This window comes from Streptomyces sp. NPDC051921 (assembly GCF_040680975.1).
Taxonomy (GTDB): Bacteria; Actinomycetota; Actinomycetes; order Streptomycetales; family Streptomycetaceae; genus Streptomyces.
Map to the genome: position 1 here is coordinate 112,571 of NZ_JBFAXU010000017.1, position 56,407 is coordinate 168,977.

The window sequence follows — 56,407 nt, forward strand, 5'->3', positions numbered from 1 at the left end:
AGTACACGTGGCTGAAGCCCGACGAGGCGTCGGCCGCGGCGGCGGCCGGTGTCGCGGGCGGCGCGAAGCGGGTCTGCCTGGTGGCGAGCGGTCGCGGTCCGACGGACCGTGACGTCGAGCGGGTCGGCAAGACCATCGAGGCGATCAAGGAGCAGAACGAGGGCATCGAGGTGTGCGCCTGCCTCGGTCTGCTCTCCGACGGCCAGGCCGAGCGCCTCAAGGACGCCGGCGCCGACGCGTACAACCACAACCTCAACACGTCCGAGGGGACGTACGGGGACATCACGACCACCCACACCTACGCGGACCGCGTGGACACCGTGCAGAAGGCGCACGGCGCCGGTCTGTCGGCCTGCTCGGGCCTGATCGCGGGCATGGGCGAGAGCGACGAGGACCTGGTCGACGTCGTGTTCGCGCTGCGCGAGCTGGACTCCGACTCGGTGCCGGTCAACTTCCTCATCCCCTTCGAGGGCACGCCGCTCGCCAAGGAGTGGCACCTCACCCCGCAGCGCTGCCTGCGGATCCTCGCGATGGTGCGGTTCGTCTGCCCGGACGTGGAGGTCCGCATCGCGGGCGGCCGTGAGGTGCACCTGCGGACGATGCAGCCGCTGGCGCTGCACATCGCCAACTCGATCTTCCTCGGCGACTACCTCACCAGCGAGGGCCAGGCCGGCCAGGCGGACCTCGACATGATCGCGGACGCGGGCTTCGAGGTGGAGGGCGCGGGCACGACGACGCTCCCGGCGCACCGGGCGGACGCGCTCGCCGCTGCGGCGGGCGGCGGCTGCGGCTCGCACGCCGAGGCCGGTGGCGGCGGGTGCGGTTCCGCCGCCGAGGCGGGCGCGGGCTGTGGCTCGCACGCCGCGGCGGGCGGCGGGTGCGGTCCGTGCGGCGGGCACGCCGACGTGCCGGCGGCGGCCACGGCGCCGGCCTCGGAGGCCCGGACGGACCTGGTGGCCGTGCGTCGCCGCGGCGCCGGCACGGACCTCGCGCCGAATGCGTAACGACGAACTCCTCGCCCTGGACCGGGCGCACGTCTGGCACCCGTACGGCCCCATGCCCGGCCGTACGGATCCGCTGGTCGTCGCGTCCGCGTCGGGGGTGCGGTTGCGACTGGCCGAACCCAGCGAGAACCGGACCGAGTTGGTCGACGGCATGTCCTCGTGGTGGTCGGCCATCCACGGCTACAACCACCCCGTGCTCAACGAGGCGGTGCGCGGCCAGCTCGACCGGATGAGCCACGTCATGTTCGGCGGGCTCACCCACGAGCCGGCCGTCCGGCTCGCGACCCGTCTCGTCGAGATCACCCCGGAACCGCTGCGGCACGTCTTCCTCAGCGACTCCGGTTCGGTCGCGGTCGAGGTCGCGGCCAAGATGTGCCTGCAGCACTGGCGCTCCGTCGGGCGTCCCCGCAAGCAGCGGCTCCTCACCTGGCGCGGCGGCTACCACGGCGACACCTGGCAGCCGATGTCCGTGTGCGACCCCGACGGCGGCATGCACGAGCTGTGGTCCGGGGTGCTCCAGCGGCAGCTCTTCGTGGACGCGCCGCCGGTCGACTACGAGGAGTCGTACGCGGAACTGCTCCGCGAGACGATCGGACGGCACGCCGACGAGCTCGCCGCGGTCATCGTCGAACCGGTCGTGCAGGGCGCCGGCGGCATGCGCTTCCACAGCCCGGAGTACCTGCGGGTGCTGCGCGAGGCGTGCGACGCTCACGACGTGCTGCTGATCTTCGACGAGATCGCGACCGGATTCGGGCGCACCGGCGCGCTGTTCGCCGCCGACCACGCCGGGGTCTCCCCCGACGTGATGTGCGTCGGCAAGGCACTGACCGGCGGGTATCTGTCGATGGCAGCGACGCTCTGCACGAGCCGGGTGGCCGAGGGCATCTCCCGGGGCGAGGTCCCCGTCCTCGCCCACGGGCCGACCTTCATGGGGAACCCGCTCGCCTCGGCGGTCGCCCTCGCCTCCCTGGACCTGCTGCTCGGGCAGGACTGGCAGGTCGAGGTCAAGCGCATCGAGACCGGCCTCCGCGAGGGACTCGCGGACGCCGCAGACGTCCCGGGCGTGCGCGACGTCCGCGTCCTCGGCGCGATCGGCGTCGTCCAGCTCGACCACGACGTCGACATGGCCTCCGCCACCCGCGCCGCCGTGCGCGCCGGGGTGTGGGTCCGCCCGTTCCGCGACCTCATCTACACGATGCCGCCGTTCGTGACGGGCGACGAGGACGTGGCGCGCATCTGCGCGGCGGTGAGAGCGGCGGCTGCCGCGGGCTGAGCGGGGAGAGGTGGCCGCGCGCCCGGCTGCGGGCGCCGCGCCGCCCCCCATCCACCCCGTCGCGGGTGGTCGTTGCTCCCCGGACTCCGTCCTGGGGCGCGGCCACCCGTCGGGCGTGACCCGGCCCCGCGTCACGTGGGGTCCGGATTGCTTCGAATTGAGAGGACTTTCGCTCCATGACCGTCATCGTCGTCAGCGGCACCGGCACCGAGATCGGCAAGACCGTCGTCACCGCCGCGCTCGCCGCGGTCGCCACCGCCTCCGGGCGGTCCGTCGCCGTTCTGAAGCCCGCGCAGACGGGGGTCGGGCCCGGGGAGCCGGGGGACGTGGACGAGGTGGTGCGGCTGTCGGGGGCGGTGACCGGGGCGGAACTGGCGCGGTTCCCGGAGCCGTTGGCGCCCGGGACCGCGGCGCGCCGGGCCGGGCTCGCGCCGGTCGGACCGGACGCGGTCGCGGCGGCGGCACGCGAACTGGCGGCCACGCACGACCTGGTGCTCGTGGAGGGCGCGGGCGGGCTGCTCGTACGGTTCGACGAGGAGGGCGGGACCCTCGCGGACGCGGCCCGACTGCTCGGCGCGCCGGTGCTCGTCGTGGTCCAGGCCGGGCTGGGCACGCTCAACTCGACCACCCTCACGGGCGAGGCGCTGCGGGCGCGCGGCATCGAGCAGCTGGGCGTGGTGGTCGGCAGCTGGCCGGACGCCCCCGACCTGGCCGCGCGCTGCAACCTGGCGGACCTCCCGGAGTCGGCGGGCGCGCCGCTGCTCGGGGCGGTGCCGGCGGGCGCGGGCACGCTGGCGGCGGAGGAGTTCCGGGCGGGGGCGGCCTCGTGGCTGGCGCCCGCGCTGGGCGGCACCTGGGACGCGGCGGCGTTCGCCGCGGCGGCCGGGGCCGGCGGCTGAGCCCCGGGCCCCGACCACGGATCCGTGAACGGCATCGCGGCGCCGTACGCTGACCGCATGCGTGCTCGTGTGCAGGAGATCATGTTCGACTGTGCCGGACCGGCCGCCCTGGTGCGGTTCTGGGCGGCGGTCCTCGGCGGGGCTCCGGTCGACCGGAGCCCCGACTGGGCGTACGTGGACCCGCCGGGGTTCGTGCGGATCGCCTTCCAGCGGGTGCCGGAGGGCAAGGCGGTGAAGAACCGGGTGCACCTGGACGTGGAGGTGGCCGATCCCGGGGCGGCGGCCGACGAGGTGCTCCCTCTGGGGGCCCGCCGGTCGGGTGGTCTCGTGACCGACGAGCAGGGGTCCTTCCAGGTGATGCTCGACCCCGAGGGGAACGAGTTCTGCTTCGTGACGGGTTGACGGACCGGAAGGCCAGGGGGGCCGGGAGGCCCGGGGGCTGAGAGGCTGGGAGGCCGAGGGTCCGTCAGCCTGGAGGTTCGCCGTGGTTCAGCCGTTCCGGTTCTCCGTCACCATGCTCACTCCCGGCACCGGCGGCGAGTGGCGCGCCCGCTGCCGCCGCGCCGAGGAGCTCGGGTACGACCTGATCCAGGTCGCCGACCACCTCGGCATGCCCGCCCCCTTCCCGTCGCTCGTCGCCGCGGCGGAGGCCACGACCCGACCGCGGGTGGGCACCTTCGTGCTCAACGCGGCTTTCTGGAACCCGGTGTTGCTGGCGCGCGAGGTGACGACGACGGCCGCGCTGACCGAGGGGCGACTGGAGCTGGGACTGGGTACGGGATACGTGCCGGCCGAGCACGAGCAGGCCGGCATCCCGTTCCTGCCGCCGCGCGGGCGGGTCGATCATCTGGCGCGTGCGGTCGAGGAGTTGGGCGGGGCGCTGAAGGGCGGCGAGGGCTCACCGCGGGTGCGGCTGCTCATCGGCGGCAACGGGAACCGGGTGCTGCGGCTGGCCGCCCGCCACGCGGACGTGATGGCGTTCTCGGGTGGCCGGTTCGACGGCGGCGCGCCCACCCTGCTGACCGCCGAGGAGGTGGCCGCGCGGGTGGCGGCGTACGAGGGGTACGAGCGGGAGGCCGGGCGCCGGGCGCCCGCGGAGCGCAATCTGCTGCTCCAGCGGGTGATCGTGACCGACGATCCCGCGCAGGCGGTGGCGGAGTTCCTTCCGCTGGTGCCGTACCTCTCCGAGGAGCAGGTGCTCGAGCTGCCGGTCCTCGCGATCGGGACCGTGCGGGACATCGCCGACCGGCTCGTCGCGCTGCGGGAGCGGCTCGGGATCTCGTACGTCACGGTGCTCGACCACTCCATGGAGGCGTTCGGTCCGGTGATCGCGGAGCTGCGCGCGTCTGAGGGGTGAAACGCGCTCGACGGGCGGGAGCCGCCGGTGGTGGGATGCCGGGATGGACGATCTTCGGATACGGGCCGCGGTGGCGGCCGACATCGATGCCGTGCTCGCCTTCTGGAAGGCGGCGGCCGAGGGGACCAGCATCAGCGACGACCGCGCCGGGGTGGCGCGGCTCGTCGAGCGCGACCCGGAGGCGCTGCTGCTCGCGGAGCGGGAGGGGGAGCTGGTGGGGACGGTGATCGCCGGCTTCGACGGCTGGCGCTGTCATCTGTACCGGCTCGCCGTCCACCCCGGTCACCGGCGCCGCGGTATCGGCGGGGCGCTGCTCGGCGCGGCCGAGGAGCGTTTCGTACGGCTCGGTGGCCGGCGCGTGGACGCCATGGTGCTCGACCGGAACGCGCTGGGTCAGGCCGCGTGGCGGGCGGCGGCGTACGGGCCCCAGGAGGAGTGGACGCGCTGGGTGAAGCCGCTGGCCGACTGAGCCGGGGCGCTTTGCCGATCCTTTACCATGGTGTGCAGAATCGATCATCTACCGAAAGGTGTGAGCGTCCGCCCATGGGCGAGCCTCCTAGTACCCGCACGCGCGGCCGACATCGCGCGCTCCTCCCGTCCCTGGCTGATCATGGGACTCGTCGAGGGACGGAGGTGAACCGATGACCGAGGTGTTGCTGCTCCTGGTGGCTCTGCTCCTCGCCCTCGCCTGTGGCGCCTTCGTGGCGGCCGAGTTCTCGCTCACCACCGTGGAGCGCTCCGAGCTCGAAGCCGCCGCGGAGCGGGGCGAGCGGGGCGCGGCCGGCGCCCTGAAGGCCGTCAGGTCGCTCACCTTCCAGCTGTCCGGCGCCCAGCTCGGCATCACCGTGACCAATCTGGTCGTCGGCATGCTCTCCGAGCCGTCGATCGCCGCGCTGATCCGCGGCCCGGTCGAGGCCCTCGGCCTGTCCCCCTCGGTCGCCTCCTCGGTGGCCCTGGTGATCGGCACCGCCCTGTCGACCGTCGTCCTGATGGTCGTCGGCGAGCTGGTGCCGAAGAACTGGGCGATCTCCTCCCCGCTGGCGGTCGCCAAGGTGGTGGGGACCCCGCAGCGGGTCTTCAGCGCCGCGTTCAAGCCGCTGATCAGCCACCTCAACAACACGGCCAACCGCTCCGTGCGCCGCCTCGGCCTGGAGCCGGCCGAGGAGCTGGCCTCCGCCCGCTCCCCGCAGGAGCTGGTGGCCCTGGCCCGGCACTCCGCCAAGGAGGGCGCCCTGGAGGCGGACACCGCCGAGCTGTTCGTCCGCACCCTCAACCTGGCCGAGCTCACCGCGGAGAACGTGATGACCCCGCGCGTCCAGGTCACCGCCCTGGAGGCGCAGGCCACCGCCGAGGACGTCGCCAACGCGACCCGGGCGACCGGCCTGAGCCGCTTCCCCGTCTACCGCGGCAACCTGGACTCGGTCGTCGGCATCGCGCACATCAAGGACGTGCTCGCGATACCGGCCGAGGAGCGGCACCGCCGGAGCGTCGGCGAGCTGCTGCGCGAACCGCTGCTCGTCCCCGAGAGCCTGACCGTGGACAAGCTGCTCGACCGCCTGTCCGGGAAGCAGACCATGGCCGTCGTCATCGACGAGTACGGCGGCACGGCCGGCGTCGCGACCCTGGAGGACATCGTCGAGGAGGTCGTCGGCGAGGTGCGCGACGAGCACGACCCGCACGAGACGCCGGACCTGGCGCGGGTGGGCGAGGACGCCGACGGCCGTGCGCTGTGGTCCGCGGACGGCGCGGCCCGCACCGACCAGCTGGAGGCCATCGGCCTGCGCGTGCCGGAGGGTCCGTACGAGACCCTGGCCGGCGTGCTCGCCACCGCGCTCGGCCGGATCCCGGTCCTCGGCGACAGCGTGGAGCTGGCCGACTGGCGGCTCGACGTGGTCGACGCCACCGGGCGGCGTGCCGCCCGGGTGCTGCTGCACGCCCCGCTCCCCCACGCGGGTGAGGAGGCCGGCCGATGACCGTCGTCCAGCTGCTGATCGGTCTGGCGACCCTGGTCGTCAACGCCTTCTTCGTCGGCGCGGAGTTCGCCCTGATCTCCGTGCGCCGCAGCCAGATCGAGCCGCTCGCGGAGGTCGGTGACCGCCGGGCCCGCAGTGTCATCTGGGGCCTGGAGCACGTCTCGGCGCTCCTCGCGGCCGCCCAGCTCGGCATCACGCTCTCCACCCTGGTCCTCGGCATCGTGGCCGAGCCGGCCATGGCCCATCTGCTGGAGCCGCTGTTCGACGCCGTCGGCGTGCCGCACGGCCTGGTGCACCCGATCTCGTTCGTGATCGCGCTCACCTTGGCGACGTATCTGCACATGCTGCTCGGCGAGATGGTCCCGAAGAACATCGCCCTGGCCGAGCCGTCCCGCACGGCACTGCTCCTCGGCCCCCCGCTGGTGGCCGTGACCCGGGCGCTGCGCCCGGTGATCTTCACCGTCAACGCCTTCGCCAACGGCATCCTCAAGCTGCTGCGGGTGGACGTGAAGGACGAGGTCGCGGCGACCTTCTCGGACGACGAGCTGGCCCGGATGGTCACCGACGCCGGTGACGCGGGCCTGCTCGACGACCGGGCGGCCGAGCGGCTGCACGACGCCCTGGAGCTGGGGCGGCGCCCGGTGCGGGACGTCGTGATGCCGGTGGAGAAGGTCGTGTACGCGCGGGTGGACACGACTCCGGAGCAGCTGGAGGCGCTGGCGGCCCGGTCCGGGTTCTCCCGTTTCCCGGTCCTCGACGCGGAGCACCGCATCCTGGGCTATCTGCACGTCAAGGACGCCCTGGACGTCACCCCGCGCGACCTGCCGTTCCCGGTGGCCTCGCTGCGGCCGATCGCCCGGGTGCGGGCGGCGACGCCGCTGGACGACGTGCTGACGGCGATGCGACGCAGCCGCACCCATCTGGCGGCCGTCCTCGACGACGACGGCAGGCTGGCGGGCCTGGTGACGATGGAGGACGTCCTGCGCGAGCTGGTGGGCCGCCCCGCCGCGTAACCCTCGCCGCGCCGAAGGGCCCCGGGACCTCGTTCCAGGGCCCTTCGGCGTCGCCGGAGCCGGGGGCGCTCGGGGGCCCTTCGTCGTCGCCGGAGCCGGGGGCGGCCGGGGGCCCTTCGGCGTCGCAGGAGCCGGGGGCGGACGGGGGCCCTTCGGCGTCGCCGGAGCCGGGGGCGGTCGGGGGCCCTTCGGCGTCGCAGGAGCCGGGGGTGGACGGGGCGGGGAAGCGCCGGGCGCCGGGGGCCGGGTCAGAGCGCGGTCGCCGACCGCCAGGCGTCCAGGACCGTCCGGTCGCCCGCGAGCATGAAGCGCGGGTCGTCGGTCCCGTACCGCCCGTAGACGAGGAGCAGCAGGTCCGCGGTGGTGCCCTCGACGGCCGCGGTCGCCTCGCCCTCGGCCCTGCGCTGCCAGGTGAAGCCGCCCCCGCCGAGGGTGAGCGTCCACGCTGCGCCGGTGTCGGTGGCGGTCAGGCGCAGGCTCGCCCCGTCCCGGTCGAGCTGGGCGACGGGCTCGGCGACCCAGGAGAAGTACGGCAGGTTCTCCAGGAACTCCTCGATGCCGTCGGCCGCCGTGCCCGGGTCGATCCGGCCGGGCTCCCGGCCGAGGGCCAGCTCGGCGTCGACGAGGTGGACGACCGCCTCGAAGAGCAGCCGGCGCGGGAAGAACCGTACGTGCGGGTCCGCGCCGTGCGACCACATCGGCGCGTCGGGCTCGGCGGCGCGCAGGGTCCGCAGGCTCGCCTCGGCACTCGCGGCCAGCCAGTCCGCGTACGCGGCGGGGTCCTCGGGCAGGTCCAGGGGCACGTCCTTCGACCACACCCGCTCGGTGGCCCGGGTGCGGACCAGGTGCTCCGTCCAGCGGTGGGTGGTGCCGTGGTGCTTCACCAGGTCGGCGAGGGTCCAGCCGGGGCAGGTCGGGACGGGCGTGGCCGGGTCGGCGCCGCGGACGAGGGTGACGAAGGTCTCGACGTGGGTCTCGACACGGTCGCAGTCGACGACGTGGGGGTCCTCGGTCAGCCCGAAGCCCTCGGAGACCTTCAGGAGCTGGTCGCGCCAGGGGCCGGCGGGCTCCCGCAGGGCGGCGTCCCGGAACAGCCCGTCGAGGGTCCGGCGGTCGGCTGCGGGGAGTCTGCCCAGCACGAAGGCGGTGCTCTCCAGCCACTTGACCGCGGTGTCGGGGTCGAGCACCTCGTCGTCCGCGGTCTCGACCGCCGTGACCAGATCGGCCAGGGCCTCGGTCAGCGCGCTCAGCAGCGCCTCGCTCATGGGTTTCCCCTCCCCATACTCCGCGGAACGGCGGCCATACCGAGCGGTATGATCGCTGGGCCATGGAGATCAATGCCACGTACACCAGTCTCGTCGCCGTGGGCGACAGCTTCACCGAGGGTATGTCGGATCTGCAGCCGGACGGTTCCTACCGCGGCTGGGCCGACGTCCTCGCGGGCCGGCTCGCCGCCCGCACGCCCGGCTTCCGGTACGCGAACCTGGCCGTGCGCGGCAAGCTGATCGGCCAGATCGTCGACGAGCAGGTGGACACGGCGGCGGCCATGAAGGCCGACGTCGTCACCCTCGTCGGCGGCCTCAACGACACCCTGCGCCCCGCGTGCGACATGGGCCGGGTGCGCGGCCTGCTCGGCGAGGCCGTCGAGCGGCTCGCCCCGTCGTGCCGGCAGCTGGTCCTGATGCGCAGCCCCGGCCGCCAGGGCCCGGTCATGGAGCGCTTCCGGCCGCGCATGGAGGAGCTCTTCGCCTACGTGGACGAGCTGGCCGCCCGGCACGGGGCGCTGGTCGTCGACCTGTACGGCGCTCCGGCGCTCGGCGACCCCCGCATGTGGGACGTCGACCGGCTGCACCTCACCGCGGAGGGGCACCGGCGGGTGGCCGAGGCGGTCTGGCAGGCCCTGGGCCTGCCGGCCGAGGACGACTGGCGCACCCCGCTCGCGCCGACCCCGCCGCCGGGCTGGGCCACCCGGCGGCTCGCGGACGCCCGCTTCGCCAGGGAGCACCTGGGGCCGTGGATCGGGCGTCGGCTCACGGGCCGTTCCTCGGGTGACGGCCGGGCCCCGAAGCGCCCTGAGCTGGTGCCGTACGAGGTGCCGGAGACCGACTGACGGGGACCGGGGCGTGACGCGCGTCTCGTAGCAAGCTCCAGCCCGACCCATGGCGCTGGCCTGCAGAAACCGCCAGTAGAATCTGGACACGTGACAGCTGTGACTGCGAAGCCCCGCATCCCCAACGTCCTGGCCGGCCGCTACGCCTCCGCGGAGCTCGCCGTCCTCTGGTCCCCCGAGCAGAAGGTGAAGCTGGAGCGCCAGCTGTGGCTCGCGGTGCTGCGTGCCCAGAAGGACCTCGGGATCGAGGTTCCGGACGCGGCGCTCGCCGACTACGAGCGTGTCCTCGACCAGGTCGACCTCGGCTCGATCGCCGAGCGCGAGAAGGTCACCCGGCACGACGTGAAGGCCCGGATCGAGGAGTTCAACGCCCTCGCCGGCCACGAGCACGTGCACAAGGGGATGACCTCCCGCGACCTGACCGAGAACGTCGAGCAGCTGCAGATCCGGCTCTCCCTGGAGCTGATGCGGGACCGCACGGTCGCCGTCCTGGTCCGGCTGGGCAAGCTGTCCGGCGAGTACGCGGAGCTGGTCATGGCCGGCCGCTCGCACAACGTCGCCGCCCAGGCCACCACCCTCGGCAAGCGCTTCGCGACCGCCGCCGACGAGCTGCTCGTGGCGTACGCGCGCCTGGAGGACCTGCTCGGCCGCTACCCGCTGCGCGGTATCAAGGGCCCGGTCGGCACCGCCCAGGACATGCTCGACCTGCTCGGCGGCGACGCCTCGAAGCTGGCGGACCTGGAGCAGCGGATCGCCGGTCACCTCGGCTTCGCGCACGCCTTCACCTCGGTCGGCCAGGTCTACCCGCGCTCGCTCGACTACGACGTGGTCACCACGCTCGTCCAGCTCGCCGCCGCCCCCTCGTCGATCGCCAAGACGATCCGCCTGATGGCCGGCCACGAGCTGGTCACCGAGGGCTTCAAGCCTGGCCAGGTCGGCTCCTCGGCGATGCCGCACAAGATGAACACCCGCTCCTGCGAGCGCGTCAACGGCCTCATGGTCATCCTGCGCGGCTACGCGTCGATGACCGGCGAGCTCGCCGGCGACCAGTGGAACGAGGGCGACGTGTCCTGCTCCGTGGTCCGCCGTGTGGCCCTGCCGGACGCCTTCTTCGCCCTCGACGGTCTCCTGGAGACCTTCCTCACCGTGCTCGACGAGTTCGGCGCCTTCCCGGCCGTCGTCGCCCGCGAGCTGGACCGCTACCTGCCCTTCCTGGCGACCACCAAGGTCCTCATGGGCGCGGTCCGCGCCGGGGTCGGCCGCGAGCTGGCCCACGAGGCCATCAAGGAGAACGCCGTCGCCTCCGCCCTCGCCATGCGCGAGCAGGGCGCCGAGCGCAACGAGCTGCTCGACAAGCTGGCCGCCGACGAGCGGATCCCGCTCGACCGGGCGCAGCTCGACGAGCTGATGGCCGACAAGCTGTCCTTCACCGGCGCCGCCGCCGACCAGGTCGCCGCCGTGGTCTCCCGGATCGAGGAGATCCTGAAGCAGCACCCGGAGGCCGCCGCCTACACCCCCGGCGCGATCCTCTGACCGGAACCCCCCGGTTCTCCGCGCAGGAGCTCCAGGCCGCCCGTGACCGCCTCGTTCCCGATGTGGTCGCGGGCGGCCTTTCGGTCCTCTTCTGCGGGATCAACCCGGGCCTGATGACGGCGGCGACCGGCCACCACTTCGCCCGGCCGGGGAACCGATTCTGGCCGGTACTGCACCTGTCGGGCTTCACCCCGCGCCGCTTCGCACCGGCCGAGCAGGAGGAGCTCCTCTTGTACGGCCTGGGCATCACCAACGTGGTGGCGCGGGCCACCGCGCGGGCGGACGAGCTGAGCGCCGAGGAGTACCGCGAGGGCGGGCGGATCCTCACGGAGAAGGTGGAACGGCTGGCCCCGCGCTGGCTCGCGGTGGTCGGCGTGACCGCGTACCGCACGGCCTTCGGTGAGAGGAAGGCCGCGATCGGACCGCAGGAGCGCACGATCGACGGGCCGTCGGGCACGACCCGGATCTGGGCGCTGCCCAATCCGAGCGGGCTGAACGCCCACTGGACGGCGCGGACGATGGCGGAGGAGTACGCCCGGCTGCGGGAGGCCGCGGGCGTCCCGGACCGGCGCGGTTAGCGTCCGTTCCGGCTCGCCGGCTCGGCTCAGGGCGGGTCGACGACGGTGACGCAGACGAGGATCCGGTGCTCCTCCTGCGTCGCCCGGACGACTCCGAGGACGATCCACCTGCCGTCCGTCCGCCACAGTTCGACGTCGGGGGCGGCGCTCAACAGGTCCCACGGAGCGGGTATGTGCTCGCCGCGGGCGGCGCGCAGCCGCACGGTGCCGAGACCCAGGTGCTGCGGCGGTCCCCAGCGGGCGGCGAGGAGGTCGGCGAGCGCCGTCCGCTCCGCCTCCGCCTGCGACTCGGAGGCGTCCGCGGCGGCTAACTCGGTGAGATGGTGCCCGCCGTCGCGGAAGGGGCGTCCGCGCAGCAGGTCGACGGTCTCGACGTGGCGTGCCAGGCTCATGGGTCCAGTAAAGCGCCGGGCACTGACAGTTGGTGACCCGTCAGGCGTCCGGTCCGGGAGGGCGACCGAAGATGCGGCCCGCCCGGTCGGGAGGGCGGCCGCCGGGCCGCCCCGGGCGACACTCGCCGCTCCTCCGTCCATTGAGTAACATCCGGCCAAAGACGCGCACGAGCTGGGAGGACACACCGTGGGGCGCTTGACCGGCGGAGACCCGTCGCTGCTGCGGCGGATCAACTCCGCGGTGGTACTCCATGCGCTGCGGAGCTCCGGCGCGCTCACGCTCACGGACCTGACCCGGATCACGGGCCTGTCCCGGCCGACGGTCGAGGGCGTGACCGAGGGGCTGATCGAGGGCGGCCTCGTCGTCGAGGCCGCGCCCGAGGAGGGCGAGACCCGGCGGCAGGGGCGGCCCGCCCGGAGGTTCCGGTTCCGCGCGGAGGCAGGGCACCTGCTCGGCGTCGAGATCGGTCCGCACCGGGTCGCCGCGCTGATCTCCGGCCTGGACGGACGGATCATCGGCGCCGGTTCGCGCGAGGTGTCGGAGACCGCCCCGGAGGACGAGCGGCTCGACCGGGTCCGGACCGTGGTGGCCGACGTGCTGCGCAGGACCGGCGTGCCCCGGTCGAACCTGCGGGCGGTCGGCGTCGGCACGCCGGGGATCGTGGAGGCCGACGGAACGGTCCGCCTGGGCACGGCGCTGCCGGGCTGGACGGGTCTGGCGCTCGGGGAGCGGCTTCGGCGTTCGTTCCGCTGCCCGGTGATCGTGGAGAACGACGCCAACGCGGCGGCGGTCGCCGAGCACTGGAAGGGCGCCGCGACCGACTCCGACGACATCGTGTTCGTCCTCGCCGGTCTCAGCCCGGGCGCCGGTTCGCTGATCGGCGGGCGGCTGCACCGGGGTTACGGCGGGGCGGCCGGCGAGATCGGCGCGCTGCACCTGCTCGGCCGGGGCGTCACGCCGGAACACCTGCTGTCGACGACCGACGAACCGCTGCACCCGCTCGACGAGCAGGCGGTCGCCGAGGTGTTCGCGCTGGCCCGGCAGGGCGACGCACGGGCCCAGGCCGCGGTGGAACGCTTCATCCAGCGGCTGGTGCACGACGTGGCGGCGCTGGTCCTGGCCATCGATCCGGAACTGGTGGTGATCGGCGGCTGGGCGGCGGGCCTCGACGGGGTGCTGCAGCCGCTGCGCGACGAGCTGGCCCGGTTCTGTCTGCGGCCGCCGCGGGTGGTGCTCTCGATGCTGGGCGAGGCGGCGGTCGGCACGGGCGCACTGCGGCTCGCGCTCGACCACGTGGAGGAGCAGCTGTTCGCGGTCGACGGGACGGCGACGGCTCGCCGCTGAGGATGCGGCGACGGCCCCGGGCGGTGCGCCCGGGGCCGTCGTCGTACTCCTGTGTCGCTCCGGTCAGGAGGCGATGGCCAGGTCGCCGGAGTCGCCGAAGGTGAGCCGGCAGGTGTCGGCCCGGTAGGTGGCCACGGACACGGCGGCGGTGCGGCCCTCGGAGAGGTAGCGGGTGGTGACGACGAGGACGGGGGCGCCGGGCAGCCGGTCGAGCTCCTTGGCGTCGTCGGCGCGGGCTGAGCCGAGCTCGACGGAGCGGTCCTGGCCGTCGAGGGCGAGCTGCTGCAGCTCCCGCAGGACGGCGCGGGCGCGGGCCGTCCCGGCCGGGGCGTCGGTCTCGGTCAGGTTGGGCACGGAGTCGGAGGGCACGTAGAGGAGTTCGGCCGCGACGGGCTGGCCCTCGGTGACGCGCAGCCGGCGCACGATGTGCACGTGCTCGCCGGGCTCGATGTCGAGGAGGCGGGCGACGGCGGCAGGGGCCTTGTCGGCGGCGGAGTCGACGGACTGCCAGGTGTCCTCGCCGACGCCGGGCCAGGTGTGCTGGGTGGTGGAGACGTCCACGCCGACGCGCGGCGGGGCGACGGTCGTGCCGACGCCACGGCGGCGCTGCAGGCGCCCCTCCAGCTCGAGCTGCTCCAGGGCCTGTCGCAGGGTCGCGCGCGCGACGCCGAAACGGGCGGCCAGTTCGCGCTCGTTGGGCAGGATCTCCCCGACCGCGAAGTCCGAGTCGAGGGCTTCGCCGAGCACGGTCTTGAGGTGCCAGTACTTCGGCTCCGGCACTGCTTCGAGCTGCGTGGTCCCCACCCTGATCCTCCGAAAACTCGCCGTGTCCCGCGGCGTTTTCCGCGCCCTTGTTTATTAAAGGTTCCTGCACTAACTCTGCGACCATAAGGCGCGGCACACCCTTGGTCAAGACCAATCCTCCGTCGAACGCACCCGAATGTGACCCTCTGACCTAGATCGTTCACAGGACGTTCGCGTCTCCGTGAAGCGCGCGCAGCACGACGCCCCGCCTCGGAACCGTGGCGTCCGGGGCGGGGCGAGCGGAGCGGGCGGGGGTCAGTCGAGGACGACGCCCTGGAGTTTGTCGGGATTGCGCAGGACGTACACGCAGGCGATCCGGCCGTCGAGGACGTCCACCTGGAAGACGCAGTCGATCCGGCCGTCGACGAGCGCGACGAGCGCCGGGCCGCCGTTGACCTCCGCGAAGCGGTAGCTGAACGCCTCCTCGACGCCCTGGGCGACGGCGACCAGGAAGCGGCCGATCTTGTCGGCGGTCTCCATGATCCGCAGCGGGGCCTTGGACTTGCCGCCGCTGTCGCCGATGAGCCGGGCGTCGGGGGCGAGCAGGGCGAGGAGTCCGTCCAGATCGCCGCTCGCGGCTGCGGCGAGGAACCGCTCGGTGAGGTCGCGCCGTTGGGCCGGGTCGACGTCGTAACGGGGGCGCCCCTCGTCGACGTGCTTGCGGGCGCGGCCGGCCAGCTGACGGACGGCGGCCTCGCTGCGGTCGAGGACCCCGGCGATCTCGGCGAAGGGGAAGCCGAAGGCCTCGCGGAGCACGAACACGGCGCGTTCCAGCGGGGAGAGGGATTCGAGGACGACGAGGAGGGCGAGGGAGACGGAGTCCGAGAGCAGGGCGCGCTCGGCGGTGTCGGGGACGGCGGGCCCGAAGTCGGTGACGACGGGCTCGGGCAGCCAGGGGCCGACGTAGGACTCGCGGCGGGACCGCACCTGACGGAGCCGGTCGAGGGCGAGCCGGGTGGTGATCCGTACGAGGTAGGCGCGGGGCTCGCGGACGTCGCCGCGGTCGTCGGCCGTCCAGCGCAGCCAGGCGTCCTGCACCACGTCCTCGGCGTCGGCGGCGCGCCCGAGCATGCGGTAGGCGACGCCGGTGAGGAGGGCGCGGTGTTCTTCGAACAGGTCGGTGGGGTCGATCAGCGTCTCGGTCGGCACTCTCCCATCCCAACCGACCCGCGGGTCCCTGTCCAGTTCCGCCCCGAGGTCTTGAACTCGACTCTACTCACCGGTAATTGTTGCTGACAGGGTGTCTCGGAAGTTGTCCCAGCGTGTCCGTACGACAGGAGCAGCCATGCCCGCACAGATCTCGTTCGCCGTGGAGTCCCCCGACGGACAGCGCACGGTCACCGTGACGTACGAGCGGCGGGGCACCGGCTCGCCCCTGCTGCTGCTCCACGGGATCGGCCACCTCTGGCAGGCCTGGGAGCCGGTGATCGACATCCTGGCGACCGAACGGGACGTCATCGCCGTGGACCTGCCCGGCTTCGGCGCCTCCCCCGCCCTGCCCGAGCCGCTGGCGTACGACCTGAGCACGGTGGTGCCGGTGCTCGACGCCTTCTGCTCGGAACTGGGTGTCGAGCGCCCGCACGTGGCGGGCAACTCGCTCGGCGGTCTCCTCGCCCTCCGGCTCGGCCGCGAGAAGCTGGTGCGCTCGGTGACCGCCCTGTCCCCCGCCGGCTTCTGGTCGCAGGGCGAGCGGCGGTACGCGTTCACGACCCTGCGCGCGATGCGGGGTGCCGCGCTCGCGATGCCCGTCCCCGTCATCGAGCGCCTCTCCCGCAGCGCGGCCGGCCGCACCGTCCTCACCAGCACCATCTACGCGCGGCCCGGGCGCCTGTCACCGGAGGCGGCGGTCGCCGAGACCATGTCCCTGCGCGCCGCGACCGGCTTCCACCAGACCCTGGCGGCCGGCCGCACCGTCACCTTCACCGACGACGTCCCCGCCGTACCCGTCACCATCGCCTGGGGCAGCCGGGACCGGCTGCTGCTGCGCCGTCAGGGGGTCCGCGCCAAGCACGCGATCCCCGGCGCCCGCCTGGTCAGGCTGCCCGGCTGCGGCCACGTCCCCATGAACGACGACCCCGCGCTGGTCGCCCGCGTGATCCTGGACGGCAGCGCCGGCTGACCCGCCGTCCGCCCGGCCGCGGCCGAACAGGCCCGTGCCCACGGCCGCTCCGGCCCCCACCAGGAGGCTTCCGGCAGCCTGTGCCGGTCCGAAGGAGCCCTGCGCGACCGCGACGGCGGTCAGCGCGGCGGCCACCGGGATGGCGCCGGTGAACAGCGTCGCCCGCTCCATGCCCAACCGCTGGACGCCCATGTAGAAGAGCACGAACCCGACGACGGTCGCGAGCGCGGCCTGCCACACGAGCGCACCGGTCTCCACCGCCGTCGGCACGCGCAGGGCGGCCGTCCCGTCGGCGAGCAGACCGACCACCGCCGATTCGACCGCCGCGAGGCCGCACACCACCGCGGTCAGCAGCTTCGGGCCCAACGGGCGCAGCACCGGCACCGCGAGGACGGTGAAGCCCACCTCGCCCGCGAGCGCGGCCACCGACCAGCCCAGACCGGACGCGTCGGTCCGGCCCCAGCCCTGGACCGTGAACGCGCCCGCGGCGACGAGCACCGCCCCGTACAGCACGGGCCGGGTCGGCCTGCGGCCGTCGGTCAGCGGCACCAGGACGGCGACCACGACGGGCGCGCAGCCGACCAGGACGCCGGGGACGGCGGGTTCGGCGGTGCGCTCGGCGGCGAGCACGGCCAGGTTGAAGCCGACCATGCCGACGGCGGCGAGCAGGGCGAGCCGGAACCAGTGCCGGCCCGTCAGGACGCGCAGCGGGGCGAGACCTCCCCGCCCGAGCAGCGGCAGCAGGAGCAGACAGGCCGCGGCGTAGCGGAGCGTCTGTCCACCCGCGTACGGATAGGCGCCGAGCAGGCTGTTGGCGGTGAAGGAGGCACCGACGAGGGCGTAGGCGACGGTCACCAGGAGGGCGCCGCGCAGGGTGTTCGCGTTCATGCACCCGACGCTAGGAACCGAACCGCCCGGGCTCGGGGTCCACTTGCACGACGTCATCGGGGACCACTTCCCGACGGAGGCGAGCGGGGAAGCGGCCCGTGGACCGCCTGGGCGGGGAGAATCGGAGGGGGGCGGGACCACGACGTCCCGGACACCGGGGGCCGCCGCAACCGGGTCGGGGCGGTGCTCGACGGCGTGTTCGTGCTGCCCGCGGTGATGCTGTTCGGGGTGATCCACTAGGCGCGGGACCTGATCGCCCGGCGACCGCAGCGGCGGGTTCGTGATCGAATGGCTTCGTGATCGACAGGCAGCTGCGCGTGGTACTGGCCGAGGACTCCGTCGTCCTCCGGGACGGCATGGTCGAGCTGCTCGGCGCCCGCGGATGTGAGGTGGTGGGCACCGCGGGGACGGCGCCCGAGCTGCTCGCGGCCGTGGCCGAGCAACGGCCCGACGTGGCGGTCGTGGACATCCGGATGCCCCCCACCCACACCGACGAGGGCATCCGCGCCGCCGTCGAGATCCGTGCCCGGACCCCCGAGGTCGGCATCCTGGTCTTCTCCCAGCACGTGGAGACCACCTGGGCCGCCCGGCTGCTCGCGGACGGGGCGGCGGGCGTCGGCTATCTGCTGAAGGAACGGGTCGCCCGCACCTCCGAGTTCGTGGCCGCGCTGCACCGCGTCGCCGACGGGGGCACGGCGCTCGACCCGGAGGTGGTGACCCGGCTGATGCGCGGCGGGGCGCGCAGCCGGGTGGACACCCTGACCGCACGCGAACGCGAGGTCCTCGAACTCATGGCACAGGGCCACTCCAACCGCTCCGTCGCCGGGCTGCTCGTGGTGTCCGAAAGGGCGGTGGAGAAGCACGTCGCCGCCGTGTTCGCCAAGTTCGGACTCCACGCGACGGACACGGACAACCGGCGGGTGAAGGCGGTGCTGGCCTACCTGGCCGAGAGCGGCGGCTGACCCCGTCGCGGGCGGCCTGCCGCGTGCCGGCGGACGTGGTGCCTCACGGCGGACGTGGTGCCTCACGGCTGACGTGACGCGTCCCTCCCCTCCTGACGTGACCCGTCACAGCCGACGCGACCCGTCACAGCCGAGGTGATACGTCACAGCCGATGTGACCCGTCACAGCCGGCTCGGCAACTCGGCGGTGACCACGGTGGGTCCACCGGGCGGGCTGTCCACCCGCAGCACGCCGTCCACGGCCGCGAGCCGCGCTGCCAGACCCGTCAGGCCGGTGCCACCGCCGAGCGCCGCGCCGCCGCGGCCGTCGTCGCGCACGGTCAGCCGGACCCGTCCGTCGACGGCGGCCGCGACGAGTTCGGCGGAGCGGGCCGCGCTGTGCCGGGCGATGTTGGTGAGCAGCTCCGCGGCGCAGAAGTACACGGCCCGCTCGACCGCGGGGTCCGGGCGTTCGCGCAGGTCCAGCTGGATGTCGAGCGGTACGGGTGAGGTGGCGGCGAGCCCCGGCAGCGCCTCGCCCAGGCCGCCGTCCAGGGTCACCGGGTGGATGCCCCGGGTCAGCCGCCGCAACTCGGCGATGGTGTCGTCGGTCTGGCCCCGGGCCCGGTCCACCAGGGTGCGCAACCGGGCGAGGTCCGGGCCGGCGGCGGGCGCCAGGGCGTCGTCGGCCAGCGAGAGCGTGATGGCGAGGGCGACCAGTCGGGCCTGGGCGCCGTCGTGCAGGTCGCGCTCCAGCCGGCGCAGCCGGTCGCCGTTCTCCGCGAGCAGCGTGGCCCGGGCGGTCTCCAGCTCGCGCACGCGCCGCTGTGCCCGGGCGGGGCCCAGCAGCTGCCTGGCCAGCCACCGGTTCGCCGTGCCCAGCGCCCGGACGACGTGCGGCACCGCGTACAGGACCAGCAGTCCGAGGACGACGGCGGTGAGGTCCGTCCACAGGGGCCGCGGTCCTGGTTCGAGCAACCGGGCCCACAGCGGGTAGCCGATCAGCCAGCCGGTGCCGAGGGGAAGCCCGACGGCGGCGACGAACCCCAGCAGTCCGAGCGGCAACCGCAGCACCAGGTAGAGCAGCGTCCGCCAGGCGACGGGATCGGTCAGCACCGCCCGGCACCGGGCCACCGCGCCCACGGGCCGGGGCAGGGCGGCCGGTGCCTCGACGGCCTCCCCGAGCAGCCTCCCGACCAGCCACCGGTGCGGCCCGCCGAGCCCGCGCGCGCCGAGCAGTCCGAGGACGACGAAGGGCAGCCCGAGCACGGTGAGCGACAGCAACGCCCCCGCGTATACGACCGCCACCGCGTAGACCCCGCCGAGCAGGGCGAGCGGCAGCCCCACGACGGCGAAGACCCAGGCGCCGCCGCGGGGAGAGGGGCGGACGAGCGGCTCAGCCACGCCAGCTCCGGGGCGCGGAGCCCGCGCCGACCGGGGCCGGACGGCCCGCATTGCGTGTCCCGTGGCGCGTCCGGCCGGAGGCGGCCCGCCGGGCCGGACATCGCCCGGACGGCACGCACCCGGCCCGGCGCCGGGGGCCGCGGTCAGTCACGACCGCCCGCCAGTTCCGCCGCCGGGCCGCGCACGGCGCGCAGGCCGGTGGCCAGGATGCCCGGGACGGTCAGAGTCGCCGCCCCGGCGACGATCCAGGCGGCGGTCGCCGGACGGACGTACGGCAGCGGCGAGCCGGTGAGGGCGGTGCTGAAGGCTGCCGTGGCGGCGGCCGCGACCGCCGCGCCGAGGAGGACGCCCACGGCCGTGGTCAGGATCGCCTCCGCGGTCAGCATGCGCATCAGCTGGACGCGGGTCGCGCCCACGAGCCGCAGCAGGGCGAACTCACGGCGGCGGTCGGCGGTCACCGCGATCAGGGTGTTGACCGTGGAGACGGCGGCGAAGCAGGCGAGCATCGTCAGCTCGGCCTGGCGCAGCCAGACGTCGGTGGCGGAGGTCGCACCGGTCGTCGCCGCGGCCGCGCTGTGCTCGGCGGTGGACGTCATGATCACCATGGTGCCCGACAGACCCACCAGAAGCGCGACCGGGACCACGGCGGACGACAGCCGCCGCGCGTAGCCGCGCAGGTTGGCGTCGGCGAGCCAGCCCGCGCCGGGCGCGAGGGCCCGCGCCGGCGCGCCCAGCACGGCGGCCAGGACGCGCGCCACGAACGGCCCCAGCAGGGCGACCGCGAACAGCAGCACCACCGAACCGAGCAGCGCCGCCTGGCCGGCCTTGTCCGCCTCGCCGGGTGGCCGGGTCGCCGCCAGCCGCAACAGCAGGCCGCCGCCCACCAGGACGCCCGCGCCGGCGACGAGCCGAACCACGCCGGTCCGGCCGTGCTCGGTGGAGCTCGCGGTGAGAGCGGCCGCCGGAGCGATCCGGGAGATCCGCCGGGCCGCGACGGCCGCGGCCACCAGGCCGACGGCGAGCACGACGGCCAGCGTGACGGGGCCGACCACCGTCGCGACCGGCGTCCACGGCACCCGCGCCTGCGGCGCCGCCATTCCCCGCCGCTGCAGCTCGGTCAGGAAGCGCCGGGCCGCCACCCAGCCGACCGCCCAGCCCGGCGCGGCGACCAGCAGCGTGGTCGCGGCGACCTGGCCGCGCACCATGCGCCGGGCCTGGCGGGGCGTCGCCGCGATCGTGCGGAGCAGGGCCACGTCCCGGTACTGCTGGGCGAGGGCGAAGCCGAGGGTGTTGACGACGACGAAGAAGGAGACCAGCACGGCGATCTCGCCGAAGACACCGGCGATCACCATCAGTCCGGGACCGTCCGCGGCCCGGCCCGGGCCGGGTCGCGCGGTGCCGTCGGCGGCCATGAGGGAGCCGAAGAGGGTGAGCGTGGCCACGGCGAGGAACAGCGCGACCGCGAGACCGGCGAAGGACGCCGGGCGTCGGCGCATCTGCCCGAGGGCGATCGAGGCCATCGCGCTCACCCGCCCAGCCGGCTGAGGCGTTCGCCGACCCGCGCGGCGGTGGGCCGGTCGAGTTCGTCCACGACCAGGCCGTCGGCGAGCAGCAGCGCCCGGTCCGCGTACCCGGCGGCGACCGGGTCGTGGGTCACCATCACACAGGTCTGCCCGTCCCGGTCCACCCCCGAGCGCAGCAGGGCCAGGATCTCGTGGCCGGTGGCCCGGTCGAGCGCGCCGGTGGGCTCGTCGGCGAACAGCACCTGCGGGCGGGCCACCAGGGCGCGGGCGATCGCCACCCGCTGCTGCTGGCCGCCGGACAGCTGCCCGGGGCGGTGGCGCTCGCGGCCGGCCAGGCCCACCCGGGCGAGGGCGTCGAGCACACGGCCCCGGTCGGGGCGCCGGCCGGCCAGCCGGCCGGGCAGCTCGACGTTCTGCGCGACCGTCATCGCGGGCATCAGGTTGAACGCCTGGAAGACGAACCCGACCCGGCTGCGTCGCAGTTCGGCGAGTCGCCGCTCGGACAGCCGGGACACCTCGGTGTCGCCCCACCACACGGTGCCCCGGGTGGGCCGGTCCATCCCGGCGAGGCAGTGCAACAGCGTCGTCTTTCCCGAACCGGAGGGCCCCATCACCGCGGTGAACGTCCCGGGTTCGAGGGTCACCGACACCCCGCGCAGCGCCCGCACGGCGGCGGCCCCCCGGCCGTACTCGCGGTGCAGGTCCTCGGCCCGTGCGGCCCCGCCCGTGCCGTTCCGGGCCCGTGCGGCCCCGCCCGTGCCGTACTCGCGGTGCGGGTCCACCGCCCCTGCGCCCGCGCCCGTGCCGCTTTCCGCCCGTGCTCCGTACATAGCGTCGTCCCCGCCTTCGTCCTTGCCTTCACGCATGCCTTCATCCTTCGCGGCCGGGGCGCGGCGATCGATCGTGCCGGCCCCCCGATCCGGGGTTCGGTAAACCGAACCCCGGTAGGCTCCGCGCCGGAACGGTTCGGCCGACGGGACGGGGGGGACGGGGCGCATGCGCGGGCATCCGGCCTGGGAACTGCTGCTGCCCGCGGCGGCGGCACCGGCGCGGCAGCGCGGCCGCTCGTTGCAGGAGGCGCTGCGGGAGGCCGTGCGCACGGGCCGGCTGGCGCCCGGGACGCGGCTGCCGTCGAGCCGGGCGCTCGCCGCCGACCTCGCCGTCTCCCGAGGCCTGGTGACCGAGGCGTACGAGCAGCTGACCGCAGAGGGGTACCTGCGCAGCGACCGCGGGTCGGGCACCTGGGTCGGCGGCGCGGCCCGGGCCGCCGCGCCGGGCGTCCGGGACCTGGCAGCGCGCCCGCCGGGCACACGGGTCGACTTCCGTCCGGGGACGCCCGACCTGTCGCTGTTCCCGAGGTCCGCGTGGGGCGCCGCCCAGCGGGCCGTGCTGGCCGAGCTGGAGCACCGGCAGTTGGGCTATCCCGATCCGCGCGGTCTGCCTGAACTGCGGGGCGCGCTGGCGGCGCTGCTGGCGCGCCGGCGCGGGGTGGTCGCCGATGCCGAGCGTCTGGTGGTGTGTTCGGGGGTCGCGCAGGCGGCGACGCTGCTCGGCTTCGCGCTCCGGGCGCGCGGTCTGCGCGCGGTGGGGGTGGAGGATCCGGGAAGTCCGGAGCACGCGAAGCTGTTCGCCGCGACCGGTCTGGAAACGGTGGGGCTGCCGGTCGACACGGAGGGGCTCCTGCCGGGGCCACTGACGGCGTGCGGGGTGCGCGCGGTGGTGGTGACGCCGTCCCACCAGTTCCCGTCGGGGATCGCGTACACGGCGCGCCGGAGGGGCGAACTGCTCGACTGGGCGCGGTCGGTGGACGGCTTCGTCCTGGAGGACGACTACGACGGGGACTTCCGCTACGACCGGGCTCCGGTCGGGGCGTTGCAGGGGCTCGATCCGGAACGGGTCGCCTACGCGGGATCCGTGAGCAAGTCGCTCGCGCCGGGGCTCCGGCTCGGCTGGATGCTGGTGCCGGAGGCGCTGCTCGACGAGGTCGTGGAGCGCAAGCGCACCATGGACCTCGGCAATCCGTCCCTCGACCAGGCGGTCCTCGCCCGGTTCGTCACCGACGGGGGCTACGACCGGCAGCTGCGCCGCTGCCAGCGCGCCTACCGTGAACGGCGGGACGCCCTGGTCGCGGCCCTGCGGCGGCACTTCCCGGGCACGGAGGTCTCCGGGATCGCGGCCGGACTCCACGTCATCGCGCGCGTGCCGCCGGAGTACGGTCCGACCCCGCGATTGCTGGAACGGGCGCGGGCGGCCGGGGTCGCGTTGCGCCCCGCCGAGGACTACGGCACGGCCCGGTTCGACGACGGCGCGGTCCGCCTCGTGATCGGCTACGCCCACCTCACGCCCAAGGACATCGCCCTGGGGGTGGGGCTGGTGGCGGGCGCACCCGAGGGCTGAGGGGCCGGGCGCGCGGGGGCGGCGGAGGAGGCCCATGGGGAGCGAGACCAGGGGCGAGGGCCCGTGGGGCGAGGCCGGGGGAAGCCCGCGGGGCGAGACGCGGGGCGAGCCCAGGGGCGAGACCCATGGGGAGCGGGGCCCAGGGGCAAGGCCCACGGGGGCGAGGCCTGCGGGAGCCCGCGGGTCGAGGCCAGGGGGGCGGAACCCGAGGGCCGGGCCGGGGAGGTGGGTCGGCCGCGCGGCTGAGCGGGTGCGAGTGGGGGCGGGTGAACAGAGCCGGGTGCGCCGATCTGGCTGAACCGGTCCGGGTGAGCGGGTCCGGGTGTCGGTGGGGCTGCTCAAGGGGGCTTCGGGATCGGCGTGTTGTTCACGCGGGGTTCGGTTGCCGGCCGTCCCCGGGCGCTAGGCATGGGGCGGTCCCGTTCCCCGCCCCTTGGAGGCGCTTCGATGTCTCAGCCCGGCCCCGGCCCGTCGCCCGCCCGCCGTACGGTCCTGCGCGGATCGCTCGCCGCCTCGGCCGCCGCCCTCACGGTCGGCGGCGGCTCGTTCGCGAGCCCCGCGTTCGCCCTCTCGGGGCGCCCGTCGGCCGCGTGGGGCGTGCAGACCGGTGACGTCACCGCGCATTCGGGGCTGGTGTGGGTCCGCTCGGACCGGCCGGCCCGGATGATCGTGGAGACCTCGTCCAGCGAGTCGTTCCGCCGCGTACGCCGCCACCACGGGCCGCTCCTCGGCCCCGACACCGACCTCACCGGCACCACCGCGCTGCGCGACCTGCCCTCCGGCGAGCAGATCCACTACCGGGTCACGCTCGCGGACCCGGACGACCCGCGCCGCACGGGCGAGCCGGTGGTCGGCACCTTCCGGACCGCGCCGGCGAGGCGCCGGGACGGTGTGCGGTTCCTGTGGTCCGGTGACATCGCCGGGCAGGGCTGGGGCATCAACCCGGACATCGGCGGCTTCCGCGCGTACGAGGAGATGCGCCGGCTCGACCCGGACTTCTTCCTGTGCAGCGGTGACACGATCTACGCCGACGGGGTCATCCAGCCCAGCGTCACGCTGCCCGACGGCCGGATCTGGCGGAACGTCACCACGCCGGAGAAGTCGAAGGCCGCCGAGACTCTGGACGAGTACCGCGGCAACTTCCGCTACAACCTGCTCGACCACCACGTGCGCGCCTTCAACGCCCAGGTGCCGTCGATCGTGCAGTGGGACGACCACGAGGTGCGCAACAACTGGTACCCCGGCCAGATACTCGACGACGTCCGCTACACCGAGAAGGACGTCGACGTCCTCGCGGCCCGCGCCTCCCGCGCCTTCGCCGAGTACTTCCCGGTCTCCACGCTGCACGCGCGCGCGGGTGAGACCCGCTCCGAGGGCCGGATGCACCGGGTGGTGCGCTACGGCCCGCTGCTCGACGTCTTCGTGCTGGACATGCGCTCCTACCGCAACGCCAACTCGCCGGGCCGGCAGGCGGACGACACGGTCGGCATCCTGGGTGCGGAGCAGCTGGAGTGGCTGAAGCGCGAGCTGAGCCGGTCGCGCGCGGTGTGGAAGGTGCTCGCCGCGGACATGCCGCTGGGACTCGTCGTCGGCGACGGCGCCACGAACGTCGAGGCGGTCGCGCAGGGCGACCCGGGCGCCCCGCTGGGCCGCGAGCTGCAGATCGCCGAGCTGCTGCGGTTCGTCAAGCACCGGCGGATCACCGGCACGCTGTGGCTCACGGCGGACGTGCACCACACCTCGGCGCAGCACTACGCGCCGGAGCGGGCCGTCTTCCAGGACTTCGCGCCCTTCTGGGAGTTCGTGTCCGGTCCGCTGGCCGCGGGCGGGTTCCCCGCCAACCAGCTGGACGCCACCTTCGGCCCCGAGCGGGTCTTCGTGCGGGCGCCCGAGCGGGGCAACCTGTCGCCGATGGAGAGCCCTCAGTACTTCGGCGAGGTCGACATCGACGGCGACAGCGGGGAACTGACGGTCCGGCTGCGCGCCGAGGGCGGCACGGTGCTGTTCTCGAAGGTGCTGCGGCCGGGCCGCGTCGGGCAGTAGTCGGCTGCCGTGAGCTGGGCCGAAGGGCCTGGTGGGGGCGGTCCCGGCCTATTGTCAGTGCCGGGTCCTACGGTCGTTCGCATGACGCGATCCGTACAGGCGCTCGCCTACGCACGCCCCTCCGCCCTCGAGCCCGCGGGCTCCGGGCGGCTGCTCGGTCTGGAGACCTCGGGGGGCCTCACGCCGCGCGGCGCCGAGGCCCGTCCCCGGTTCTTCTCCGGCTTCGTCACCTCCCCCCAGGTCGCCGCGCGCGGGCTGCTCGCCGTGGCCGACGTGGCGGCGGCCCGCTACCACCAGCGGATACGGCCGGGTTCGCTGGATCCCGTGGTGACCGGCAACGGCGACCGGCTGCGTTTCGAGTCCTTCTCGGGCTGCGGCGGGGTGTACGCACGGCTCGACGTGCTGAGCGCGGGTCTGGACGGGTCCGAGACCGGGCACGGCACGACGAACGTGGACGTCAACAACCCGCTGCGGGAGGCGCTGTCGCGGCTCACGGGGGACGACCCGCTGCATCTGCGGGTCGGTCCCGAGGAGTTGGCGGTGACCACGCTCGACGGACCGGTCGTCGAGAAGAAGGTGCCGCTGCCGGACCGCTGGCTGCGCGGCTTCGCCGAGGCGCAGGTGTCCTCCGCCGGGTTCGACCTGCGCGCCGAGCTGTCCGGGGCGGAGGCGGTCCGCTTCCTGCGTTCGCTGCCGCGCTCCCAGGCGCGGGGGCGGGGCCCGCTGTGGGTGGTGCAGTCGGGCCGGACGCTGCGGCCGACCACACGGCCGGTGGCGGGGGCGGTGTGCCTGGCGGGTCCCGAGCGGCTGGTCGCCCTCGGAAGGGTGCTGCGGCACGCGACGGCGCTGCGGGTGTACGGGCCGGTGCCGGACGGCACGCCCGCGCCGAGCGCCTGGGAGGTGGTGCTGCCGGGCATGCGGCTGACGCTCACCCTGTCCCCCGACCCCGCGCGCGGGTTCTCCGGCGAGGGCGGTGTCCTGGAGGCGCTCGCCACGGAGGAGGCGGCCCAGGACGCGGAGCTGGTCTCGGTGCTGCTGGCCTGGGAGCCGCGGATCGACCCGGCCGACCTGGCGGAGCAGTCCGGACTCTCCGTCGACCGCGTGCGGGCGGCGCTGACCCGGCTCGGTACGGCGGGACGCGTCGGCTACGACGTGGCGGACGCGGCCTATTTCCACCGCGAGCTCCCCTACGACGCGGTCCGCGCCGAGCGGCACAATCCACGCCTGCTCTCCGCCCGGACGCTGCTCGCGGAGGGCGCGGTGGCCCTGGACGGCGTCCTGGCCTCGGTGGCTTCGGGCGAACGGCGGTACCAGGTGCGGGAGTCGGAGGGCGGGCGGCTGAGCTGCACCTGCTCCTGGTGGGCGGAGTACCGGGGCCGACGGGGCCCGTGCAAGCACGCGCTGGCGGTCCGGATGGCACGGCGCGGCACGGTCCCGGGGGCGCCGGCGGGTGCGCCCGCCGACCGGGCGGCCGGTGCGGCGACGGTGGTGGACGCGGCAGGAGCCGCGTGATGACGGGGACGGGAAGGACGGGGACGGGGATGCGGAGGCGGACGACGGTGACGGCATCGGGAACGGCGGCGACGGTGGTGGCGGAGGAAGACGGGGCGGGGGGCGCCGTGACGGGACCGGCCGCCGAGGTGGAGGAGCTCCTTCGGGCGGTCCGCTCGGGCGCTCACGTCACGGTGCCGGAGGTCCTTGCGCGACTGGACACGGGTGCCCGGAGGGCGGCGCTGCCGCTGCTGAAGGAGCTGCGCAAGGAGGTCCGCGGCTGGAGCGCGGACCGGTGGACCGCTCAGCGGGAGGCCCGGCGGGCGCTGCGGGTGGCGGGGGCCGGGTGTCACACGGGCGCCGCCGCGGCGGCCGCCTGGATCGGCGCCCGCGACCTGATGGACTGGGGGCAGAACACGATCGACGGCGTCCTCTCGGTGTTGGCCGACCGTGAGCCGGCCTGGCTCGCGGACGTGGCGCGACGGCTCGCGGAGCGAGCCGCCGTCGCCGAGGACGAGTACCGGCTGGTGCACACCCTGGTGGTGCGTGCGGGCTGTGCGACGCCGACCCACGAGGCGTATCTGCGGGGCTGGACGCGGGCGGTGACGGACGGGCGGCTCCTGGAGCGGCTGCGCACCGACCCGCAGACGCCGGTGCTCCTGCCGTACGTGATCGCCCTGACCGAGACGCCGGACCGGCTGACCTGGTCGGCGGGCCCGGGGGATCCCGGGCACTGGCCGACCGCCCTGAAGACGCTCGCCGAGGAGGGCGTCCTCGACCGGGCCGTGCTCGTCGACGGCTGCGTGGCCCGGTTGCTGCGCGGCGGGCGGCCCCGTGACCTGCGCTTCCCGCTGGCGCTGCTCCAGCTGCTCGGGACGACCGAGGAGGAGCGGCGCGGGCGGATTCCGGACTGGCTGGGCATGGTGGCGGACGCTCCGTCGCCGGTGGCCGGGCACGCGCAGGAGATCCTGGCGGAGCTGGCCCTCGACGGCGGGCTCGCGGTGCCGCAGGTGGCGGAGATGTCCGGCGCCGTGCTGTTCCGCACGGAGAAGAAGCTGGTGCGGGCGCAGTTGACGCTGCTCGGCAAGGTGCTGAGGCGCGAGCCCGGGGCGGCCGGGGAGCTGCTCCCGGTGGTCACGGACGCGTTCGGGCACGAGGACACGGCGATCCAGGAGCGTGCCCTCGCCCTGGTGGGCCGTCATCTGGCGTCCGTGGACGAGCGGGCGCGCGAGGAACTGGGCGGCGCGGCGGAGCTGCTGAGTCCGGTGCACCGGGCGGCTGCCGCTGAGCTGTTCGGCGGGTCCGCGACCGTCGACGCCGGTCCGTACGAAGAGGTCCTGCCGCCCCTGCCGGAACCGCGTCCGCTCGCCCCGGCGGCAGGGACGGTCGCGGAGCTGATGGAGGACCTGGTGGCGCTCGCCCGTCACCCGTACGCGTCGGTCGAGGAGTTCGAGCGGGCCCTGGACGGTGTCGTGCGGCTCGCGCACCGGGACCGGGAGGCGCTGGCGGCGGCGGTGCGGGAGACCTTCGCGGGGGCGTACTGGCTGGAGCACCGGGACCATGTGTCCCGGAGTTCGGAGGGCGTCCTCACGGTGCTCGCCGCTCTCGTCGGCGCGATCCGGCCGTCGCAGCTCGACCTCGCGCGCAGGCGCCCCGCGGGTACGCCGAGTTGTGCGCACGAGGCGCTGACCAGGGCGGTCGACGTCCGCTCGTGGGAGGTCGCCTGGCTGCTGGCGACGGCGGCGCCGGTGCCCTTCCTGCTCGCCACCCCCACCCGGCACACCGGATCCGTGGATCCCCTGGTGCTGGTGGGGCGGTTGCGGGAGTACCGGGACGCCGGGGTCGAGCCGTTGCCGGTGGACATGGCGCAGGCGCTGCTGCGGGTGCGGAAGGCCGATCCGTCGGCGGCGGAGGCCGCCGCCGAGGCAGCCGGCCTCGGCACCCGGGCCGGTGCGCGGCTCGCGGACTGGCTCACGGCGGACGAGTCGCTCGCGCCGGGGCTGCGGTTCCTGGCCAAGGGCAAGGACAGCCGGTCGGGGGCGTGGTGGCTCGCGGACCGGCTGGTGCTCGCGGTCCGGGAGCGCCGGACGATCAAGGAGGACTTCCCGCCCGCGTTCCACTGGCTGGGCGCGGCGCCGTCGGAGATCACCCGCGGGTGCAACGGCTACCACTGGTCGGGGCTGCGTCCGCTGTGGCCGGGCGTCCTGCCGGACGACCGGGAGACCCTCGCGGCCTGGCTGCTGCCGTCGTTCGCCGGCGGGGCCGAGTGGGACGAGCGCGGAGCGGCCTGGGGTCTCACGGCCCTCGCCGAGGCCGACGGCCCGGTCGGACCGGGCGTCCATCTGGCGCTCGCCATAGGTCTCGGCTGTCGGCACGCGGAGGACCGGCTGACGGCCGTGGACGCGCTGCTCGTCCTCGCGGCCCGGGGCGAGTTGGATCCGTCACTCCTCGCCGCGCGGCTGGCCGAGCTGATCGCCGACGGGACGGTGAAGCCGAACCGGCTCGCGGACGCGGTCCGCACGGCGGCCGCGACCGGGGCGTACGCGACGGTGTACGCGGTGCTCGCCGCGCTGCTGCCGGTCCTGCTCACGGCGCCGAAGGCGGTACGCGGGGCCGGGGAGCTGACGGCGGTGGCCGCCGAGTGCGTGGAGCGGTGCGGGGCCTCGGGGGAGGTCGCGGGGCTCGCGGAGACGGCGGCGCGCCCGGGCTCTTCGCAGCTGGTGACGCAGGCCCGCCGGCTGCTGGCCGCACTCGGGCGGGGCGCTGATCGGACTCCTTCAGAAGTGGTCGAAATCAGCCACTAGACCCCCAGATCGGCGCTTAACCCGTCAGTCACAAAGCGTTCGTGATCACGCAACACCGCTGGGTCACAGTGAGGTCATGACCGACATGACGCCCACGAAGAACGCCCGCCGCTCCCACCACTGGCGGCACGACCTGATCGAGCTCGCGGCCCTGTTCACCGCCGTGGTGGTGGCCGACACGATCGCCAAGACCATCGCCAAGGGGCCCGACGGGCCCTACCTGCTGGTGTTCTCGGCGATCGCACTGCTCGCCACCGCGGCCTTCCACACCTGGTGGGCCCGGCGGCACAGTCATGCACCACCCGTCGACGACTCCGGCGGCAGCGGGGAGGACCCGCTGCCGCCTGCCGTCCCTTCCGGCACCGACCCCGTGGACGCATCCGCCGGCACGGTCCTGTGGCGGATGCGCACCACGGTCCGTGACACCCCGGGCAGCCTGGCCGCCCTGTGCACGGTGCTCGCGCGCCACGGGGTCGACATCCTGACCCTGCAGACCCACCCGCTCGCCGAGGGCACGGTCGACGAGTTCCTGCTCCGCGCGCCCGCCGCCCTCGAGACGGGCGAGCTGACCCGGGCGGTCGCCGCCGCCGGCGGCACCGACACCTGGACCGAACGGGCCGACGCCCACGACCTCGTGGACACCCCGACCCGGGTCCTCGGCCTCGCCACCCGCACCGCGCTCGACGCGGCCGAACTTCCGCTCGCGCTGCGCCAGCTGCTCGGCCGGTGCACCATCCACTCCGTACCGCCGGTCTCCCTCAGCGGCCGGCCCACGGGCGAACCCGCTCCCGTGGAAGGCGTCCTGGACGGGGCGGTGATGCGGCTGCGCGACCCGAACGGCGGCACGATCGTCGTCGAGCGGCCCTACCTCCCCTTCACGCCCACCGAGTTCGCCCGGGCCCGGGCCCTGGTCGAGCTCGACGCCCGGCTCGGCCCGCGCATCCCGCGCAGCCACGACGTCCTCACCCTCCCCGAGGGCAACGAGATCACCGTCCGCCGCGCCGACCAGCGCGACCTGGCCGCCGCGCGCGCCATGCACGACCGCTGCTCCCCGCGCACCCTCGGCCTGCGCTACCACGGCCCCGTCGGGGACGCCGACCGCTACCTCGACCACCTGCTGAGCCCCCGCTTCGGTCGCACCCTCGCCGTGCAGACCGCCTCCGGCCGGGTCGTCGCGCTCGGCCATCTGCTCTGGGACGGCGACGAGACCGAGGTCGCCCTTCTCGTCGAGGACGACTGGCAGCGCCGCGGCATCGGCTCCGAACTCCTCGGCCGGCTCGTGGCCCTGGCCGGGGAGGCCGGCTGCGACAGCGTCTACGCGGTGACCCAGTCCTCCAACACCGGAATGGTGGCCGCGATGCGCGCACTCAACCTGCCCCTCGACTACCAGATCGAGGAGGGCACCCTGGTCATCACCGCCCGCCTGGCCGGCCGGCCGGCCCCGGCCCCGGAGACGCCCACGGACGCGCCGACGCCGTGGCGGACCCGGCGCTGAGGGCGGCCACGGACCGCACACGGCACCCCGACGATGCGGGGGCGACGTGAACGGTTACCGGACGGTAGCGGGAAATCGCCCCGAGGGAACCGGCCATTGGCCGGTTCCCTCGGGGCAGCACCTTCCCCTCTTCCCGGTCCGCGCCCGCCCGGCACGACGCCCGGTCGACCTGCCGGGAGCGCGCCGCCGGCGTCCTCGCGGCTCCCTCCGCCGGCTCAGGCGCGGGGCGCGGACGCGCCGCACCGGCGTCGCCCCGAGGTCCCGGCTACGACGAAATCCGGCCAAAGTCGGCCGGGCTCAACGCCGCACCGCTCGGCCAGGTCGGGCCGGACCGGCGGAAACCCACGGGGCCTTGCACGGAACGGGTGCGGGGCCTGCCGGCGTCCCTCGTGTGCTTCCCGCCCGGCGGCCCCGACGCCCCGTTGGCCCGGGCGGCCGCCGCGGACCCGGCCGACCTGCGGCGACTCCCCACGGTCGGGTGCGCACCGCCGCGTGAGGCGGCCCGGGCGCACATCCGGCGGGTCATCCGGGCAGGGGCGCGCGGACCGCCGCTCGCGCCGGTTCCGGGCGCTCACTTGTCAGCCGACTGAGCTCGGTTGAGGTGACGCGGGCACGGCGAACGGGTGAGGATGAGCGTCATGCCAGAGACTTCCAGCACCGCACTGCCCCGCCAGGTCGCCGACGCCTACGTCGACGCACTCATCGAACTCGACCCGATCGCCGGTACCTTCCTGGGAGTCCACGAGAGCGCGGGACGCCTTCCCGACTTCTCCCCCGCCGGCCAGGAGGCCATCGCCGAACTGGCCCGGCGCACCCTCGCCCGGCTCGACGAGGCCGAGCGGCTGCCCGGCGCCGAGGACGAGGCGGAGCGGCGCTGCGGGCGGCTGCTGCGGGAGCGGCTCTCCGCCCAACTCCTGGTGCACGAGGCGGACGAGGGCCTGTGCGCGGTGAGCAATCTGCGCTCGCCCGCACACAGCGTGCGGATCTCCTTCACGATGCTGCCCACGACGACCCCCGCGGACTGGACGGACGTCGCCTCCCGGCTGCGCGCGGTCCCGGCGGCGCTGGAGGGCTACCGCGCCTCGCTCGCGCTCGGCCTGGAACGCGGCATGCGGGGCGGCCCCCGGGCCACGGCCACGTTCGTCGGGCAGCTCACCGAGTGGGCCGGCGCGGGCGGCGCGGGCCGGGACGGCGCGACCCGGGGCTGGTTCGAGGGATTCACCGACAGCGCCGCCACCGCCGACGGCACCGTCCCCGAGGCGCTGCTGGCCGAGCTCGCCGCGGCGGGCGCGGACGCGGACCGGGCCGTGGTGGCGCTGCGGGACTGGATGCGCGACGTGTACGCCCCGGCGGTGGCCGACGCGCCCGACACGGTGGGCCGCGAGCGCTACCGCCGCTGGTCGCGCTTCTTCAACGGCACCGACCTGGACCTCGACCAGGCGTACGCGTACGGCTGGTCCGAATACCACCGGCTGCTGGGGGAGATGCGGCGCGAGGCGGACCGGATCCTGCCGGGCTCCGACCCGTGGGAGGCGCTCGCCCACCTCGACGAGCACGGCACGCACATCGAGGGCGTGGACGAGGTCCAGGCCTGGCTGCAGCAGCTGATGGACGAGGCCATCAAGTCGCTCGACGGCACGCATTTCGAGCTCGCCGACCGGGTGCGGCAGGTGGAGTCCCGCATCGCGCCGCCGGGGGGCGCGGCGGCCCCGTACTACACCGGCCCCTCGGAGGACTTCTCGCGGCCCGGCCGTACCTGGCTGCCGGTGGACGGGCAGACCCGGTTCCCGGTGTACGACCTGGTGTCGACCTGGTACCACGAGGGCGTGCCGGGTCACCACCTGCAGATCGCGCAGTGGGTGCACGTCGCGGACCGCCTCTCCCGCTACCAGGCCACCATCGGCAAGGTCAGCGCCAACACCGAGGGCTGGGCGCTGTACGCGGAACGGCTCATGGACGAGCTGGGATTCCTGCCCGATCCGGAGCGGCGGCTGGGCTACCTCGACGGACAGATGATGCGGGCCTGTCGGGTGATCGTCGACATCGGCATGCACCTGGAGCTGGAGATCCCGGCGGACTCGCCGTTCCACCCGGGCGAGCGGTGGACGCCCCAGCTGGCGCAGGAGTTCTTCCAGCGGCACAGCAGCCGTCCGCCGGCCTTCGTGGAGAGCGAGATGACGCGCTACCTGTCCGTCCCCGCCCAGGCGATCGGCTACAAGCTCGGCGAGCGCGCCTGGCTGCTCGGCCGCGCCAACGCCCAGGCCGCGCACGGCGACGCCTTCGACGCGAAGGCCTGGCACATGGCGGCCCTGTCCCAGGGCCCGCTGGGCCTGGACGACCTGGTGGAGGAGATCTCGCGCCTCTGAGGCGGACAGGAGGGGTTCGGGGCGGGTTGCCCCCGCTTCGCCCCCCTTGGCCCCGATCCGGATCCTGGGCGGGCCCTGGTGCCACTTGCACTCCCGGGGTTTTCCCTGCAGGGTCACGCCCATGACCAGCGGATACACCCCGGACGCCACGGACTGGCGGATCCTCCGGGCCCTCCAGGACCAGGGGCGGGCCAGCTTCGCCGAGCTCGCCCGGGCCGTGTCGATGTCGCCGTCGGCGGTGACCGACCGGGTGCGGCGCATGGAGGAGGCCGGGGTGATCGCCGGGTACACGGCGGTCGTCGACCAGGAGCGCCTCGGCCTGCCGATCCTCGCCTTCGTGCGGCTGCGCTACCCGAACGGCAACTACAAGCCCTTCCACGACCTCATCGACACCACGCCCGAGGTCCTGGAGGCACACCACGTGACCGGCGACGACTGCTTCGTCCTGAAGGTCGCCGCGCGGTCCATGAAGCACCTGGAGGAGATCTCCGGGAAGGTCGGCACGCTCGGCTCGGTCACCACCAGCGTCGTCTACTCCTCCCCGCTCCCCCGCCGGCCGATCAGCCGCTGAGGGCCTCCCCGCCGGTCCGCAGCCGCACGGCCGAGCCGTGCCGCGCCTTGACCACCTCCAACTGGGCCGGGATGCGGCGCCGCAGGTCGCCGACATGGCTGACGATGCCGACGCTGCGGTCGCGCTCGCGCAGCGAGTCCAGTACGTCGAGGACCTCGTCGAGGGTCTGGTCGTCGAGGCTGCCGAAGCCCTCGTCGATGAAGAGGGTGTCGAGCCGGACGCCGCCGGCCTCGTCGGTGACGACGTCGGCGAGGCCGAGGGCGAGCGCGAGGGAGGCGAAGAAGGTCTCGCCACCGGACAGCGTCGCGGTGTCGCGCTCGTTGCCCGTCCAGGCGTCGACGACGTGCAGGCCGAGACCGGCACGCCGGCCGCCGCTGCGGGCGTCGGAGTGGACGAGGGTGTAACGGCCGGAGGACATGCGCTGGAGGCGGGTGCTGGCCGCCGCGGCGACCTGCTCGAGACGGGCGGCCAGGACGTACGACTCCAGGCGCATCTTGCGCTCGTTCTCGGCCGAAGTGCCGGCCGTGAGCCCGGCGAGCCGCGCGATCCGCTCGCACTCCTCGCGGAGCGGGCCGAGCCGGCGGACCTCGGCATCGGCCTCCCGGGACAGCCGGTCGAGGGCGCCGCACCGGTCACGTACGGCGGCGAGCGCCGCGTCGGCCTCGCGCACGGCCCGCGCGGCGGCGGTGTGCGCGGCCTCGGCGGCGGCCGGGTCGGCGGGCGGGAGCGCGGCGGCTGCCGCGGTGGCGGCCTCGCCGAGCCGGTCCGCGACCGCGGCGGCCTCGGCCTGCCAGACGTCCACGCGCTGCTGGAAGGCGCGGCGCTCCGGCTCGTCGAGGAGCGCGTCGGCGGCCTCGGCCGGGGTGTCGAAGCCGGCCTTGAAGGCGGCGTCGGCGAGCCGGTCGTCGGCCTCCTTCAGGCCGCGCGCGGCGAGCTCGGTGGCCCGTACGGTCTCCGCGGCCGTCGTGAGCAGGGCGATGCGGCGCTCCAGGAGCGTCGCGTGCGCGGCCACGCTGCCGGACTCGCCGCGCGACAGGGCCAGCTCGGCCTCCAGGGCCTGCTGCTGCTGTTCGAGCGCCTCCCGTCGTGAGGTCCGCGCGGCCACCCGCGTCTCGGCCTCGCGCTGCGCGTCGGCCCGTTCCTCGTACTCCCGTTCGGCGCGCGCGAGCGCCTCCCGCGCGGCATGCGTCTGCGCGGCGAGCGCGTGCGCCTCGGCGTGCTCGCGGGCGAGTTCGTCGACGACGCGGGCGAGTTCGCCGACGGTGGGCCCGTCGGGGTCGGCGCCCGGCCCGCTCCCGTCCGTCTCCCGCCGGGCCAGCGTCTCCTGGCGGGCGGCCTCCCAGGCCTCGGTCGTGGCCGCGACGGAGGTCTCGGCGGCCGTGCGGGACTCGTCGGCCCGCGTGTAGGCGGCGTAGGCGGCGTCCTCCGCGGTGCGGTCGACGTGATCGGCGGTGGTGCGGGCGGGGCGCGGGTGGGCGGCCGATCCGCACACCTGGCAGGGGGTGCCGGGTTCGAGGGCGGCGGCGAGCTCGGCCGCGATGCCCTGCAGGCGACGGGACTTGACGTCGAGCCAGTGCTCGTGGGCCTCGTTGCGGCGTTCGCGGGCGTCCGTCAACCGGTCCCGCGCGGCGCCGAGTTCGGCGGCGAGGGCGTCGCGGCGGCGAGCGGCTGCGAGGCGGCGGCGGGCCGGTTCGAGGCGGCCGGCGAGCTGTTCGGCGCGGGCGGTGGCCTCCTGGGCGGCCTCGACGCGCCGCTGGAGCCCGGCGCGGTGCGGGTCCCAGCCGGACAGCCAGGCGGCGGCGTCCTGGAGGAACTCCTCGTCGGCCCGCGCCTCGCGGTCCAGGGCGGCGCGCTCGGCCGCGATCTCGGCGCTGCGCAGCTCGGCGCGGCGGGCGGACTCCAGTCCGCCGAGTTCCTCGCGCAGGCGGCGTTCCACCGTGGAGAGGTGTTCCGCTCCGGCGTCCGCGAGGTCCGGGGGCAGGTCGGCGCAGGCACGTTCGCGGGCGGCCTGCGCGGTGCGGTGGGCGCGCTCGGCGTCCTCGCGCAGGGCGAGCGCGGGGGCCACCCGGTCGGCCTTGAGCGAGCGGTCCAGGGCGGTCTGCCACCGGTCGCGCTGGGGGCGTCGGGCGGTCAGCTCCTCCCGGCGGCGCAGCGCGTCGGCGTGCCGGGCCTGCCGGTCGGCGAGCTCCCGCTCGGCGTCGAGCGCCGTGCGGGCCGCGGTCTGCCTCCGTTCGGCGGCGGCCAGGCGCAGCCGGGCGACGTCGTGGGCCTCGCGGGCGTCGGCGCGGGCGAGGGCGGCGCCGGTCAGGACGGCCTCGGCGAGGCCGGGCTCGCCGGGGCGCTGCTCCGGGGGCGTGCCGCCGGCCCCGGCGGCCTGGGCCATCCGGTGGGCGAGGGCGAGGAGGCGCTCGTCGCCCTCGCGGATCCGGTGTTCGGCGGCCCGCCGGAGCTCGGCGAGGCGGTCCTCGACGGCCGCGAAGCGGCGGGTGTCGAAGAGTCTGCCGAGGAGCTTGCCGCGGGCCTCGGCGTCGGCGCGCAGGAAGCGGGCGAAGTCGCCCTGCGGCAGCAGCACGACCTGGCAGAACTGGTCGCGGCTCATGCCGAGGAGCTGGGTGATCTCCTCGCCGATCTCCTGGTGGGAGCGGCTGAGGCCCTTCCAGGTGCCGGTCTCGGTGTCGTACGCGCGCAGCGTGCTCTGCGCCTTCTCCGTCGTGAAGCCGTCGCCGCGCTTCTTGGGTCGCAGCTGCGCCGGGCTCCTGGTGATCTCCAGGCGCCGCTCCCCCACGGTGAGTTCGAGGGTGACCTCGGTGGAGGTGCCGGCGGGCGCGTGGTCGCTGCGCAGCACCGTGCCGGGGCTCTGGCGGGCGCCGGGGACGGCGCCGTACAGGGCGAAGCAGACGGCGTCGAGGACGGAGGTCTTGCCGGCGCCGGTGGGTCCGTGGAGGAGGAAGAGGCCGGCCGACGACAGGGCGTCGAAGTCGATCTCCTGGGTGCCGCCGAAGGGCCCGAAGGCGGAGATCGTCAGGCGGTGGAGCCTCACCGGCCGCTCACCTCGCGCTCCGCCGCGTCGACCCGCACGGCGTCGAAAACGCCGTACAGGACGGCCCGCTCGGCGCCGTCGGGGCCCGCGCCGCCGCGTACGTGGGCCACGAAGTCCTCCGCGATCTGCTGGTCGCTGCGGTCGCGCAGCCGGGTGGCGTAGGAGACGAGCGGATCGTCGTCACCGCGCTCCGGGTCGAAGACCAGGCTGAGGGTGTGCGGGAAGCGCTCGGTGAGGCGGGCCATGGGCTCGGCGGGCCGCACCGGGTCGGTGAGGGTGGCCTCGACCCAGGCCTGCTCGTGGCGGGCGAGACCGGGTTCGGCGAGCAGGTCGTCGAGCCGGCCGCGGATCCGGGCGAGCGGGCGGGGCACGGGGCAGTCGATCCGCTCGGCGGTGTCGATCGCGCCGTCCGGGCCGAGCTCGATCAGCCACATGCTCTTGCGGTGGTCGGTCTCGGAGAACGAGTAGGCGAGGGGCGATCCGGAGTAGCGGATCCGGGGGGTGAGCGTCTGGCTGCCGTGGAGGTGTCCGAGGGCCACGTAGTCGACACCGTCGAAGACTCCGGCGGGGACGGCGGCGACGCCGCCGACGGTGATGTCGCGCTCGCTGTCGCTGGCCTCGCCGCCGGCGACGAACGCGTGGGCGAGGACGACGGAGCGGGTGCCGCCGGGCCGGGTCGCGAGGTCGGCGCGGACGCGCTCCATGGCGGCGCCGAGGACGGATTCGTGGGCGGCCTTCTCGGCACCGAACTGCTCGCGGACCAGGGCGGGTTCGAGGTAGGGAAGACCGTAGAGGGCGACGTCGCCGTGGGCGTCTGCGAGGACGACGGGGGTGCCGATGCCCGCCGGGTCGGTGCGCAGGTGGATGCCGGCGCGCTCGATGAGGCCGGCGCCGACGCCGAGACGGCGGGCGGAGTCGTGGTTGCCGGAGATCATGACGGTCGGCACGCCGGCGTCGGCGAGCCGGTGCAGGGCGGTGTCGAAGAGCTCGACGGCGGTGAGCGGGGGCACGGCCCGGTCGTAGACGTCACCGGCCACGAGGACCGCGTCGACCTCGCGTGCGCGCACCGTCGCCACCAGGTGGTCGAGGAACGCGGCCTGGGCGTCGAGCAGGGCGACCCGGTGGAACGAGCGTCCCAGGTGCCAGTCCGACGTGTGCAGAAGCCTCATGATCCGTGAGGGTATCGGTGGGGTACGACAACGCGGGTCGCCGTCGGCGTCGCCTCAGGCATCGCCGTACGCCTCCCCGCCCAGCTCGAAGCTCGCCTCGCCCGCCGTCACGTCGGCGAGCCAGGCCGTGAAGTCCGTCACGTCTGCGTCGGGCAGTCCGATCTCGATGGTGACGGCCGCGCCGTAGGTGACCTCGCGCACGGACCGGCCGGTGGACCGCAGGTCGTTCTGGAGCTTGCCCGCCCGGTGGTGGTCGACGGTGACGGTGGCGAGCCGGTAGCGGCGCCGGGTGACGGTACCGAGGGCGTCCAGGGCCTCGCCGACGGCTCCGCCGTACGCGCGGATGAGGCCGCCCGCGCCGAGTTTCACACCGCCGTAGTAGCGGGTGACGACGGCGGCGACGTAGCGCATCTCACGGCGCAGCAGCATCTGGAGCATGGGGACGCCCGCGGTGCCGCCGGGCTCGCCGTCGTCGGAGGCCTTCTGCACGGACGCGTCGGCGCCGATGACGTAGGCGAAGCAGTTGTGGGTGGCGGTCGGGTGCTCGCGGCGGATCCGGGCCACGAACGCCTGCGCCTCCTCCTCGGTGGCGACGGGCGCGAGCGCGCAGAGGAAGCGCGATCGGTTGATCTCGGTCTCGTGGACGCCCTCGCCGGCGAGCGTGCGGTACTGCTCCTGCATCACGCCAGCCTATGCGCCCGGCGGGCGCGCTCCGCGCGCGGGCGGGTTCCGCCCGTCCCGGCCCCGGCCCGGGAATGACCGAGGGTCACGGAACGTTCACCGCAACGACCAGGCGATTCACAGGCGTACGGACGTAGGGACGTACGGAAGTCAGGAAGGCAGCGGCACATGAGCGTCGAGACCAGGACCTCCGGGACGGAGGCGGAGACCGTCCGCCGGATCCTCACCGAGAGCGGCGACACGTGGGCGGTCGTGGGTCTCTCCGACAACCGGGCGCGGGACGCCTACAAGATCGCCGCCCTGCTGCAGCGCTTCGGCAAGCGGATCGTGCCCGTCCACCCGAAGGCGGAGACGGTGCACGGAGAGCAGGGGTACGCGAGCCTGGCCGACATCCCGTTCCCGGTCGACGTCGTCGACGTGTTCGTCAACAGCGGCCTCGCCGGCGCCGTCGCGGACGAGGCGGTCGCGATCGGCGCCAAGGCGGTCTGGTTCCAGCTCGACGTGGTCGACACGGAGGCGTACGCCAGGGTCCGTGAGGCCGGTCTGGACATGGTCATGGACCGCTGCCCGGCCATCGAGATACCGAAGCTCAGCTGACTCCGGGCTGCTCCGGGGCGGGCCCGGGCTCCTGCCCGAGCCCTTCCAGGACGACGGCGCCGGGCAGCTCGGCGAAGGCCTTGCCCGGCAGGATGAGCTTGCCGCGCCGCCGTCCGCTGCCGACGAGCACCCACTCGGTGTCGACCACGGTGGCGTCCACCAGCACCGGCCAGCCCTCGGGCAGGCCGACGGGGGTGATGCCGCCGTACTCCATGCCGGTGTCGCCGGTGGCGACGTCGACCGGCGCGAACCGGACCTTGCGGGAGCCGAGCTCCTTGCGGACGACCCCGTTGACGTCGACCCGGGTGGCCGAGCGCACCACGCAGGCGGCCGGCGTCGTGGTCTCACCGCGCCTGCCCGCGACGATCACGCAGTTCGCCGACGCGTCGAGCAGCTCCTGGCCGTGGTGCTCGACGAAGACGGCCGTGTCGGCGATGGCCGGGTCCGTGTCCACGTAGAGGATCGAGTCGACGGGGACGGTGCCCCGCCAGGCGCGGACGGCCTCGGCGACGGGTGCGGTCAGCAGGTCGAGGCGGTCGAGGGCGGGTCGGACGTCGGCGAAGTCTCCGATGGGTGCGCGCATACCGGTCACGCTAACAAGTCCGCGCCCGGACACGGCCGTTCGTCTCACGGTACGGGCGGGCGGCGCCGGGAGCGGGCGGTGGGGCGCGGCGTGCCCGGGTGGGCCCGGGGCAGGTTGGCCCCGGTGGCCCGAGTGAGCTCGGGGCGAGTCGGCCCGGCTGGGCCCGGGACGGCCCGGCTGGGCCCGGGACGGCCCGGCTGGGCCCGGGACGGCCCAGGTGGGCCCGGGACGGCCCAGGTGGGCCGGGTGGACCGGGTGGGCCGGGTGGGCCGGGTGGACCGGGTGGACCGGACCGGGGTGGGCTCAGCGGACGGGCGGGATGGAGACGGCCATGGTCATCTCGACCGTCTCCCCGCCCTCGTTGCGGTAGGCGTGCGGCACGTTGCTCTCGAAGACGGCCGAGGTACCGGCCGGGATGAGGTGCTCCACGCCGTCCACGACGAGGGTGAGCGTGCCCTCGGTGACGTGGAGGAGCTCGGTGGTGCCGTCGGGGTGCGGGTCGGAGGCGCTGCCGTCGCCCGGCATCAGGGTCCAGTGCCACAGCTCCAGCGGGCCACGGGCCTCGGTGCCGGCGAGCAGCGTGGTGTGACTGCCGGTGGAGGTGGACCACATGCGGACGGCCTGGTCCGGCGGCACGAGGCGGACGTGGGGTCCCTGCTCGTAGTCGAGGAGGGTCGTGATGGAGACGCCGAGCGCGTCGGCCAGCTTGACCGTGGTGCCGACGCTCGGGTTCGTGCGGGCCTGCTCGATCTGGATGATCATGCCGCGGCTGACCCCGGCCCGGGCGGCGAGCGCGTCGAGGGTGAATCCGCGCTCGTTGCGCCAGCGCTTCAGGTTCCGGGCGAGCGACTGGGTGAGCTGATCGAGGTCCGACACATTCCGTCCAATATTTTGAATGACAGAGTTCAACAGGCTGTACTACCGTGTGGTGCACCCGATTGTTCATCGCACTGTACTGCGAGGCACCTCCGATGACGGCACTGACGGCGATGTTCGCCCTGGCCACCAGCCTGCTCTGGGGCCTGGCCGACTTCGGCGGGGGGCTCCTCACCCGACGCTTCCCCGCGCTGACCGTCGTCGTGGTCTCCCAGAGCATCGCCGTCGTCGTCCTGGGCACCGTCGTCCTCGCCACCGGCGCCCTCGACGAGGCCGGACCCCGGCTCTGGTACGCGGTCGCGGCCGGTGCGGTCGGACCGGTCGCGATGCTCGCCTTCTACCGCGCGCTCGCGCTCGGACCGATGGGCGTGGTCTCCCCGCTCGGCTCGCTCGGCGTGGTCGTGCCCGTGGGCGTCGGCCTCCTCCTGGGCGATCGCCCGGGCCTCCTGCAGTTCGCCGGGATCGCGGTGGCGGTGAGCGGCGTGGTGCTCGCCGGCGGTCCCGAGCTGCGCGGCGCTCCGGTGCAGCGCCAGGCGGTGCTCCTCACCCTGGTCGCGGCCTTCGGCTTCGGCGCGGTGATGGCCCTGATCTCCGAGGCGTCCACGAGCCTGACCGGGCTCTTCCTCGCTCTGTTCGTGCAGCGCGTCACCAACGTCGCGGTGGGCGGCGGCGCCCTGTGGCTCTCCGTCCGGCGCGGCGGCCGCGTGCTGCCCGAGGACGGCGGCGGCGTCCGGGCCGTGGCGGCCGCGCTGCCGGCGCTCGCCTTCGTCGGCCTCGCGGACGTGGCCGCCAACGGCACGTACGCCCTCGCCGCGCAGCGCGGCCCGGTGACGGTCGCCGCCGTCCTCGCGAGCCTGTACCCGGTGGTGACGGCCCTGGCCGCCCGAGGGGTGCTCAAGGAACGTCTGAGGGCGGTGCAGGCGGCGGGCGCGGGCCTGGCCCTGGTGGGCACGGTCCTGCTGGCCACGGGCTGACCGGACGACGCCCGGCGCCCCTGGCCCGGCGCGAACCGCCCCGGTCCGTCCCCGTCCTCCGACGGGGTCTCAGCCCTCCCGCGCGGCCAGGTCGGTCATGCCGTCGAGGCCGTCGAGCTCGTCCAGGTCGTCGAGGGCCGCGAGCGCGGCCAGCTGCTCCGGCGTGATGCCCTCCGGGATCGGCTTCGGCGCGGGCGTGCGCAGCGGCGGCTGCCAGCCCTTCTCCGGGTCGTAGGAGCGGACCACCTTGGCGGGCGCCCCGGCCACCACGGAATGGTCGGGCACCTCGCCCCTGACGACCGCTCCGGCGGCCACCACGACGTTCTTGCCGAGCCGGGCGCCGGGCAGGATCACCGCGCCCGTGCCGAGCCAGCAGCCGGGACCTATCTCGACGGGCGCGGAGCGCGGCCACTGCCGGCCGATGGGCACGTCCGGGTCGTCGTAACTGTGATTGGTCGACGTGATGTACACGTACGGCCCGCAGTAGACGTCCGAGCCGATGGTGATCGGCGCGTCGGCGATGACGTGGCTGCCGCGGCCGAGGACGACCCCGTCGCCGAGGGTCAGCACGGTGTCCTTGCCGAGGTCGAGGTCCGGCAGCATGCCGGCGGTCAGCGTGACCTGCTCGGCGATGATGCAGCAGGCCCCGATCTCGATCCACTGCTCGCCGAAGAGCGAGCCCTGGGGGAAGGCGAGCCGGGTGCCCTCGCCGATCCGGCGGAAGCGCAGCCGCCCCGGGTGCTCGGCGGTGACGGCGCCGGCCTGCTGGATCCGGCGCCAGCCGCTCTGCAGGGCGCGGGCGACGACACGGCGCCGCCAGGCGGTCAGCGAGGAGAACGTGTTTCTGTTCCGGGGCACCCGGACACCGTAGACGGCGGTGCCGATGTTGATCGGATCGGTGCGCTGTGATGTCCGTCATGGGCCCGGACTAGTGTTCCGCCCGAGGCGCGACGGAGCGAAGGAGCGAAACGATGGCAGAAGCAGTACCGGGGGCATTGATCAAGGGCGTCGGCGGCAAGGAGCCGAAGGTCGACCCCACCGCCTTCACGGCGCCGACCTCGGTGGTGCTCGGCGAGGTCACGCTCGGGCCGCGCGCCAGCGTCTGGTACCACGCGGTGCTGCGGGCGGACTGCGGCCCGATCGAGATCGGCGAGGACGCCAACGTCCAGGACAACTGCACGGTCCACGTCGACCCGGGCTTCCCGGTGTCGGTCGGCGCGCGGGTGACGATCGGCCACAACGCGACCGTGCACGGCTGCACGATCGAGGACGACGTCCTCGTCGGCATGGGCGCCACGATCCTCAACGGGGCGCGGATCGGCGCCGGTTCCCTGATCGCCGCGCAGGCGCTGGTCCCGCAGGGGATGGAGGTGCCGCCGGGCTCGCTGGTCGCGGGCGTGCCCGCGAAGGTGCGGCGGCCGCTGACCGAGGAGGAGCAGGCGGGCATCCGGCTCAACGCCGAGATGTACCTGCTCCTCGCCAAGGGTCACGCCGAGGCCTTCGAGGACTGAGCCGGGGGCCGAGGGGCCCCGCGCCGTGGACGCGCGGCTCTCAGTCGGCGGTGGCCTCGGCCGCCGCCGGGGTCCCGGCCGCGGACCGCGCCTCGCTCGCCGCCGCGGCCTTCTTCGCCCGGTTCTTCAGGATCAGCATCGAGGCGAGACCGAAGAGGACGGCGAGCACGAGGCCCAGCCAGGAGAAGCGCTTGAGCCAGGCCTCGGCGACGATGCCCACCGAGTAGATGACGGCCGTGGTGCCGCCCGCCCAGAGGATGCCGCCGAAGACGTTGGCGATCAGGAACTTCCAGTAGGGCATGCGCAGCACGCCGGCGAGCGGACCGGCGAAGATCCGCAGCAGGGCGACGAAGCGGCCGAAGAAGACCGCCCACATGCCCCACTTCTCGAAGGAGCGCTCGGCGAGTCCGATGTTGGCCTCGCTGAAGTGCTTGGGGAACTTCTTGCCGAGCTTGGTGAGCAGGGGCCGGCCGCCCTTGCGGCCGATGGCGTAGCCGATCGAGTCGCCCACGATGGCCCCGACGGTGGCGCAGGCGCCGAGGACGTACGGGTTGATGTCTCCGTGCTGGGAGGCGAGCAGGGCCGAACTCACGAGGACGATCTCGCCGGGCAGCGGGATGCCGAGGCTCTCGATCCCGATCACCACCCCGACCAGTGCGTAGACGGCGACCGCAGGGATCGTCTCCAGCCATTCCTGGACGTGCACGCGGGTTCCTCTCCCGGGTCGGCGATCGAATGCGGGCAGGGTACCCCGATCGCGGTAGGCGCTCGCTAAGCGCCCACCCAGGCGCGCGCCCGCAGCCGGAGATCGCGGGAGGACGCCCCGACCCACAGTTCGCGGACCCCGCTGCCGAGCACCCAGCCGTGCCGGGCCCGGTCCCACGAGGACAGGGTGCGCGCGGCCACCGCGAGGGTGATCCTACGGCGCTCGCCGGGGTCGAGCCGGAGCCGCCGGTAGCCGGCCAGCAGGCGGCGGGGCTGGTCGATCCCGAGGGCGGCGAGGTCGGGCGAGGGCCCGGCGTAGACCTGGGCCACCTCGACGCCGGCGCGGCGCCCGGTGTTGGCGACGGTGAAGGTGACGTGCAGCCCGTCGCCGTCGGCGGTCACGCTCAGCCGTTCGTAGGCGAAGCTCGTGTACGACAGGCCGTGGCCGAACGGGAAGAGCGGGGTCACGTCCTCGGCGTCGTACCAGCGGTGGCCGACGTGGACGCCCTCGCCGTACTCCTCGATGCCGCCCTGCCCGGGATAGCGGCCGGGGTCGCCGGCCGTGGGGTGGGCGTTCTCGGAGCGCGGGAAGGTCTGGGTGAGCCGGCCGCCGGGGTCGGTGTCGCCGAAGAGCACGGCCGCGGTGGCGGGGCCGCCCTCCTGGCCCGGGTAGTACATCTGGAGCACGGCTGCGGTGTCGTCCAGCCACGGCATGGTGACGGCCGACGAGGTGTTGAGGACCACGGTGGTACGCGGGTTGGCGGCGGTCACGGCACTGATGAGGGCGTCCTGTCGGCCGGGCAGGGCGAGGGTGGTGCGGTCGCGGCCCTCGGTGGCGTCCTCGTAGGCGAAGAGCACGACGCTGTGGGCGGCGCGGGCGGCGGCGACCGCCTCGGCGAGATCGGTGGTTCGGTCGGCGCCGCTGGTGGCGCGCAGCCGGAAGCGCTGGCCGGTGCTGCCGCCCCGGGCGGTGACGGTGAGGTGGTGGGTGCCGGCCGTCAGGCGGCGGTCGGCGCGGCGCAGGTGCAGGCCGTCGGCGGCGCGCCCGCCGATCCCGCCGTTGACGTACGGGGCGGCGCCCACCTGGGCGGAGAAGAGTTCGACGCCGTCGAGGGTCACCGCGGGGCGTCCGCCGCTGTAGTGGACGAACAGGCTCCAGTCGTCGTCGGCCGTGGTGGTGAGGGTTCCCTCGTAGCGCCAGGTCTCGCCGGCGGCGACGGCGACGTCGTCGAGCGGGTCGGCGGGTTCGGTGCGCGCTCCGGCTCGCGGCAGCGGCTTGCCGTGGACGTCCTCGCCGAGCGTGTACGTCACGGTGGCGGCGTCGCCGGCGCGGGCGCGCAGGGCGTCGAGGGGACTGACGGCGGCGTCGGGGACCACGTGGGCGCTGCCGCCGCCGCTGACGAAGGGCACCGAGCCGGTGGGGCCGACGACGGCGATCGAGCGGGCCGCCTGGCCGGTGAGCGGCAGCGTGTGGGCTTCGTTGCGGAGCAGGGTGGCCCCGGCGGTGGCGACGCGGAGCGCGAGGCGCGCCCCGGCCAGGGCGTCGCGTTCGGGTCGGGCCGGGGCGTTCTTGTCGTCGAGGAGGCCGAAGCGTTCGCGTACGGCGAGGACGCGGCGGAGGGCGGTGTCGACGGCGGCCTCGTCGATCCGGCCGTCGCGCACGGCCCGGCGCAGGGCGGCGCCGTAGTAGGCGCCGCCGGGCATCTCCATGTCGCAGCCGGCGGTGAGCGCGGGCACGGTGGAGTGGACGGCGCCCCAGTCGCTCATGACCCAGCCGTCGAAGCCCCAGCGGTCGCGCAGGACGTCGGTGAGCAGGGCGCGGCTCTCGGTCGCGTGGACGCCGTCGACCTTGTTGTACGCGGCCATGACGGCGCCCGCGCCGGCGGCGACGGCGGCCTCGAAGCCGCGGAGTTCGGTCTCGTGGAGGGTCTGCTCGTCGGCCCGGACGTCGACGGACATCCGGTCGCGTTCCTGGTTGTTGAGCGCGAGGTGCTTGACGGTGGCGATCAGGCCCTCGGCCTGGATGCCTCGGATCTCCTCGGCGACCAGGTCGGCGGAGAGCAGCGGGTCCTCGGAGAAGGTCTCGAAGTTCCGCCCCGCGTACGGGGTGCGGATGAGGTTGACCATCGGTGAGAGGAGCACGTCCTGGCCGAGGGCGCGGCCCTCGTGGCCGATGACGCGTCCGTAGGCGCGGGCGAGTCCGGGGTCGAAGGCGGCGGCGAGCATGACGGGCGCGGGGAGCGCGGTCGCGGTCTTCCGGACCCGGACTCCGGCGGGGCCGTCTGCGAGGCGGAGCGCGGGGATGCCGAGCCGGCGGACCCCCGGCACGTAGCCGGCCTGCCCGAGGGCGTCGGGGTCGGTGGCGCCGTGCAGCAGGGCGGTCTTCTCGTCGAGGGTGAGCTGGGCGAGGAGTTCGGCGACCCGCTCGGCGGCGCGGGCCGCGACGCGCCGGCCGGCCCGTTCGACGTGCCGGGCGGGTGCGGTGGCGGCGCGGGCGGCGCCCAGGGGGGCGGCCGTGAGGGCGGCGGCACCGGCGAGGGCGAGCAGCAGGCGGCGCCGGGAGACCCGGCGCGGCGCGGGAGCGGTGGCGGGCTCGTCGTGGTCCGGGGTGGGTGCGTGGGGCACGGCGGCGCTCCTTCGAACCGGCACGATTCCAGCGATCATGCGTTGATCGCACTATGCGTGACGGTTCGTCCGTTTCCGCGCCGCCGTGCCGAGAGGGTGCGCGCGCCCGCCGGAGCGCCGCGCGGCCCGTCCCGGGATCCGCGTCAGGAGTGGGGGCGGAGGGTCCACACGACGGTCATCTCGCCGGTGACGGCGCCGTCCTCGCGGGTGATCTCGATCTTCACCGGGAACTCGGGGCGCCGGCCCTCGTCGAGTTCGGCGACGACCTCGGCGGCCGGGCGGCCCAGGGTCGCGGTGGCGGTGACGACGCCCATCGCGAGCTTCTTGTAGCCGATCTCCGCCTTGACGGCGAGGGGCACCGCGCGGCCCAGCTGGTCGCCGAAGGCGGCGAGGACGATGGCGCCGCTCGCGGACTCCGCGAGGGTGAACATCGCGCCGGCGTGCGGGCCGCCCACGTGGTTGTGGTAGGCGGCCTGGTCCGGAAGCTCCACGACCGCACGCTCGGCGGTGGTCTCCAGGAACTTCAGGTCGAGGGTCCGGGCCATGGGCACGGTGGCGGCGAGCATCTCGCCGACGGACATCTGGTCTGCGCTCATGGGCCGTGATGTTACCCACGGGTAGCAGTCTTCGCCATCCCCGCACGGGGGCGGGCGTAGCCGGGCGCGGGCCGCACCTCTATCGTTACTGGCCATGTGGCCAGGACAGCAGCCGCCCGGGGGCGAGCAGAACCCGCAGGACCAGAGTCAGAACCCGTACGCGCAGCCGGGGCAACAGCCCGGCTACGGGCAGCCGAATCCCTACCAGCAGCCGACCGTGGCGCAGCCGGGATACGGACAGCCCAACCCGTACCAGCAGCAGCCGGGACAGCAGCCCGGCTACGGGCAGCCGAACCCGTACCAGCAGCCGACCGTGGCGCAGTACGCGGTGCCGGGACCGGTGCAGCCGGGCGGCGGTGACGGCGGGAAGAAGAAGCAGACGACGCTGGTGGCGATCGTCGCCGCCGTGGCCGTGCTCGCGGCGGCCGGTGTCGCCGGCTACCTGGTGCTCGGCAAGGACGACGACAAGAACGACCGGGCGGACGACCCGAAGCCGGCGACGTCGGCCCCGACCGCGCCCAGCACCTCCTCGTCCCCGCTCGACAACCCGCGTGACGCGGCCTCGCACCAGCCGACGATCCCCGGCTGGAAGGTCGTCTACAACCCCAAGTACGGCACCCTGTTCGACGTGCCGCCGGAGTGGGAACTGTCGAAGCCCGGCGTCGTCACGTTCTTCGAGGACGAGAAGAAGGGCGACGGCTCCCCGGTCGTCACGATGTCCGCGCCCGCGCACCTCAAGAGCAACTGGTGCGCGTACGACACCGACAAGAACGGCACCGAGGAGACCTGGGGCCTGAGCACCGCCGGCACCAAGGGCGGCCAGGGCGCCAAGGACACCGCCGAGGCGGCCTACAACGAGGCCGGCAACTGGGTGTGGGCGGGCTACGCCCAGCACATGCCCAAGGGCACCATCAAGATCACCAAGGCCGTGCCGTACACCACCACGTCCGGCCTCCAGGGCAGCATGGCCACGGCCGTCGCCCCGAACATCAAGAAGCGCAACAGGTGCGAGTCGGACGGCAAGTCCGTCGCCTTCTCCTTCAAGAACGCCAAGGGCGACTTCTCGTCCTTCGTGCTCTACGCCGCCAAGGGCGTGAAGGAAGAGCTGCCCGACGCCACCATCAAGCAGATCGTCTCCAGCGTGCGACTCGCTCCCGAGGCCCCGGAGTCGTCCTGATCCGCGCCCGCACACCCGACTGGGCCGGGCGGAACTACCTGCTGCTGACCGCCGCCGCGATCGTCACCAACCTGGGCACCCACGGCGCCCTGATCGCGGCGGCGTTCGCCGTCATCCAGTCCGGCGGCGACGGCGGGGACGTCGGCCTGGTGGCGATGGCCCGCACCCTGCCGCTCGTGCTCTTCCTGCTCATCGGGGGCGCCGTCGCCGACCGGGTCCCCCGGCACCGGGTGATGGTCGCCGCCAACGCCCTCAACTGCGTCTCGCAGGCGGTGTTCGCCGTGCTCGTCCTCACCGGCGAGGCCCGGCTGTGGCACATGATGCTGCTGACCGCGCTGTGCGGTACCGGGCAGGCCTTCTTCAACCCGGCCGCCGAGGGCATGCTGATGTCCAGCGTCGACGGCGAACAGGTCAGCCGGGCCTTCGCCCTCTTCCGGATGGCGATGAACGGCGCCGGCATCGGCGGGGCGGCGCTCGGCGGCGCCCTGATCGCGGCCTTCGGCCCCGGCTGGGTGCTCGCCATCGACGCGGTCGCCTTCGCCGTGGCCGGCGCGCTGCGCGCCTTCCTCGACGTCCGGCACGTCCCCGGGCGCGCGCCGGGCGGCGGGCTGCTCGCCGATCTGCGCGAGGGCTGGGACGAGTTCGCCGGCCGCCCGTGGCTCTGGTCGATCGTCGCGCAGTTCGCGATCGTGGTCGCGCTGGTGGGCGCGGCGGAGTCGGTCTACGGACCGCTGGTCGCCCGCGACGAACTGGGCGGCGCCCGGCCCTGGGGCCTCGCGCTCGCCGCGTTCGGCGTGGGCACGCTGGGCGGCGCGATCCTGATGGCCCGGTGGAAGCCGCGCCGGATGCTCCTCGTGGGCACCCTGGGCGTCTTCCCGATCGCCCTGCCCTCGGCGGCCCTCGCCGTCCCGCTCGACGTGGTCGGCCTGTCCGCGGCCATGTTCGTGAGCGGTGTGGCGATCGAGGTCTTCGGCGTGTGCTGGATGACGACCCTGCACCAGGAGATCCCGGAGGAGAAGCTGTCGCGGGTCTCGGCCTACGACTGGTTCGGCTCGACGGCCATGCTGCCCCTGTCCACGGCCCTGGCGGGCCCGGCGGAGAGCGTCTTCGGCCGGAGCAACGCGCTGTGGGGCTCCGCCACGCTCATCGTGATCGTGACGGCCCTGGTGCTGCTGGTGCCGGACGTACGGAATCTGACCCGGCGTACGAAGCAGGTCACGAGCTCGGAGCCGGGCACGACGGCGGCACCGACCGGCGCTGCGTCGGCCGGCGCGATGGCGGACGGCGCGATGGCGGACGGCGCCATGGCTGCCGAGACGGTGCCGGCCGGGGCGGCGTCGGAGGCGCCGTCCGGCAACGCGGCGGGGGCCACGGCGGCGTCCGCCGAGGCCGCGCCGGCCGCGGCGGCCTCGGCCGGGGCGCCGTCCGACGCGGCGGCGGGCGGCGGGGCGGTGGGCGGCGGGGCGGTGGGCGGCCGCTCAGCCGATGCCGAAGGCCCCGTCCGGGGGCACGGGTGACGGGACGGCCTCCGTGTCCCGCACCGGCCGCGCGTCGCCGGTGAGCCGGGCCAGGGCCGTGCCCCACTCGACGCGGGCCGGGAAGGCGTCCCCGGCCGTGCGGCGGGCGAGGCCCACCGTGTCGATCTCGCGGTCGGAGGCGACCAGGACCGCGTTGCCGAACCGGCGTCCGCGCAGCACCGCCGGCTCGGCGATCAACGCGAGCTCGGGGAAGACCGTCGCGAAGGTGGCGAGTTGGGAGCGGAGGAAGGCGAAGGGCGCCCCGTCCGCGAGGTTCGCCGCATAGGTGCCGCCCGGGCGCAGGACCCGGCGGGCCTCCCTGGCGTACTCGACGGACGTGATGTGCGCCGGCACCCGGGAACCGCCGAAGACGTCGGCGACGATCACGTCGGCGGAGGCGTCCGGGGCGGCTTCCAGCCATTCCCGGGCGTCCGCTCCGTGCACGGCGATCCCCGTGCCCTCCGGCAGCGGCAGGTGCTCGGCCACGAGGGCGAGCAGTCCCCGGTCCGCCTCGACGACCTGCTGCCGCGAGCCCGGCCGGGCGGCGGCGACGTAGCGGGGCAGGGTGAGCGCCCCGCCGCCGAGGTGCACGACGTCGAGCGGGCCGCCCTCCTCGGCGGCGTGGTCGAGGACATGGGCGAGCCGCTGGGCGTACTCGAACTCCAGGTGCGTGGGGTCGTCGAGGTCGACGTACGACTGGGGCGCGCCGTCGATCGTGAGCAGCCAGGCCCGCTCGGTGTCCACGTCGGGCATGAGCCGGGCGGTGCCCCGGTCGACGTCACGGATGACGGGAATCTGCTCGTTCACGACCTCATTGTGCCCACAGCGCCGCGACCGCCCGCGCGTGGGCGGCGGCCTGCGCCCGCCCCGCCCGGCCCGGGCCGGGCGGGGCGGCGCGGGGCGCGGCGGGCGGGGTCGAGCGGATTGCGGCCGGAGGCGCTCCTCGCCCTGCGTGTCGGGCGTGATGACACCCGGCACCCGTGCCGTACGACTCACTTGTGTCGGTCAGGATCCGAGTCCGGGGACGTCCCCCGCCGGACCTTCCGCGGGGGCTGGAACGAACCCCTCCGCCCGGCCCGGCCCGGGCCGGGCACCCCAAGCTCAGAGGACCTCCGTCACCGTTCCCGCGCCGACCGTCCGGCCGCCCTCGCGGATCGCGAAGCCGAGGCCCGGCTCCAGGGGGACGGCGCGGCCGAGGTCGACGGTCATGGTGACCGTGTCGCCGGGGCGGGCCACGGCCGGCTCGCCGAGGTCCACGGCCCCGACCACGTCCGCCGTGCGGAGGTAGAACTGCGGCCGGTAGCCGGTCCCGACCGGCGTGCTCCGGCCGCCCTCTCGGGCGGACAGCACGTACACCCGCGCGGTGAAGCGCCGCCGCGGCACGACCGTGCCCGGGGCCGCCACGACGTGGCCGCGGCGGACCGCGCCGCGCGGCACCCCGCGGAGCAGCAGGGCCACGTTGTCGCCGGCCTGGGCGGACTCCATCGGGCGGCCGAAGGTCTCGACCCCGGTGACGACCGTCTCGGTGTCCGGGCCGAGCAGCTCGACCCGGTCGCCGACCCGGACCGTGCCCCGCTCGATCGCGCCGGTGACGACGGTGCCCCGGCCGCTGATGGTGAGCACGCTCTCGACGGGCATCAGGAACGGGGCCCCGACGTACCGCTCGGGCACCGGCACGTACGTGTCCACCGCGTCGAGCAGCGCCTCCACGGACGCCGTCCAGCGCGGGTCGCCCGCGAGGGCGCGCAGTCCGGAGACCCGGACCACGGGCAGGCCGTCGCCGCCGTAGCCGTGGGCGGTGAGCAGTTCCCGCACCTCCAGCTCGACCAGGTCGGCCAGTTCGTCGTCGGCGCCGTCCGCCTTGTTGAGGGCGACGACGATGTGGTCGACGCCGACCTGGCGGGCCAGCAGCACGTGCTCGGCGGTCTGCGGCATGATCCCGTCGAGCGCCGAGACGACGAGGATCGCCCCGTCGAGCTGGGCGGCGCCGGTGACCATGTTCTTGATGTAGTCGGCGTGTCCGGGCATGTCGACGTGCGCGTAGTGCCGGGTGTCGGTCTCGTACTCGACGTGGGCGGCGTTGATCGTGATGCCGCGCCGCGCCTCCTCCGGGGCCCGGTCGATCCGGTCGAAGGGAACGTATGTGGTGGTGCCGCCGGTGACCCGCTCGCTGAGGACCTTGGTGATGGCGGCGGTCAGGGTGGTCTTGCCGTGGTCGACGTGGCCCATGGTGCCGATGTTGAGGTGCGGTTTGGTGCGCGCGTACGCCTGCTTGGGCATGGCTGAATCGCTCGTTTCGGTGCTCGAAGCGTGTGTGGGGACCCCGGGGCCGGACCGACCCTCCCCCTGTGGGGTCCGCCGGACGGTCCGGGAAGGGTCAGCTTCGGTCGCCGCAGAGCCTTGCGAGAACGGCGAGAGCGGTCAGAGCGGTCAGAGCGGCGAGAGCGGTCAGAACGGCAGCCTTCGGCGCGTCCGCGACTGCGGACGGCGCTGCGGGGAAGGCGTACCGGGACATGCCCCGATCATGGCCGCTCCGGCCTCCTGCCGTCGACCGGATTTCGGGGTGCTCAGAGGTTCTTGAGGGCCTCGCGCACGGAGAGCGGGGAGAGCCGGGAGGTGTTCTCGGCGACGAAGGCGCGCACCTCGTCGGGGGCGGTCCTGCCGTACTCGCGCAGGCTCCAGCCGATCGCCTTGCGGATGAAGAAGTCCGGGTGTCCGGAGCGCAGCAGGCAGTAGGAGAAGAGCCGGTCCGCGTCGGTGGCGGACTTGTAGCGGAGCTGGTGGAGCAGGGCGGTGCGGGCGACCCACAGGTCGTCGTCGGCGATCCATTCGTCCATGCGGGCGACGAGAGCGGGGTCCGCGGCGACGAGCGCGCCGACGACGTGGGCGGCGAGGAGGTCGACCGTGTCCCACCACGAGACGGTGGTGACGAGGGTGTGGGCCACCGGCAGGAAGTCCGAGGAGCAGCGCTTCACGTGACGGCGCAGGTAGTCGACGGCGAAGTAGTGGTACTCGCGCTCGGGCAGGGCGAAGCAGCGCAGCGCGACGGCCGTGCAGTCGGCCTCGTCGGGGACGGGCAGGCCTTCGAGGACGGTACGGGACAGGGAGCGCCGCTCGGGGGTACGCACCCCGAGGAAGGGGGCGACGCCCTTCATGTACGCGATCATCTCCTGCGCCCGGAAGGGGTCTCCGGCGGCGGGGTAGACGTCCGTGAGCCGGGCGAGCACGGTGTCGGCGAGGGTGCTCTCGGGGACGGCGGGGGGCGCGGAGGCGTTCACGGCCTCACTGTAGGCGCGGGGGCGGCGGCCGGGGGGCCGTCGGCATGGCGCACATGACGGCGATCACGCCCCGATGTCGGTTAGTCTCCCCGGATGCTCCTGTCGCCCAAGGCCCGGCTGACGTATCTCGCCGTGATCCTGCTCTCCGCGGGCGCGTCGGTGCTGCTCTTCGAGCCGCAGCGGCTGCTGTCCGCCGGTTGGCCGCCGCAGTTGAGCGGCGCCGGCGCGGTGCTGGTCTTCGGGCTCGCGTACGGGGTGTGCACGGCGGCGCTGGTGCCCCGGCCGATCCTCAACCTGGCGGCGGGCGCGCTGTTCGGCACGCAGGCGGGCTTCGCCGCCGCGCTCGGCGGGACGGTGCTGGGCGCGGGTCTCTCGTTCGCGCTGGGCCGGGCGCTCGGGCAGGAGGCCCTGCGCCCGTACGTCCGGGGCCGCTGGCTGCGGGCGGCGGACGGGCAGCTGAGCCGGCACGGTTTCCGTTCCATGCTGGCGATCCGTCTCTTCCCCGGGATGCCGTTCGTGGTGGCGAACTACGCGGCCGCCGTGTCCCGGATGCGATGCCTCCCCTTCCTGCTGGCGACCGCCCTGGGCTCCGTGCCGAACACGGTGGCGTACGTGGTCGCGGGCAGCCGGGCCACCTCGCCGACCTCCCCCGCCTTCCTGATCTCGACGGGCTTCATCGTCGTGTCGGCGCTGGTCGCCGCGGTGGTGGGCTGGCGCAAGCGGCACCGCCTGGCGGGCGTCGCGGCTCCGGCGGCGGCACCCGGGCAGGAGTCGAAGCGGGAGCCGGTGCCGGCGACGGCCGGCACGGGTGCGAGCGGGGGCTGAGGTCCTCGGCGGGCTGCGGTCCCGCTGACCCGGCCGGGGAGGACCCGGGTCCGTCGCGATCCGAGGGCCTGGACGGGAAGCGCGATCCGAGGGCCCGGACGGGAAGCGCGGTCCGGCGCGATCCGAGGGCCCGGGCGGGAAGCGCGATCCGAGGGCCCGGGCGAGAAGCGCGGTCCGGTCGCGAGCCGAGGCGCCGCGGCCGAGCACGCCGCAGCGCCCGAATCCCGGGCACCACGATCCGGCGCGGGCCAGGGCCCGGGCGAGGACCACGATCCCGGTCGCGAGCCGAGGCCCGGGCTCCCGCGCTGCGGGCGGGCGGCCGGGGCCGGGGAGGCGGCTGCCCCCCGGCCCCGGCCGCCGCCTGCTCACAGCGCTTCGACGATCATCGCGTTCGCCAGGCCGCCGGCCTCGCACATCGCCTGGAGGCCGTAGCGTCCGCCCCGTGCCCGCAGTGCGTGCACCAGAGTCGTCGTCAGCCGGGTGCCGCTCGCGCCCAGCGGGTGGCCGAGGGCGATGGCGCCGCCGTGGACGTTGACCTTGGCCGGGTCGGCCCCGGTCTCCTGCTGCCAGGCGAGGACGACGCTCGCGAAGGCCTCGTTGATCTCGAAGAGGTCGATGTCCCGGAGCGAGAGCCCGGCGCGGTCCAGCACCTTCTCCGTGGCGGGGATGACGCCGGTGAGCATGAGCAGCGGATCGGAGCCGGTGACGGCGAAGGAGTGCAGCCGCGCGAGCGGGCGCAGGCCGAGGGCGCGGGCGGTCTCGGCGGCCATGACGAGGACGGCGGAGGCCCCGTCGTTGATCGGGCTGCTGTTGCCGGCGGTGACCGACCACTCGATCTGCGGGAAGCGCTCGGCGAAGCCGGGGTCCTCGAAGGAGGGCCGGAGGCCGGCGAGGATCTCGGGCGTGGTCGCGGGCCGCACCGACTCGTCACGGCGCACGTCTCCGTACGGCACGACCTGGTCGTCGAAGAGGCCGTCCGCCCAGCTGCGCGCGGCCTTGGCGTGCGAGGCGGCGGCGAAGACGTCCATGGCCTCGCGGCCGATGGACCACTTGGCGGCGATGAGCTCGGCGCTGATGCCCTGGGGCACCAGGCCCTCGGGGTAGCGGGCGGCCACGCCGGGGCCGAAGGGGTCGGCGCCGGGCGGCACGTTGGACCACATGGGGACGCGGCTCATGGACTCGACGCCGCAGGCCACGACGATGTCGTACGCGCCGGACATGACGCCCTGGGCGGCGAAGTGCACGGCCTGCTGCGAGGAGCCGCACTGCCGGTCGACCGTGGTGGCGGGCACGGTGTCGGGCAGTCCCGCGCCCAGCCAGGCGTAGCGGGTGGTGTTCATGGCCTGCTCACCGACCTGGTCGACGGTGCCGCCGATGACGTCGTCGACGAGGGCGGGGTCGATGCCGGTGCGGTCGATCAGTGCGCGCAGGGAGTGCGAGAGGAGGGCGACGGGGTGGACGTCGGCGAGGGAGCCGCCCGGCTTGCCCTTCCCGATCGGTGTACGGACTGCTTCGACGATGACGGCGTCACGCATGGCACGGCTCCCACATGGAGGGTTGGAAATCTGGACCAACACTTGTCGGTAACATAGCCCAGTGAGTTGGATTCTCAAACCCTCTCCTGCGGCCTTGCCCTAGTCTTGGGCGCATGAAGGCCGCCCCCCGCCCCTGCTCGATCGCCGACACCCTCGCGCTCGTCGGCGAGAAGTACTCCCTCCTCGTGCTGCGCGAGATCTCCCTCGGCGTCCGCCGCTTCGACCGGATCGCCCGCAACACCGGGGCGCCGCGCGACATCCTCACCGCCCGCCTGAAGCGGCTCGTCGAGGCCGGGATCCTGGAGAAGGTCGCGTACAGCGAGCGGCCCAAGCGCTACGAGTACCGGGCCACCCCGGCCGGCGAGGAGCTGGGCCCCGTCCTGGTCACCCTGATG

The 56,407-nt window shown here is 74.8% G+C and carries 48 protein-coding genes and 1 pseudogene (2 of these 49 cut by a window edge); 28 read left to right on the forward strand and 21 right to left on the reverse strand.

Translation table 11 applies throughout. The features are described from left to right. The 8 genes from bioB to AB0M16_RS22885 all read left to right on the forward strand — a co-directional run. On the forward strand, positions 1 to 1,004 hold the 3' portion of the coding sequence (bioB, locus tag AB0M16_RS22850; RefSeq protein WP_365345692.1) for a biotin synthase BioB. The gene continues 250 nt to the left of window position 1, outside the view; only the last 1,004 of its 1,254 coding nucleotides appear in the window; the start codon falls outside the window, past its left edge; its stop codon occupies positions 1,002 to 1,004. Next, positions 997 to 2,277 carry an adenosylmethionine--8-amino-7-oxononanoate transaminase gene (locus tag AB0M16_RS22855; protein ID WP_365345694.1) on the forward strand — a complete coding sequence of 427 codons (1,281 nt, stop codon included), beginning with the start codon at positions 997 to 999 and terminating at the stop codon, positions 2,275 to 2,277. Before bioB ends, AB0M16_RS22855 begins: the two co-directional genes overlap by 8 nt. Before the next feature lie 176 nt (positions 2,278 to 2,453). Beyond that, entirely contained in the window at positions 2,454 to 3,176 is a 723-nt protein-coding gene (bioD, locus tag AB0M16_RS22860) for a dethiobiotin synthase (protein WP_365345696.1), read from the forward strand. A 57-nt stretch (positions 3,177 to 3,233) separates the two neighbouring features. Then, the gene (locus AB0M16_RS22865; RefSeq protein WP_365345698.1) at positions 3,234 to 3,578 is read left to right on the forward strand and encodes a VOC family protein; all 345 of its coding nucleotides are present in this window, start codon (positions 3,234 to 3,236) and stop codon (positions 3,576 to 3,578) included. A gap of 82 nt (positions 3,579 to 3,660) precedes the next feature. Beyond that, a complete protein-coding gene (locus AB0M16_RS22870; RefSeq protein WP_365345700.1) occupies positions 3,661 to 4,533 on the forward strand; it encodes a TIGR03621 family F420-dependent LLM class oxidoreductase in 873 nt (290 codons plus the stop codon). Between the two features lie 43 nt (positions 4,534 to 4,576). After that, positions 4,577 to 5,002: a GNAT family N-acetyltransferase gene (locus tag AB0M16_RS22875; RefSeq protein ID WP_365345702.1), complete on the forward strand. Its 426-nt coding sequence runs from the start codon at positions 4,577 to 4,579 to the stop codon at positions 5,000 to 5,002. A gap of 172 nt (positions 5,003 to 5,174) precedes the next feature. Beyond that, positions 5,175 to 6,506 carry a hemolysin family protein gene (locus tag AB0M16_RS22880; protein WP_365345704.1) on the forward strand — a complete coding sequence of 444 codons (1,332 nt, stop codon included), beginning with the start codon at positions 5,175 to 5,177 and terminating at the stop codon, positions 6,504 to 6,506. Beyond that, positions 6,503 to 7,519: a hemolysin family protein gene (locus AB0M16_RS22885; RefSeq protein WP_365345706.1), complete on the forward strand. Its 1,017-nt coding sequence runs from the start codon at positions 6,503 to 6,505 to the stop codon at positions 7,517 to 7,519. Before AB0M16_RS22880 ends, AB0M16_RS22885 begins: the two co-directional genes overlap by 4 nt. 248 nt (positions 7,520 to 7,767) lie before the next feature. Here the strand turns inward: AB0M16_RS22885 and AB0M16_RS22890 are convergent, their stop codons facing one another. Then, complete coding sequence (locus AB0M16_RS22890; protein ID WP_365345708.1) at positions 7,768 to 8,784, reverse strand: maleylpyruvate isomerase family mycothiol-dependent enzyme; 1,017 nt, start codon at positions 8,782 to 8,784, stop codon at positions 7,768 to 7,770. A gap of 62 nt (positions 8,785 to 8,846) precedes the next feature. On the opposite strand from AB0M16_RS22890, the gene AB0M16_RS22895 reads away from it, so the two are divergent. From AB0M16_RS22895 to mug, 3 genes are all read left to right on the forward strand, one after another. After that, positions 8,847 to 9,629 (forward strand): SGNH/GDSL hydrolase family protein, encoded by a 783-nt coding sequence (locus tag AB0M16_RS22895; RefSeq protein WP_365345710.1) that lies wholly within the window; start codon positions 8,847 to 8,849, stop codon positions 9,627 to 9,629. 90 nt (positions 9,630 to 9,719) lie between these two features. Further along, a complete protein-coding gene (gene purB, locus AB0M16_RS22900) occupies positions 9,720 to 11,162 on the forward strand; it encodes an adenylosuccinate lyase (protein ID WP_365345713.1) in 1,443 nt (480 codons plus the stop codon). Positions 11,163 to 11,224: 62 nt separating this feature from the next. Beyond that, positions 11,225 to 11,740, forward strand: coding sequence for a G/U mismatch-specific DNA glycosylase (gene mug / locus AB0M16_RS22905; protein ID WP_365345715.1), 516 nt, complete (start codon positions 11,225 to 11,227; stop codon positions 11,738 to 11,740). A 26-nt stretch (positions 11,741 to 11,766) separates the two neighbouring features. On the opposite strand, the gene AB0M16_RS22910 is transcribed toward mug, so the two are convergent. Next, a complete protein-coding gene (locus tag AB0M16_RS22910; protein ID WP_365345717.1) occupies positions 11,767 to 12,132 on the reverse strand; it encodes a hypothetical protein in 366 nt (121 codons plus the stop codon). Between the two features lie 187 nt (positions 12,133 to 12,319). Here AB0M16_RS22910 and AB0M16_RS22915 point away from each other — a divergent pair, with 187 nt between their 5' ends. Further along, positions 12,320 to 13,477 carry an ROK family transcriptional regulator gene (locus AB0M16_RS22915; protein ID WP_365345720.1) on the forward strand — a complete coding sequence of 386 codons (1,158 nt, stop codon included), beginning with the start codon at positions 12,320 to 12,322 and terminating at the stop codon, positions 13,475 to 13,477. Between the two features lie 63 nt (positions 13,478 to 13,540). Here the strand turns inward: AB0M16_RS22915 and AB0M16_RS22920 are convergent, their stop codons facing one another. Further along, the gene (locus AB0M16_RS22920; RefSeq protein WP_365345722.1) at positions 13,541 to 14,281 is read right to left on the reverse strand and encodes a GntR family transcriptional regulator; all 741 of its coding nucleotides are present in this window, start codon (positions 14,279 to 14,281) and stop codon (positions 13,541 to 13,543) included. Positions 14,282 to 14,536: 255 nt separating this feature from the next. Continuing rightward, entirely contained in the window at positions 14,537 to 15,430 is an 894-nt protein-coding gene (gene sigJ, locus AB0M16_RS22925) for an RNA polymerase sigma factor SigJ (protein ID WP_365345724.1), read from the reverse strand. Between the two features lie 136 nt (positions 15,431 to 15,566). Here sigJ and AB0M16_RS22930 point away from each other — a divergent pair, with 136 nt between their 5' ends. Then, complete coding sequence (locus AB0M16_RS22930) at positions 15,567 to 16,400, forward strand: alpha/beta hydrolase (RefSeq protein ID WP_365345726.1); 834 nt, start codon at positions 15,567 to 15,569, stop codon at positions 16,398 to 16,400. Between the two features lie 51 nt (positions 16,401 to 16,451). On the opposite strand, the pseudogene AB0M16_RS22935 reads toward AB0M16_RS22930, so the two are convergent. Then, positions 16,452 to 17,345: pseudogene (locus AB0M16_RS22935) on the reverse strand (EamA family transporter); the annotation flags it as partial. A gap of 239 nt (positions 17,346 to 17,584) precedes the next feature. Between AB0M16_RS22935 and AB0M16_RS22940 the strand changes: the two are divergent. Continuing rightward, the gene (locus tag AB0M16_RS22940; RefSeq protein ID WP_365345728.1) at positions 17,585 to 18,250 is read left to right on the forward strand and encodes a response regulator transcription factor; all 666 of its coding nucleotides are present in this window, start codon (positions 17,585 to 17,587) and stop codon (positions 18,248 to 18,250) included. A gap of 162 nt (positions 18,251 to 18,412) precedes the next feature. Here the strand turns inward: AB0M16_RS22940 and AB0M16_RS22945 are convergent, their stop codons facing one another. The 3 genes from AB0M16_RS22945 to AB0M16_RS22955 form a co-directional block, all read right to left on the reverse strand. After that, positions 18,413 to 19,633, reverse strand: coding sequence for a sensor domain-containing protein (locus AB0M16_RS22945; RefSeq protein ID WP_365345730.1), 1,221 nt, complete (start codon positions 19,631 to 19,633; stop codon positions 18,413 to 18,415). 143 nt (positions 19,634 to 19,776) lie between these two features. Next, positions 19,777 to 21,153 (reverse strand): FtsX-like permease family protein, encoded by a 1,377-nt coding sequence (locus AB0M16_RS22950; RefSeq protein WP_365345732.1) that lies wholly within the window; start codon positions 21,151 to 21,153, stop codon positions 19,777 to 19,779. 5 nt (positions 21,154 to 21,158) lie between these two features. Further along, positions 21,159 to 22,022, reverse strand: a complete 864-nt coding sequence (locus AB0M16_RS22955) for an ABC transporter ATP-binding protein (protein ID WP_365345734.1) — start codon at positions 22,020 to 22,022, stop codon at positions 21,159 to 21,161. A gap of 130 nt (positions 22,023 to 22,152) precedes the next feature. On the opposite strand from AB0M16_RS22955, the gene AB0M16_RS22960 reads away from it, so the two are divergent. From AB0M16_RS22960 to AB0M16_RS22990, 7 genes are all read left to right on the forward strand, one after another. Further along, entirely contained in the window at positions 22,153 to 23,553 is a 1,401-nt protein-coding gene (locus AB0M16_RS22960; protein ID WP_365345736.1) for a PLP-dependent aminotransferase family protein, read from the forward strand. A 447-nt stretch (positions 23,554 to 24,000) separates the two neighbouring features. Next, positions 24,001 to 25,596, forward strand: a complete 1,596-nt coding sequence (locus AB0M16_RS22965) for an alkaline phosphatase D family protein (RefSeq protein WP_365345738.1) — start codon at positions 24,001 to 24,003, stop codon at positions 25,594 to 25,596. Between the two features lie 81 nt (positions 25,597 to 25,677). Then, positions 25,678 to 27,108, forward strand: a complete 1,431-nt coding sequence (locus tag AB0M16_RS22970; protein WP_365345740.1) for an SWIM zinc finger family protein — start codon at positions 25,678 to 25,680, stop codon at positions 27,106 to 27,108. Positions 27,109 to 27,155: 47 nt separating this feature from the next. Continuing rightward, a complete protein-coding gene (locus AB0M16_RS22975) occupies positions 27,156 to 29,891 on the forward strand; it encodes a DUF6493 family protein (protein WP_365345742.1) in 2,736 nt (911 codons plus the stop codon). Positions 29,892 to 29,976: 85 nt separating this feature from the next. After that, positions 29,977 to 31,386, forward strand: a complete 1,410-nt coding sequence (locus tag AB0M16_RS22980; protein ID WP_365345820.1) for a GNAT family N-acetyltransferase — start codon at positions 29,977 to 29,979, stop codon at positions 31,384 to 31,386. A gap of 638 nt (positions 31,387 to 32,024) precedes the next feature. Further along, positions 32,025 to 33,752: a DUF885 domain-containing protein gene (locus AB0M16_RS22985; protein WP_365345744.1), complete on the forward strand. Its 1,728-nt coding sequence runs from the start codon at positions 32,025 to 32,027 to the stop codon at positions 33,750 to 33,752. Between the two features lie 121 nt (positions 33,753 to 33,873). Continuing rightward, on the forward strand, positions 33,874 to 34,323 hold the full coding sequence (locus tag AB0M16_RS22990; protein WP_365345746.1) for an Lrp/AsnC family transcriptional regulator: 450 nt from the start codon (positions 33,874 to 33,876) through the stop codon (positions 34,321 to 34,323). On the opposite strand, the gene AB0M16_RS22995 is transcribed toward AB0M16_RS22990, so the two are convergent. Genes AB0M16_RS22995 through AB0M16_RS23005 form a run of 3 tightly spaced genes read right to left on the reverse strand, consistent with a single transcriptional unit; the run spans position 34,313 to position 39,213 of the window. Next, positions 34,313 to 37,363 carry an SMC family ATPase gene (locus tag AB0M16_RS22995; RefSeq protein WP_365345748.1) on the reverse strand — a complete coding sequence of 1,017 codons (3,051 nt, stop codon included), beginning with the start codon at positions 37,361 to 37,363 and terminating at the stop codon, positions 34,313 to 34,315. The two genes, AB0M16_RS22990 and AB0M16_RS22995, sit on opposite strands and share 11 nt — an antisense overlap. Continuing rightward, the gene (locus AB0M16_RS23000; protein WP_365345750.1) at positions 37,360 to 38,532 is read right to left on the reverse strand and encodes an exonuclease SbcCD subunit D; all 1,173 of its coding nucleotides are present in this window, start codon (positions 38,530 to 38,532) and stop codon (positions 37,360 to 37,362) included. The genes AB0M16_RS22995 and AB0M16_RS23000 overlap by 4 nt, the downstream gene beginning before the upstream one ends. Before the next feature lie 54 nt (positions 38,533 to 38,586). Further along, a complete protein-coding gene (locus AB0M16_RS23005; protein WP_365345752.1) occupies positions 38,587 to 39,213 on the reverse strand; it encodes a YigZ family protein in 627 nt (208 codons plus the stop codon). A gap of 168 nt (positions 39,214 to 39,381) precedes the next feature. On the opposite strand from AB0M16_RS23005, the gene AB0M16_RS23010 reads away from it, so the two are divergent. Continuing rightward, a complete protein-coding gene (locus AB0M16_RS23010) occupies positions 39,382 to 39,810 on the forward strand; it encodes a CoA-binding protein (RefSeq protein ID WP_365345754.1) in 429 nt (142 codons plus the stop codon). On the opposite strand, the gene AB0M16_RS23015 is transcribed toward AB0M16_RS23010, so the two are convergent. Continuing rightward, the gene (locus AB0M16_RS23015) at positions 39,803 to 40,393 is read right to left on the reverse strand and encodes a YbaK/EbsC family protein (RefSeq protein ID WP_365345756.1); all 591 of its coding nucleotides are present in this window, start codon (positions 40,391 to 40,393) and stop codon (positions 39,803 to 39,805) included. The genes AB0M16_RS23010 and AB0M16_RS23015 overlap by 8 nt on opposite strands. Positions 40,394 to 40,696: 303 nt before the next feature. Then, complete coding sequence (locus tag AB0M16_RS23020; RefSeq protein WP_365345758.1) at positions 40,697 to 41,269, reverse strand: XRE family transcriptional regulator; 573 nt, start codon at positions 41,267 to 41,269, stop codon at positions 40,697 to 40,699. A 104-nt stretch (positions 41,270 to 41,373) separates the two neighbouring features. Between AB0M16_RS23020 and AB0M16_RS23025 the strand changes: the two genes are divergently transcribed. Further along, entirely contained in the window at positions 41,374 to 42,243 is an 870-nt protein-coding gene (locus tag AB0M16_RS23025) for a DMT family transporter (RefSeq protein WP_365345822.1), read from the forward strand. Between the two features lie 69 nt (positions 42,244 to 42,312). Here the strand turns inward: AB0M16_RS23025 and AB0M16_RS23030 are convergent, their stop codons facing one another. Continuing rightward, a complete protein-coding gene (locus AB0M16_RS23030) occupies positions 42,313 to 43,101 on the reverse strand; it encodes an acyltransferase (protein WP_365345760.1) in 789 nt (262 codons plus the stop codon). A gap of 113 nt (positions 43,102 to 43,214) precedes the next feature. Between AB0M16_RS23030 and AB0M16_RS23035 the strand changes: the two genes are divergently transcribed. Beyond that, a complete protein-coding gene (locus tag AB0M16_RS23035) occupies positions 43,215 to 43,754 on the forward strand; it encodes a gamma carbonic anhydrase family protein (RefSeq protein WP_365345762.1) in 540 nt (179 codons plus the stop codon). Between the two features lie 40 nt (positions 43,755 to 43,794). Here the strand turns inward: AB0M16_RS23035 and AB0M16_RS23040 are convergent, their stop codons facing one another. From AB0M16_RS23040 to AB0M16_RS23050, 3 genes are all read right to left on the reverse strand, one after another. Continuing rightward, entirely contained in the window at positions 43,795 to 44,460 is a 666-nt protein-coding gene (locus AB0M16_RS23040) for a DedA family protein (protein WP_365345764.1), read from the reverse strand. 65 nt (positions 44,461 to 44,525) lie between these two features. Further along, entirely contained in the window at positions 44,526 to 47,084 is a 2,559-nt protein-coding gene (locus tag AB0M16_RS23045; protein ID WP_365345766.1) for a beta-glucosidase, read from the reverse strand. Between the two features lie 143 nt (positions 47,085 to 47,227). Further along, on the reverse strand, positions 47,228 to 47,680 hold the full coding sequence (locus AB0M16_RS23050; protein WP_365345768.1) for a DUF4442 domain-containing protein: 453 nt from the start codon (positions 47,678 to 47,680) through the stop codon (positions 47,228 to 47,230). Between the two features lie 94 nt (positions 47,681 to 47,774). Between AB0M16_RS23050 and AB0M16_RS23055 the strand changes: the two genes are divergently transcribed. Together AB0M16_RS23055 and AB0M16_RS23060 are read left to right on the forward strand one after the other, a co-directional pair. After that, entirely contained in the window at positions 47,775 to 48,857 is a 1,083-nt protein-coding gene (locus tag AB0M16_RS23055; protein WP_365345770.1) for a hypothetical protein, read from the forward strand. Then, a complete protein-coding gene (locus tag AB0M16_RS23060; protein WP_365345824.1) occupies positions 48,854 to 50,374 on the forward strand; it encodes an MFS transporter in 1,521 nt (506 codons plus the stop codon). Before AB0M16_RS23055 ends, AB0M16_RS23060 begins: the two co-directional genes overlap by 4 nt. Here the strand turns inward: AB0M16_RS23060 and AB0M16_RS23065 are convergent. The 3 genes from AB0M16_RS23065 to AB0M16_RS23075 all read right to left on the reverse strand — a co-directional run bounded on the left by AB0M16_RS23065 (position 50,336) and on the right by AB0M16_RS23075 (position 53,652). After that, complete coding sequence (locus tag AB0M16_RS23065) at positions 50,336 to 51,181, reverse strand: fused MFS/spermidine synthase (protein WP_365345772.1); 846 nt, start codon at positions 51,179 to 51,181, stop codon at positions 50,336 to 50,338. The genes AB0M16_RS23060 and AB0M16_RS23065 overlap by 39 nt on opposite strands. 294 nt (positions 51,182 to 51,475) lie before the next feature. Next, on the reverse strand, positions 51,476 to 52,654 hold the full coding sequence (gene tuf, locus AB0M16_RS23070) for an elongation factor Tu (RefSeq protein ID WP_365345774.1): 1,179 nt from the start codon (positions 52,652 to 52,654) through the stop codon (positions 51,476 to 51,478). A gap of 287 nt (positions 52,655 to 52,941) precedes the next feature. Beyond that, positions 52,942 to 53,652: a DNA alkylation repair protein gene (locus tag AB0M16_RS23075; protein WP_365345776.1), complete on the reverse strand. Its 711-nt coding sequence runs from the start codon at positions 53,650 to 53,652 to the stop codon at positions 52,942 to 52,944. Between the two features lie 93 nt (positions 53,653 to 53,745). Here AB0M16_RS23075 and AB0M16_RS23080 point away from each other — a divergent pair, with 93 nt between their 5' ends. Further along, positions 53,746 to 54,477, forward strand: coding sequence for a TVP38/TMEM64 family protein (locus AB0M16_RS23080; RefSeq protein WP_365345778.1), 732 nt, complete (start codon positions 53,746 to 53,748; stop codon positions 54,475 to 54,477). A 365-nt stretch (positions 54,478 to 54,842) separates the two neighbouring features. Here the strand turns inward: AB0M16_RS23080 and AB0M16_RS23085 are convergent, their stop codons facing one another. After that, positions 54,843 to 56,012 carry a thiolase family protein gene (locus tag AB0M16_RS23085; RefSeq protein WP_365345780.1) on the reverse strand — a complete coding sequence of 390 codons (1,170 nt, stop codon included), beginning with the start codon at positions 56,010 to 56,012 and terminating at the stop codon, positions 54,843 to 54,845. Positions 56,013 to 56,125: 113 nt separating this feature from the next. Between AB0M16_RS23085 and AB0M16_RS23090 the strand changes: the two genes are divergently transcribed. Further along, a protein-coding gene (locus AB0M16_RS23090; RefSeq protein ID WP_365345782.1) for a helix-turn-helix domain-containing protein crosses the window boundary here: on the forward strand, positions 56,126 to 56,407 show its 5' portion. It continues 180 nt past the right edge of the window; only the first 282 of its 462 coding nucleotides appear in the window; the start codon lies at positions 56,126 to 56,128; its stop codon lies beyond the right edge, outside the window.

Excerpts from the sequence above, each read along its gene's own strand:
- AB0M16_RS22910 (WP_365345717.1), bottom strand. The coding sequence starts at position 12,132 with ATGAGCCTGGCACGCCACGTCGAGACCGTCGACCTGCTGCGCGGACGC.
- AB0M16_RS23010 (WP_365345754.1), top strand. The coding sequence starts at position 39,382 with ATGAGCGTCGAGACCAGGACCTCCGGGACGGAGGCGGAGACCGTCCGC.
- AB0M16_RS22880 (WP_365345704.1), top strand. The coding sequence starts at position 5,175 with ATGACCGAGGTGTTGCTGCTCCTGGTGGCTCTGCTCCTCGCCCTCGCC.
- AB0M16_RS22865 (WP_365345698.1), top strand. The coding sequence starts at position 3,234 with ATGCGTGCTCGTGTGCAGGAGATCATGTTCGACTGTGCCGGACCGGCC.
- AB0M16_RS22960 (WP_365345736.1), top strand. The coding sequence starts at position 22,153 with ATGCGCGGGCATCCGGCCTGGGAACTGCTGCTGCCCGCGGCGGCGGCA.
- AB0M16_RS22970 (WP_365345740.1), top strand. The coding sequence starts at position 25,678 with ATGACGCGATCCGTACAGGCGCTCGCCTACGCACGCCCCTCCGCCCTC.
- AB0M16_RS23035 (WP_365345762.1), top strand. The coding sequence starts at position 43,215 with ATGGCAGAAGCAGTACCGGGGGCATTGATCAAGGGCGTCGGCGGCAAG.
- AB0M16_RS22855 (WP_365345694.1), top strand. The coding sequence starts at position 997 with ATGCGTAACGACGAACTCCTCGCCCTGGACCGGGCGCACGTCTGGCAC.
- tuf (WP_365345774.1), bottom strand. The coding sequence starts at position 52,654 with ATGCCCAAGCAGGCGTACGCGCGCACCAAACCGCACCTCAACATCGGC.
- AB0M16_RS23055 (WP_365345770.1), top strand. The coding sequence starts at position 47,775 with ATGTGGCCAGGACAGCAGCCGCCCGGGGGCGAGCAGAACCCGCAGGAC.
- AB0M16_RS23085 (WP_365345780.1), bottom strand. The coding sequence starts at position 56,012 with ATGCGTGACGCCGTCATCGTCGAAGCAGTCCGTACACCGATCGGGAAG.
- AB0M16_RS23015 (WP_365345756.1), bottom strand. The coding sequence starts at position 40,393 with ATGCGCGCACCCATCGGAGACTTCGCCGACGTCCGACCCGCCCTCGAC.
- AB0M16_RS22990 (WP_365345746.1), top strand. The coding sequence starts at position 33,874 with ATGACCAGCGGATACACCCCGGACGCCACGGACTGGCGGATCCTCCGG.
- AB0M16_RS22875 (WP_365345702.1), top strand. The coding sequence starts at position 4,577 with ATGGACGATCTTCGGATACGGGCCGCGGTGGCGGCCGACATCGATGCC.
- AB0M16_RS22950 (WP_365345732.1), bottom strand. The coding sequence starts at position 21,153 with ATGGCCTCGATCGCCCTCGGGCAGATGCGCCGACGCCCGGCGTCCTTC.
- AB0M16_RS22890 (WP_365345708.1), bottom strand. The coding sequence starts at position 8,784 with ATGAGCGAGGCGCTGCTGAGCGCGCTGACCGAGGCCCTGGCCGATCTG.
- AB0M16_RS22885 (WP_365345706.1), top strand. The coding sequence starts at position 6,503 with ATGACCGTCGTCCAGCTGCTGATCGGTCTGGCGACCCTGGTCGTCAAC.
- AB0M16_RS22930 (WP_365345726.1), top strand. The coding sequence starts at position 15,567 with ATGCCCGCACAGATCTCGTTCGCCGTGGAGTCCCCCGACGGACAGCGC.
- AB0M16_RS23000 (WP_365345750.1), bottom strand. The coding sequence starts at position 38,532 with ATGAGGCTTCTGCACACGTCGGACTGGCACCTGGGACGCTCGTTCCAC.
- AB0M16_RS22985 (WP_365345744.1), top strand. The coding sequence starts at position 32,025 with ATGCCAGAGACTTCCAGCACCGCACTGCCCCGCCAGGTCGCCGACGCC.
- AB0M16_RS22965 (WP_365345738.1), top strand. The coding sequence starts at position 24,001 with ATGTCTCAGCCCGGCCCCGGCCCGTCGCCCGCCCGCCGTACGGTCCTG.
- AB0M16_RS23050 (WP_365345768.1), bottom strand. The coding sequence starts at position 47,680 with ATGAGCGCAGACCAGATGTCCGTCGGCGAGATGCTCGCCGCCACCGTG.
- AB0M16_RS22895 (WP_365345710.1), top strand. The coding sequence starts at position 8,847 with ATGGAGATCAATGCCACGTACACCAGTCTCGTCGCCGTGGGCGACAGC.
- AB0M16_RS22955 (WP_365345734.1), bottom strand. The coding sequence starts at position 22,022 with ATGCGTGAAGGCAAGGACGAAGGCGGGGACGACGCTATGTACGGAGCA.
- AB0M16_RS22980 (WP_365345820.1), top strand. The coding sequence starts at position 29,977 with ATGACGCCCACGAAGAACGCCCGCCGCTCCCACCACTGGCGGCACGAC.
- bioD (WP_365345696.1), top strand. The coding sequence starts at position 2,454 with ATGACCGTCATCGTCGTCAGCGGCACCGGCACCGAGATCGGCAAGACC.
- AB0M16_RS23080 (WP_365345778.1), top strand. The coding sequence starts at position 53,746 with ATGCTCCTGTCGCCCAAGGCCCGGCTGACGTATCTCGCCGTGATCCTG.
- AB0M16_RS23005 (WP_365345752.1), bottom strand. The coding sequence starts at position 39,213 with ATGCAGGAGCAGTACCGCACGCTCGCCGGCGAGGGCGTCCACGAGACC.